This is a genomic window from Pedobacter jeongneungensis (assembly GCF_039538295.1).
GTDB lineage: Bacteria > Bacteroidota > Bacteroidia > Sphingobacteriales > Sphingobacteriaceae > Pedobacter > Pedobacter jeongneungensis.
Map to the genome: position 1 here is coordinate 230,687 of NZ_BAABBY010000008.1, position 57,671 is coordinate 288,357.

Consider the following 57,671-nt stretch of genomic DNA (forward strand, 5'->3'; position numbering starts at 1 on the left):
GCAAAAATTATTACCGCAATGAGGATGGTAACCTTTAAAATTTTTATAGCATTTGATCCGGTTTTTAATATGCTTTTAAATAAAAAACCATAGGTATAGAAGGTTAAAATATTAACGATGTACACAAGTAGATACGCGCCCGGCTCTCTGAAACGATTTGTAGTTAAACCAAGAATAAATACCTCATAAACGATGTAAAGACTCCATACCAACAGGTGAAACTTATACTTTTCGTAGAATATTTTTAAGTGTAAAAAGTTCATTTTTTTCTCTTTAATCTATTGAAATGGGGCTTTTATCTCCCAAAAGCAGGGGTTTGTGTAAAAAAGTGGTTGCGTGTGGTTTTGAGGTGCATCTTTACAGAAAATTAATCACAACGATAATCACAATAATTATATACATCATATTATGAAAGCTCAACACACAAATACTTCAGCTAAACTTTCTAAAAAAACAGTTTTTGTTTATAAAAACATCAAAGCTCAAAATAACTACGCAACTAGTCCAACCGGAGATCAGAGCCATAGTGCAATGACAAGTTTTATCATGGAATTTTAATTTCCATAATTACCTTAATTTAATAATTATATCATCATATTTAATATTTTAATACCATGAAAACTCAAAATACTACAAAACTTGCTAAGAAAACTGTTTTTGTTTATAAAAACATCAAAGCTCAGAATGCTTATTCAACCAATCCAACAGGAGATCAGAGCCACACTGTAATGACAAGTTTTATCATGGAGTTTCCAAACTAATTATTATTAACCGGATCGATGTGACCTCATTTACTGGTTCCGGTTCGATTTGAGTAAACTGCTCTGAACATAGGTAAAGAAAGCTTCTTTATAGCCTTCGCCAATCTGTATCATTTCATTGTTTACTAAACGGATAATATTTCCATCTACCTTTTTAATTGCTGATTTAGCAACAATATTTGATTTATTAACCCTTATAAATGCATGAGTTTCTAAGGCTTTTTCAATCTCTTTTAATGTAAGATAGGTAGTATGGGTTTCAGATTTGGTGATAATCTGGATATAATTTTGTAAAGCTTTAATATAAAGTATTTCATCAATTGCAATATTTGAAAAAGCATATTTATGATCGCCTTTGATATAAAGCGCAGCCGCCTGCTCTGTTTCTTTCGTAGTAACTTTAGTATTGTTGGCCTCTTTCTTTAAAATGCGATCAATGCCCAGCGCAAATTTTGCAAACGAAATGGGTTTAAGCAGATACTGATCAGATTGTACGTCGAATGCCTGAAGGGCATAATCTGGATGGGCCGTGGTAAAAATCAAATATTTTGCTTTTTCCCTGATGTTTTTGGCAAGTTCTAAACCATTAATGCCAGGCATATCGATATCCATAAACAATAAATCAATCTCATCGTCGATGCTGATCTCCATAAGTGCCTGCACTGGGCTGGTAAAGGTCTTAAAAATGGTTAGCCCCGGCATTTCTGCAATATGGTCAGTTAGCACCTCAATTGCATGTTGCTCGTCGTCTATAACAACGCATTTTAGATTCATGATTTTAAATATGTTTGTTTTGATTTGATTTGAATGCAAGTTAAATAAAAATGAATTGATTTAGCAAATGGGCTAAAAAAAATCTTGAATCCCTTTCATCTAAAAAACCTACCGGTTTCGTGTAATATTCTACGGGGTTGATGTAAAAAAATTACACAGCACACTTCTTTTTGTAATCTTTAAACTGTTTGCCAAAAACAAAACAATCAGGGAGTTAAAAGCCCCGGATTAAAATTAAACATCTACCTGCCCATTATTGTGTAGCCTGTGGATAAGAAAATAAAAACAGGCCATACAACACTGGGTTACAGATTTTACTAAAATTTAAAAAAGAAGAAATACCGAAAAATAAGAAATATTCCCCTACATCTATCTACCTCCAAAATGAAACACAACGAATACGAGTACTTACTTAACAAAATTTACTACAAGGGGATTCTTAAAAGCCAGGGAATCAACGCTGATATGTATCAGAGAATGCAAAACGAATACAGCAACTTGGACGTGCCAAGTCTTGTAAACGGAAAGCTAGATAGCGATTATGCATTCAGAAAATCTTTTTTGGTTGTTCGCAACTACGTTCAGCAAGCCATTAAAGACGGATTAAAAAGCTTTCAGTTTAGCATGAAAGCAACTGATATTAACAAGTTGACTTATATGGTAGATATGCTGAACAGGAACTTTTTTGACAAACAAAGTTTAGATCAGATCATTATCACAGCAAATTCGGTATTTAACCAGTATAATTTAAAAAACTAACCTAAAAAAGATATATAACATGGAATTAAAAGACGAAATAGGGCAATTTGCCGTAAGAATCAAGAAAATGCTTCCACAAGTTCAATCTGAAGATTTAACCAGGAATGCTTTGGTAATGCCTTTTATCCAAATCTTAGGATTTGACCCTTCTGAGGTTCAGTCTGAAGCGGTATTAGATTTTGGGGTTAAAAAGAGCAAAAAAGTGGATTATACCATCATGAAAGATGGCGAACCTACAATTTTGGTAGAATGCAAACACCATAACGACAATTTGGATATCCACGATTCGCGTTTATCTAAGTATTTCCGTAAAACAAAAGCTAAATACGGTTTATTAACCAATGGTTTAGTGTACCGTTTTTACACAGAGAAAATGGTGAGATCAAAGAAAAACCAGGAGCCTTTGTTCGAGTTTAAAATCACAGATACTAAAGCAGCTACCATTGCAAAAATGATCGAAGAACACAAAGATTACTTCAATGTAGATCATAAAGCTACATTAGCAAGCTAAAAATATCTTTCAGCGAATTAATTTCCTGAATGCCTTAAAAGAGTCCCGGTCTAATGATTGGGACTTTTTTTATGCAAGAAAGGCGTGAATCGGTTAATTGTTTAAATCGGTTAATCGTGAACAGCTGCATTCAAGCTGAGCTATTAAATAGCAAGCTAATGGAAGATAAATGTACATCTATCGCCAAACACCAACCCCTTCGCGCAAAAAAAGAGGATGTCTGGATTTTCTCCAAACACCCTCAGTTCAGTTATTTGTGATAACCTGATTAAATCAGTTCTACACTTCTGCTTACAAATGCAGTTAATTCTGCACCGGTTAACATGCCTTGCGCCAAAAGCGCTAAATCGATCGCTTGTTTAGCTAAAGTGCTTTGTTCTGCTTCATCAGCGTTTAAAATCTTGCTGATTAATTTGTGGTTTCCGTTAATGGCAACCTTATAGTTATCTGGCATCTGTCCATAAAAACCCATTCCACCGCCCATTGCAGCCATATCTTTCATACGGCGCATAAATTCATCCATGGTGATGGTTACAGGAAGTTCTTCAGGATGTAAAGCCACAATTTCTACCTGCATACCCGGTTTGGTAATTGCTTTTTCGAAAATTGTAGTTACTTCTTTTACCTGATCTTCAGTTAAAACGTGCTCATTTTGCTCGTCTTTCTCAATTAGTTTATCCGCAACGCTGGAATCGACACGTTTAATTGAAGTTTTCTCCAGTTTCTGCTCTAACTGATTGATAAAGTGGTTGTCAATCGGCGAATCCAGCACTAAAACATCGTAATCTTTTTTATTGGCCGATTGGATAAATGCATCCTGTTTTGAAGCATCGTTAGTGTATAAATAAACCACTGTACCGTTTTTGTCGGTTTGTAATGGAGATACTTTTTCTTTATATTCAGGAAGAGTGAAAAGTTCGTTTTTAGTGTTTCCAACCAGCGCAAAATCTTTGGCTTTATCGTAAAATTTCTCTTCGCTGATCATACCGTATTTTACAAAAAGACCAATGTCTTTCCATTTATCTTCGTAAGCTTTACGGTCTTTAGCAAATAATTCAGCTAATTTATCAGCAACTTTTTTGGTAATGTAGTTATTGATCTTTTTAACGTTGCTATCAGCTTGTAAGAAACTACGTGATACGTTTAACGGAATATCCGGCGAATCGATTACACCATGCAATAACATTAAAAACTCAGGTACAATATCTTTAACCTCGTCGGTAATGAAAACCTGGCGTGAGTAAAGCTTGATTTTGTTGCGTTGCATTTCAAAGTCGTTTTTCAACTTAGGGAAATACAATACACCGGTTAAATTAAACGGATAATCAACATTCAGGTGGATCCAGAACAATGGCTCTTCGCTAAATGGATATAATTCGCGGTAAAAACTTAAATAATCCTCATCTGACAAATCTGCAGGAGCTTTTGTCCAGATTGGGTTAGTCGTATTGATAATGTTATCAACCTCAACATCATTATATTTTGCTTTACCTTCTTCGTCAACACCATCTTCAACAGATTCGGTTTTAGTACCAAACTTAATCGGAACAGGTAAAAATTTAGCGTATTTATCTAATATTTCCTGAAGTTTGCTTTGTTCTAAAAACTCTTCAGAATCTTTGTTTACGTGAAGAATAATATCGGTACCTCTGGTTGTTTTAGTGCCTTCAGTAATCTCGAATTCAGTACTTCCGTCGCAAACCCAACGTGCAGGTTCTGCGCCATCCTGGTAAGATAAAGTCTGGATTTCAACCAAATCAGCCACCATAAATGCCGAGTAGAAACCTAAACCGAATTTACCGATGATCTCGTTGGCATCTTTAGCATCTTTAAATTTCTCTACAAACTCACTCGCACCGGAAAATGCAACCTGGTTAATGTACTTTTTAATTTCTTCGGCAGTCATTCCCAAACCATTATCGCTAATGGTAATGGTTTTGGCTTCCTTATCAACAGCAACCTGTACCAGCGGTGCGCCAACTTCTCCGTTAAACTGACCTAATGAACCTAATCTTTTGATTTTCTGAACTGCATCTACCGCGTTAGAAACCAATTCACGAAGAAAAATTTCGTTATCAGAGTATAAAAACTTCTTAATTATCGGGAAGATGTTCTCGGTATGTATCGAGATATTTCCTTTTTCCTGTATGCTCATACGTAAATAAATTGTTTAAATCTACATCGAGCATAACAAGGGTTGTTCCAAAAGGATTTATTTGACAAAATGACAGGAAAGGATGGGGAATGGAAGATGGAAAAGGGATGATGGAGGGGGAAAATTGAAGCAAATGAAAATAGGATGTGGTTTTCCGGAACCATTTTTATAAACTATTGTCATTTCGTAAAATGCTACGCAGCCGAGAACCCGAAGGCTCCGCGAAGCAAAATCTGCCTCGAGCTAGATCTCTCCGTTCCGCTTCACTTCAGTCGAGATGACGACTATTTTTTCGGTGGTTGTGTCCTCCGTTCCGCGGTCTGTGTCTCTGATACCGGGGTCTGTGTCCCCACAGACCACTTAGTATCCAACATCATGTAAAAGATCTGTGTTTATCTGTGTGAATCTGTGGTTAAATACCCTCGTTTTACTATTCCGGTGTTTTAAGGCCCTAAAATATAATATCCTTATTGTTCCTCACCATAAGCCAGTTCAATATCAATAAACTGGATAATCAGCGAGCAAACATTACCTTCAACATCAAAACCATAATAAACAGGGTAGGTACCATCACCAAAACCACTCTGAAAAAATGGAATATGATAATCCGTTCCGGGGATTTTCCAGTTGATCCAGTCGCCGGCTTCGCGCTGATAAATTGGATTTTCTGCGTAATTAGCGGCAAAAAGGATCGCGAAATAATCATCATACAAGTTTTTGCCCGGATTTTCGCTATGGAATTTATCCTGAAAAACACAAAAATTTTTTAGTGTTTCTTTATCCAGAACACAACCTAAACCAGCGTCTACATTAAAGCCGAAAAATTCACCTTCATTAAAATCAATAAGGTCTTCGGTTCCGATTAATGCCTCTTCAAATCTAATGGCATCATAAGCGGTAAACTGAACCTTAACTGCGGCATAACGGGCACAATCATCATCATTATCATCGGGTACCACTACGGCCGCTGTAACAGGAAATTCGCCTGTTGGCACTTTAATCAGGTAAGGTTCGGCGTCTTTTTGAATGTAAACCAAAGGATCGCGTACCAGAATATCGCCGGTTGGGATAGAAACACTTCCGAGTTCAAGATGGTCGATTGTTTTGCCTGCTACTGTTGTTTCTTCGAAATAATCGTTAAGGTTATTTGGACAAGCCAACAGGTTGCGTTTTTCATTCCAGGTTTTTAACCACGTTTCACTTGGTTTCATGACAGTAATTTTTGTTTACAGATAGATTTGCTATAAAAATAAAAAAGCCAGATAGATTTAAGGTCTTTCTGGCTAATATTTTAATCCGGATGGAAATTAATTCAAATGAAAACTTGGTTTATCTTCTTCCAGTGAAAGGATTTTTGAAATCTTTTTAAGCAGCACGTCCATTTGGAAAGGCTTTGATAAGAAATCATCCTGACCATAATTCAAGGTGGTAAAATCTTTTGGATCGTATAAGCCTGAAATCAACAAAATCGGAATTTTAGAGGTGCTTTCGATTGATTTTAACTGTTCGCATAATACACGCCCGTCAATATGGCCAAGAGAAATATCGAGCAAAATTAAATCCGGGTTAAAATTTTCAATCCTGTTGAAAATTTCTTCACCATCACTAAGTGCCGAGACCTTAAAGCCTCCGATTTCCAGTATCAATTGTATGGTTTCTAAAACCTCAATATCATCGTCTACTACCAGTATTCTCTTCATATGTGCTAGCAATTTAAATGCTATTAAAAATATAACAATGGTTTGTGTTGTTATGTTTACAATCTTAAGAATATTTTAACAATAAATTTATAATTGCCCGAAAATAGATTTCAGCTTTAACTGGCCTGCTGTACAATACCTTCTTTTTGCAAGATAAAATTGAATAGTTCTTCAATTGGTTTTTGTAGGATTTTTCCTGGCTCGATGCCGTTTTCAAGTAATACCGGAATCAATGAATCCTGATAGTAATATGCTATTGAGCCAACAAAATGGCATGGAACACTTTTGTGTTTCGGGTAATCTTTAACATTGGTATCCACAAATTCCTGAAAACCTGTGCGAAGAATATCCTGAATAAAGGGATGGTCCTTATGGTTGGCCATGAAACGGCTAAACCCTGCTAAATAAATATTTGGAAAAGGTTTTTGGTAAACATTTGTAATAATCTGTTCCTTTTCGAAAGGGAAAGTTTTTTTAAACTCTGCCGCTAAATTTGCCGGCATTTTATTGTACAAATAGCTTAGTAACACTTTTTTACCAAAAAAAGTACCAGATCCTTCATCGCCCAGTACATAACCCAAACCGTGGTGACCATCGTGGATTTTCTTGCCGTCAAAATAACAGATGTTCGATCCTGTACCTAAAATGCAGTTTAAGCCCTCGGCATTTCCGCAGGTGGCATATACAGAGCCTAAAAGATCATGATCTACAGAGATAAAAGCATTTTCAAAAACAGCCGATAAGCCATTGGAAACCACTTCGTGTTTATCAGGTGAGGAACAACCCGCTCCAAAAAAGTAGATTTCCTTAACCTCACTGGCATATTGGATCAACGATTCATTTTTGGTTATCAGTTTGGTAATTTCCTGCTCACTTAAGAAATAAGGGTTTATTCCGGGAGTGCTAAATTTAATGGTTTCGCCATTATGATAGCCCATCCAATCAGTTTTTGATGAGCCACTATCTGCAACAAGTATCATGGATTAAATATAAAAATTAATTACAGAATTTCCTGATTGCAATAATTTCTTTACTTCTGTTAAACCGTTTTAGTAATTATAATAATTAATGAAAAAAGTAATTTCCCGATTATCAATGCTTTGCAAATTTAACATGATCAACCAATTTTAATTAACATTAATGGCTTGACATTGGAATATCTCTGCCATAATCTTTAATATAACGAATGGCACTTTTTATTTCACAATCAGTAAGTGTATCCATTCTAGATGTTTTGAATGCTCCTTCCTTACTATAATCTCCTTTATGCTTTTTAGTAAAGGCATAATCAACTAGTTTTAAACTATCCATTGCGGACAATTCACCAAATGTTGGGATATTATTATCTAGCCTTTCGTTTGTTCTAAGGTGGCAATCATAGCAACTAAGATTAGATACAATTTGATGGGCATCATATTTGTAATAATTACAGGTCTCAGTAGATATCTTGGTCATATTTTTGCCCCTCTTCTCTGCATTTTTGCAATTGAAAAATATTAAGACTAATAAACTACCTAAACTTAGCTTTATTATATTTGAAACCATTGGCTTAGCTATGGATTATATAATACAATATCTCTTCCATAATCTTTGATATAGCGAATCACGCTTTTTATTTCACAATCAGTCAGGGTATCCATTCTAGCCGTTTTAAATGTTCCATTTTTACTATACCAACCTTTGTGTTTTTTTTTAAAGACATAATCAATCAGCTTTAAGCTATCCATTTTAGCTAACCCTCCAAATGTCGCCCATCCTCGATCATCTTTGATTTCCATATCACTTAACAAATGACAGTTCTTGCAACCGAGATTAGATATGGTTTGACCAGCATCGTACCTGTAATATTTACAAGCATCGATAGGACTTACCTTCACATTAATTTTATTATTATCTGCATTTTGGCAGCTAAAGTATACTAAAAGTATGCTGCCTAAACTTAGCTTTATTATATTAGAAACCATTAGAAGGATTATTGGCTAGGCATAGGTGGTAAATCCCTATTATAATCTTTTATATAACGTATGGCGCTTTTTATTTCACAATCGCTCAATGTATCCATTTTCACAGTTTTGAAGGTCCCATTTTTACTATACCAGCCTTTATGCTTCTTTGTAAAAGCATAATCAATTAGTTTTAAGCTATCCATTGCAGATAGTTCTTTAAATGTTGGCATCTCGTACCATCTTTCACCGTTCTTTACATGACAGTTATAGCACCCAAGATCGGAAACGATATGACGAGCATCGTATCTGTAATATCTACAAGTGTCAATTGGTTTTTTTTGAGCAACATTGGTAACATTATTTGGCTCACTTCTACATGCCAACATCAAAAAAATTAATAAGCTACCCAAGCTTAGCCTTATTGTATTTGAAACCATTGGTTGGATTGTTTAAAAAAGTTCTTAATCGTGTTACTGTATTAAGGCTTGCATTTTTATAATTTTTCTTAGTCAGGTTGTTAGCTCCTCCTAAAATATATTCCATCATATCTCCTTTCTCTCTCTCAGATATTGATTGACCAGCATTATCCCCTAAATGGTACATTAATCTATTCTTCTTATCACCATCTTCAATATCAGCCAAACCCAAAGTATGAAAAAACTCATGAACCCCAAAGTTTTTATTTTTTAGCCATCCATTGTAACTCACCACAGCCGGGCCACCTTCACCTTGTGTAAGCCCTGCAGCACTTTGGGGCCTTCCATATTGATCTATATGCTGGTATCCAATACTATCTACCACGGCTAATACGAAATCGTTTCCCTTTAACTGGTTTAACATGTTGATTTGTATTACATTTACCGTAAAGTTGAAATGATAACGGATAGAGTAAGTCCAGGTTTTACTGGTATCGAATGCTCTTTTTACAGGATTGTACTTTAAAACGCTAACTCCACTTTTATACCCACCACCCCGTAATTTACTCGAAATTACCTGTTGCGTAAAAGTCATCAGGCTGTTTAAATTTGGAGCACCGTTGGTAGTTAAATCCAATACTTTTAGGGTAATGGTAAAATCGCCATAGAGGCTGAGTTCGCCGTTGCCATTATCGCTAATGTGCAGGTTTTTGGCTACAATGCCGCCGGTTAAAGGTTGGTTCTGCAATATTGCAAAACGCATTTTAAGTATATTGACTAATCCATTTTCCATATTATTAACAAATAATTGCTCAACAGGGAAAATTGGGCTTCAAATTTTTGGTTTTGAATTGTTCTTTTAGGGATAAAACAACAATGATCTTAACCAGGCATTAAATTAATAATAACAAACAAAAAAAACAATAATCAGCTATAGTTTTAATTGCCAGCTTGCAACAGCTAACAGAATGATGAATTGGCCACACTAATGACCAATGACCAATGACCAATGACCAATGAACCAATAAAACTATTTCGATAAATCTATATTCCCGCTAATTGCTTTTAAGTTGGTTTCGGCAATTTTGGCCTGATATTGCATTTCGATAAAACGGTTTTGGGCATCAATGGCATTGCGTTGCGCTTCCCTAAGTTCTAAAGGTGCGATGCTCCCCAAACGGTATTTTGCAAGGGTAATGTCGAGGTTTTCTTTTGCAATATCTACATTCCGTTGTTCTAACTTGATCAGGTCGAGATAGGTACTGTAATTTTCGTAAGCGGTGAGCAATTGCGAATTTACATCGAGTTTGGTTTTGCTGAGCGTAAGGGCCGAATTATCGATTTCTATCTTTGCATTTCGCTCATTTTGCCTTTGTAAAAAGCCATTAAATAGATTAATGCTGGCGGTTACACCATAAGTAAATCCGTTGGCTGCAAATTTCTGGTTAAAACCCGTTGGACTGGTGCTGTTTGCCCTGCTATATCCCGAATTTAAACTAATTGCAGGATACCTTGCGCCACGGATCGATTTTAAGTTTAATGAAGCAATCCGCTGGTTTATAAAGGCATTCTGCACATTCGGATTTTGTTGTTCGGCCAGTTCGGCCATTTTGCTATATAAAATTCCTTTATCTACATCAATGTTGCTATCTACTGTAAATGTCGTGCCAATATCCCTAACCATCAGCTGGTTTAAACGTACTTTAGCTACTTGTAAGGCATTTTTAGTCTGCAGGTAATTTGAAGTATCGGTATTATAATCTACCTGTGCGGTCAATACATCAAGTTTAGAACCCCTGCCCAATTGCAATTTGGTTTTGGCAATATTGGTGCGTAAAACGGACACATCCATCGCACTATCTGCGGCAATAACTAACTGTTGTTGCCTCACCACGTCATAATAAGCAGTAATTACATCAGCAACGGTTGTTAAAATGGTTAAGCGCGAATTAAGTTCGCCCTGCTTTTGCAACTCCTTTAAACGGTCGTAATTGGCAAACATGCTAAAACCATCAAAAATGGTCCAGTTTAAATCGGCACCGTAACTGTTGTTAGTACTCTTTGCGCCAGTAATTACGCGATCGGGGCCGGTTGCAGGGGTTTGACGGGTATTCTGGATACTTCCGCCATTGGTGTAATTCCCGGTTAAATTGGGCAACATGCCCGCATTACCGATATTGGCGTTATTTTTTGCAATATCGATCTGGTTTTTGCTGATTTTGATGTCGTAATTATTCTGTAAGGCAATGGTAATGGCCTCTTGTAAGCTTAATTTCTCTTGCGCAAAGCCCGAAATCGACAGGCTTAGCAACAGGATCAATATTTTAAATTTCTTGCTCATCTTATTCTTCTGTGTGTAAAGCTTCTTGTTCAAAACGATGGGCTTCTTTTAATTCTTTATTCGGTTTGTATGGTTTTGCCCAGTAAGAGTAAATGGCCGGGATTACAAATAAGGTTAATACCAGCGAGAATAATGTTCCGCCTACAATTACGGTTCCCATACTCATTCTGCTTTTTGCAGCGGCACCTAAAGCGAGTGCGATTGGTAAAGCGCCAATAGCAATGGCCAAACTGGTCATTAAAATCGGGCGCAAACGCGAAACAGCAGCTTCGCGGATGGCTTCAGGAATGGCAATTCCCTTTTCTTTTAACTGGTTGGCAAACTCAACAATCAGGATACCGTTTTTGGTTACTAAACCAATTAACATAATGGTACCAATCTGACTGAAAATATTCCAGCTCTGGCCACATAACCATAGCGATAAAAATGCACCTGCAACGGCCATTGGTACGGTTAAAATGATGATAATCGGATCTTTAAAACTCTCAAACTGTGCAGAAAGGATTAAATAAACGAGCAGGAGGGCTAAACCGAATGCAAAAAAGGTGTTTGATGAACTTTCTTTAAAATCCCGCGATTCTCCGCTTAAATCAGTAGAAAAAGTTTCGTCCAGCACTTTCTTAGAAATGGCATCCATGGCATCAATACCTTCGCCGATACTTTTTCCGGGGGCTAAACCTGCTGAAACGGTGGCGGCGATGAAACGGTTGTTCCGGTATAATTGCGGTGGACTGCTTTCTTCTTTAGCGGTTACTACGTTATCGAGCTGAACCAGTTCGCCTTTATCGTTTCGCACATAAACCGAACTCAGATCTAACGGATCTTTTCTGTCGCCGCGGTCAAACTGACCAATTACCTGATATTGTTTTCCGTTCATAAAAAAGTACGAAAACCTTTGTCCACTTAAACCTAAGTTTAAAGTCTGGGCGATAGCAGAAATGGATACACCTAAGTTTTTAGCCTTATCACGGTCGATGGTCAGGTTGATTTCGGGTTTGTTAAATTTCAGGTTTACATCCGAAACGGTAAAAGTTGGATCTTTCGAAACCGCATCCATAAACAAAGGAATTTTCTCCCTCAGCTTTTCAAAATTCTGTGCCTGAATAATATAACTGATCGGTAAACCACCACGGCGCCCAACTGAAATGGTAGGTTGCTGACTTACAATGGTTTTGCCTTCAGTGTATTTTTTGGTCACCCGCGTCAGCATATCGGCAATGTCCTTTTGTGAACGTTCACGATCTTCCGGATTTACCAAACCCATCCTCACGAGACCGGAGTTAACTGAGCCCGATCCGCCAAAACCAGGAGAGGTAATGGTGATATTTACATTTTTCTCAGGGACTGAATCAATTACCAACTGGTTCAGTTTCATAATAAACTGATCGGTATAGGTAAAAGAAGCACCTTCGGGCGTAGTTACGTTGATGTTAACAGCGCTTCTGTCATCATATGGAGCGGTTTCTTTTGGTAAAATCTTCCAGAATAAGAAAATTAAACCCATACACACCAGAATAATCGGAATGGAAAGCCATCTTTTATCTAAAAATTTGTTCAGGTTCGATTGATAAGCGTCATTTAACTTTACGAAATATGGTTCTGTCCAATTGTAAAACCTGGAGGGTTTGTGTCCGCCTTTTTTCATCAGGTAGGCATTTAACATCGGCGTTAAGGTTAAAGATACAAAAGCCGATACCAATACAGCCGCACCGATTACCACGCCAAATTCCCTGAACAAACGGCCCACAAAACCTTGTAAGAAAATTACGGGCAGGAATACCGCTGCAAGGGTAATGGAGATGGAAATTACCGCAAAAAAGATTTCATTTGATCCTTTAATAGCGGCTTCGAATGGCGACATGCCCTCTTCAACCTTTTTAAAGATATTTTCGGTTACCACAATACCATCATCCACCACCAAACCGGTGGCGAGTACAATAGCCAGCAAACTCAATACGTTTATCGAGAAACCGAAAGCATACATGATAAAAAAAGTGAAAACCAATGATACCGGAATATCGATTAATGGCCTGAATGCGATTGCCCAATCCCTAAAGAAAAGGTAAATGATCAGGATTACCAAAACCAGCGATAAACCGATAGTTTCAGCCACCTCAGTTACCGAACGTTTAATAAATAAGGTATTATCTAAGGCAACTTTCAGTTTAATATCCTGAGGGATATCAGCTTTTAATTTATCGAAACGTTTATAAAACTCTTTACTGATATCGAGATAGTTGGCGCCGGGCTGTGGAATAATGGCAATGGCCACCATCGGCCTGCCTGATTCGCGCAAAATAGTTTCCTCATTCTCCGGACCTAAAACCGCATAACCCACATCTTTTAATTTAATTACCTGGTTGCTGTCTGTTTTCAGGATCAGGTTGTTAAACTGATTTTCGTCGGTTAATTTTCCAAGGGTTTTTACCGTTAACTCAGTGGTTGCCCCGGTGATTTTTCCTGACGGGAGCTCCACGTTTTCATTATCCAATGCGGTTACAATATCCTGCGAGGTTAATCCGTAAGCGCTCAGTTTATTCGGGTCCATCCAGATCCGCATGGCATATTTCCGCTGGCCCTGAATCTGCACACTACTTACCCCCGGAATGGTCTGGATACGATCGGCGATTACGTTTTCAGCATAATCACTTAAAGCCAGCGTATTCCGTTTATCACTCTGGATCGTCATCGATAGAATCGGATCGGAGTTGGCATCGGCCTTGCTTACCACCGGTAAACCGTCGATATCTTTTGGTAAAGTACGGGCGGCCTGCGATACCTTATCGCGTACGTCGTTCGCAGCCTCTTCAATATTTTTATCGAGGTTAAACTCGATGGTGATGTTACTGGTACCCTGGTTACTTGAGGAAGAAATATTCCTGATTCCGTCAATGGCATTGATCGATTTTTCCAAAGGTTCGGTAATCTGCGATTCAATGATATCCGAATTTGCACCCGGATAAGATGTTCTCACCGAAACTACCGTAGGATCAATTGACGGATATTCTCTTACACCCAAAAAGGTATAGCCGATTATCCCGAAAAGGACAATCAGTAAGTTCATCACAATGGCCAGAACAGGCCTTTTTATACTCGTGGTGGAGATACTCATAATTATTCTTTAACCAAATGAACTTTTACAGGAGCATCTTTCTTTAAAGCCATCGATCCGGTGGTTAAAACCGTATCGCCAACTTTTAATCCGGAAGTAATCACAATGTTTTCGTCGGTACGGGTGCCGGCTTCAACCTTTACCTCCTGCGCTTTGCCATTTTTCTGGATATACACAATTTTGCCTTTTAAAACCGGCACTACTGCTTCATTAGGAATCAGAATCGCATTCTGAAGCGTATTCAAAGCCAGTTTAATTTTGGCGAAAGATCCTGGTAACAATGCGTTATCAGCATTTGGGGCTAAAGCCCTGATCTGTAATGTACGCGTAGTAGCGTTAATTCCCGGCTCTATGGCATAAACTTTTCCTTTATTTTCTTTTGAAGAACCATCGGTAGTGAAGGTAATTTCGGAATTAATTTTTATCTGCCCTGCATATTTCTCAGGAACGGAAAAAGTAACCTTAACCGGATTGGTGCTTACCAGATTGGCAATTACTGTTGCCGGGGTTAAATAAGTACCCGCAGAAATGCTGCGTAAACCTACACGACCTGTAAAAGGAGCGCGGATAGTGGTTTTGGCAAGCTGTGCCCTGATTAATTGTGCCTGTGCCTGCAATGATTTTAAATCGGCTAAAGAAGTATCGTATTCTTCCTGACTGATGGCGCCTTTGGCCAAAAGCTGTTTTGCCCGGTTTTCGTTGGTGCCGGAAAGTTTTTGTTTGGTTAATGCATCCTGCAACTGTGCCTGTATATCCCTATCGTTTACTTTTACTAAAACGCTTCCTTTCGATACCGTTGTGCCTTCCTGAAAAAAGATGCCGGTTACCAATCCCGATACTTCACTTTTAAGCACCACTGATTCGTTGGCATCAATAGCGCCAGTAACTTCAAGATCGTTATCAAATGAAGTTGTTTTTACTACAATTCCATCAACCACCAGTGGCGCCGATTTACCATCTTTACCACCTGATTTCCCTTTTCCTGCCCCTGCAGCAGATGCCCCGCCTTTTCCTTCGAGTTTCTTGTTAGCGTTAATTCTGTAATAGACTAAATAAGCCAGGCCTATGGCTAAAACAGCATAGATAATATACCTTTTCTTCATGTTTATATTTGTGTCGTGCGTATTCCGGATATTAAAATAAGATTAATGTTCCAGAATTAGAGCGTAAAAATATTCAAATAGTTTAGTCCTAAATTTGTTGTATTAAGGATGTTACAGCTTTGAGTTCGGAGTTGGCAGTTTTCAGTTTGGAGTTAATCAACCTGAGAATACAATCTAATTAGTCTTTAAATCCCCTTAACTAAGTTAGAGATGAGAAAGTCAATTGATTTCTAGGTTGAGATTGACTAAAAAACCATCAACCATTAACCATCAACCAATCTGGGGGAAACAACTATTTTACACCACATTTAGCTATTTTGTTCCAAAACATCACCAATAAATATAAATTTGTGGCAAAACACCCTCAATATGTTTAATAAAAAATCAATTTTAAGTTTAGTTTTACTACTAACGTGTATTATGGCAGCGAAGGCGCAGGTAAAAATAGGCTTTGAGGTTTCTTTTAAAGAACCGCAGGCACACTATGCTGAAGTGCAGATGAATATTTCTGGCTTGGCAAAAGATTATGTAGATGTAAAAATGCCGGTATGGACGCCAGGTTCTTATCTGGTACGTGAATTTGAAAAAAGCGTAGAAGAATTTAAAGCTACTGCCGGTGGTAAAACCGTGAAAGTAGAAAAGGTTAGAAAAAACACCTGGAGGATTTTCTCTGCAAAGGCAGCCAATATCCAGATCAATTACCGTGTTTATGCTTTCGAAATTTCAGTGCGTACGCCGTTTATTGACGAATCGCATGCATTTTTATCTCCAACAGGGATTTTTATGCATCCTGATGGCATGATTAAATCGCCAAGTACGGTAAAAATTATTCCTTTTAATACCTGGAGCAAAGTTTCAACCGGTTTAACTCCTGTTGCCGGCGAACAGTTTACCTATAAAGCTACCGATTTTGACATTCTTTACGATAGCCCTATCGAAGTAGGAAACCAGGATGTTTTCGAATTTACCGCAGCAGGCGTTCGCCACGAAGTAGCCATGTATGGTGGTGGTAACTACGATAAGGAGAAACTTAAGGTAGATATGGCCAAAATTGTAGAAAAGGAGACTGAGGTTTATGGCGAAAATCCAAATAAACACTATGTTTTTATTGTACACAACTTTTTAAGAGGTGGCGGCGGTTTGGAGCATTTAAACTCTACCACTTTGGGCGCAACCAGAAATGCATACAATACTGCAGAAGGTTATAAAGGATTTTTGAGCCTGGTGGCACATGAATATCACCACCTGTGGAATGTTAAACGTTTACGCCCTGTGGCTTTAGGTCCGTTTGATTACGACAACGAAAATTATACCACCAACCTTTGGGTAGCAGAAGGATTCACTTCATACTACGAGAATAAATACATCCATAGGGCTGGTTTTACCGATATAAATGAGTTTTTGAAAGATCTTGCCAGCGGTGTAGGTACCGTTTTAAATACGCCCGGAGCCAAATATCAATCGGCAGCTTCATCAAGTTACGATGCATGGATTATCGGTTACCGTCCGAATGAAAATTCAAAAAACAATTCCATCTCTTATTATAATAAAGGAGAAGTAATTGGTATTTTGATGGATTTAGAAATCATCAACGCCACAAAAGGCACCAAAAGTTTGGATGATGTAATGAAAGCCATGTACTTACAGTGCAAAACCTTAAAACGTGGTTATACCGATGCGGAGTTTAAAGCTATGGTAGAAAAAATATCGGGCATCAGTTTTACCAGTTTCTGGGCAAAATATGTTAATGGGGTAGATGATGTAGAGTATGTAAAATACTTTGCTTATGCCGGTGTAGATGTATCAACAGAAAATGCTACGCCAGGCAAACCGGTTACCGGAGCTTCCGGACAGTTAACCAATGATGGTTTGGTGATTTCTTCTACCACAAGAAATTCTGCAGCCTGGGTTAGCGGGTTAAACGTAAATGATGTGGTACTCAGTTTAGATGATACCTCATTAAGCGATGCATTATCAACCGTAAGGTTAAAAAGCCCGATGATTTCTTTAGATGTTATCCCTTTGGTAGCCAAAAAGAATATCGGTGATGTTTTGAAAGTAAAAGTTAAACGCGATGGACTTGAAAAAGAAATCTCTTTAACCTTAAAAGAAAACCCGAATGTGCGCTTAAAAGCAACCGTTAACGAAAATGCAACTCCTGCACAAAAAGCAGTACTCGCTAAATGGACCGGAAAGTAAGGTTTAAATACAAGCAAAATAAAAAAGATCCCGTTAGCACAACGGGATCTTTTTTTTGATATTTGTTATGTTAATATCAAACCATGATAAAATATCCTGTGTTCATTTTATGCCTTTTAAGCTTGTTCTTTTTAAAGGGTAAGCAGTGTTTTGCACAGCAAACCCCTTGTAAAGGCTATTATGACAAGGAATTGAGGCTATTTGTTTATACAGAAGTTGATAAGATGCCAGAATATCCTGGGGGAATTGCTAAATTTTATAAATTTATTGGAAGTGTGCCGTTGAAAGGAGTTGATAACGAATTATTGCAATCAACTATTTTTCCAACTTTTGTGATTGATGCTTCAGGTCATGTAAAAGGCATTGGCATTTACCAGAAACTACCTAAAGATTATACACAGCTGGATCGTAACATGATTAAATTATTAAAAACCTGCGCCGATTGGGAACCAGCAGAATGTAACAATAAAAAAGTAGCAATGAGCTTTAGATCACGCATCACCTTGTGTTACCAGTAATTTAAATATTATAACATAATTTAGACTGTCTACATAAACAAAATCCCGCAAGATAAATTTCTTACGGGATTTTTTATGTTCGCTTTGCGCTCAGCGCCATGCGCTTTGCCTAGAAAGTATATCTAAAGCCTAAACCAAATCTTCCGGCGTTAAAATCGCTGTCGTTACTGCCGATGTATAATCTTGGTCTCCAGTCTAAAGCCAATGCCAAAGGCGCACCTGAGAATTTATAATCCAAACCCACCATTGGCACTAAGTAGAAGCTAGAGCCACCATCATACAATTGAACTGATGGACCACCACCTAAATACCAATCTAATCCTTTTGCTCCGGGGATTGAAGAATTGTATTGAAGAAAAGCCTGGATTACAGTAGAATTTCCACCAAATAAAACATCGCCCTGAATAGCTGCTTTTGAGCTGAAGTGGTGTCTGATTGAAGGACCAACCAACGTAGCACCATCTCCAAAATCAATACCTAAACCTAGTCCGGTTTTATAATTTTGAGCTTTAACGTTTGTTGTACTAAAGGCAAATAATGCAATGCAACCTAAAATTGTAAATAACTTTTTCATAATTTAAATGTTTTTGTAAAATAATACCTGCCTAACAACTTTGATGCCGATTATGTTTTTTGGGTCAAAATCTGAAAGGATAAAAAACAATGCTTGCATAGTAATTTTCTAATTGCTAAGTTTATTTAAATATTTTTTGACAGGCATAAGTACAGCGGTTTCTTAATTGCGAGGTATTATTTTTATTAAAAACACACATAGACATCAATCTTTAAGATTGAATTTTTAACTTAACCAAATATTATACAATTCATATGGCGGCAGAAATTAAACGGGTTTTTGATCTTTTGAAATACAGCCTCGAAAATCCAAAGCAAGAGTTCATCAGCGGAAAAGTTAATGGAAAATGGATAAATTATAGTACAGCTGATTTTTGTGATGCAGTAGATCACCTTAGCCGTGGATTGATTAAACAAGGCATTGCCAAAGGGGGCAGGGTAGCGGTAATGTCGCACAACAGGCCCGAATGGAATATTGCAGATTTTGCAGCCAACCAGATCGGCGCCTATCAGATTCCCTTATACCCCACACTTGCCGAACACGATATCGAATTTATTTTAAAAGATGCCGAAATTTCGATCATTTTCGTAGCCGACGAAGAACTGTATAAAAAGATAAAGCCCTGTGCTGATGCCATAAAACCTGATATTAAGATTTACAGCTTTAATGAAATTCCTGAAGCCGATAACTGGAACACATTAATCGAATTGGGCAAAGCCAGTACCGATATCAATCTGGATGAATACCGTGCTAAAGTTGCTCCAGAAGATATTTTAACTTTAATTTACACTTCCGGTACTACAGGTACGCCAAAAGGGGTGATGCTCACCCATAATAATCTGGTGGCAAACTTTGTAAATTCAGCGGTAGTAATGCCAGAGGGGGTTAAAAAAGGACTTAGCTTTTTGCCGCTTTCACACATTTTTGAGCGGATGATCATTTATTTATACCTGTTTAACTATACCGCTATTTACTATGCCGAAAGTATGGATACCATTGTGGCCGATATTCAGCATGTAAAACCTAATGCATTTTCTACCGTTCCGCGTTTACTCGAAAAAGTGTACGATAAGATTATGGAGAAAGGGAAAGCACTAACAGGGATTAAAAAAGGCATTTTCTTCTGGTCTGTAGCACTGGCAGAAAAATATACCGTTAATGCCGGAGGATGGTACAACTTTAAACTCGGCATTGCCCGTAAACTCGTTTTTAAAAAATGGCAGGAAGCACTTGGAGGAGAAATTGTAGTGATTGTTTCAGGTGGAGCAGCACTAAATCCACGCCTGGCCAGGATTTTCTGGGCAGCGGGAATGCCTGTTTTCGAAGGATATGGCTTAACCGAAACTTCACCGGTAATTACCGTTAACCATTTCGGAGGAACGATGTTCGGAACTGTTGGTGAAGTAATAAAAGGAGTAGAAGTTAAAATTGCAGAAGATGGCGAAGTGTTAACCCGAGGTCACCAGGTAATGAAAGGTTATTACAACCGACCTGATTTAACTGACGAAGCGGTTGGTAAAGATGGCTGGTTCCACACCGGAGATATCGGTGAACTGGTTGATGGCCGTTTCTTAAAAATTACCGACCGTAAAAAAGAAATGTTTAAAACAGCAGGTGGTAAATACGTGGCACCACAGATGCTGGAGAATAAATATAAAGAATCGATCTTTATCGAACAGATTATGGTATTGGGCGAAAACAGAAAATTCCCATCAGCATTAATCGTCCCAAATTTCGAAACCTTAAAAACCTGGGCAGGTAGAAAAGGAATTGCTTTTACCACCAACGAAGAGATTATTAAAAACGAACAGGTGCTTGCCAAATATAATGAGGTTATCGAAGCTGCAAATGTGGGTTTCGGTAAGTGGGAACAGGTAAAAAGATTTGCGCTTTTGCCAAAAGAATGGAGCATAGATGGAGGCGAACTTACCCCAAAATTAAGCTTAAAAAGAAAAGTGATTACCGAGAAAAACAATGAGGTGATCGAAAAAATATACAAGGATGCAGAAAACTATAAAGCCCCTCATTAAATTTAAAAATTCATTCGCTTCCATAATCCTGCTGGTATTATTGGCTGGTTGTGTAACCGGACAGCTGGGTAAAAATAATAGTGGTGAATATAAAAACGGGATGGTGGTTTCTGCCCATCCCGAAGCATCGCAGGTTGGGATAGATATTTTAAAAAAGGGCGGCAATGCCATTGATGCAGCTGTTGCGGTACAATTTGCCCTCGCCGTGGTTTATCCCAATGCCGGGAATATTGGTGGCGGTGGTTTTATGGTTTACCGTGGTGCAAACGGCGAAATTAATGCGCTGGATTTTCGCGAAAAAGCTGCCGCATCTGCCAGCAGGGATATGTACCTCGATGCCGCCGGCAACCCGATTGTAGATAAAAGCCTTTACGGCCATTTAGCCGCCGGAGTTCCCGGATCGGTTGATGGTATGGTAGAAGCGCATAAAAAATATGGAAAACTTTCCTGGGCGCAGGTATTGCAACCGGCAATAGACCTGGCACAACATGGTTTCAAAATTACCAAACGCCAGGCAGGAGAGTTGAACAGTTTACACCGGAAATTTATGGATTTCAATCCTGGTGGAACAGCCTTTGTAAACCTTGAAAGTACCTGGCAGGAAAATGATGTGCTCGTGCAAAAAGAACTGGCCAATACTTTAAAACTCGTTCAGGAGAAAGGCAGGGCCGGTTTTTACGAAGGTGCGGTGGCTGATTCGGTTGTTGCCGAAATGCAGCGCGGTAAAGGATTAATCACAAAGGAAGATTTAAAAAATTATCATTCAGCCTGGCGCAAACCCATTACAGGTAACTACAGGGGTTATAAAATTATTACCATGCCGCCAACATCAAGCGGTGGTATTGCCCTGGTGCAACTGTTGCAAAGTGTAGAAAAATTTCCCCTAAAAAAGTGGGGTCATAATGCAGATTCTACAGTACAGGTAATTGTAGAAGCCGAAAGAAGGGTATATGCCGACCGGGCAACACATTTGGGTGATCCCGATTTTTATGCCGTGCCACAACAACAGCTTTTGAATGCCGATTACAACAAAAACCGTATGGCAAACTTTAACTGGGCTGCGGCCACTCCAAGCAGTGAAGTAATGGCTGGAGAGGTAAAAGGTACAGAACACGAAGAAACCACACATTTTTCTATTGTAGACCGTGATGGAAATGCGGTTTCGATTACCACAACCTTAAACGGGTCTTATGGATCCCTGGTGACTGTAAAAGGCGCAGGCTTTCTGTTAAACAACGAAATGGACGATTTTTCGGTTAAACCCGGTGCTCCGAATATGTACGGTTTAGTGGGTGGCGAAGCCAATGCCATTGCCCCAAATAAAAGGATGTTAAGCTCTATGACGCCCAGTATTGTAGAGAAAGATGGGAAATTATTTATGGTGGTGGGAACACCAGGTGGATCAACTATTATTACTTCTGTATTCCAAACCATTATAAATGTAATCGATTTCGACATGTCTATGCAAGAGGCTGTAGCGGCAAAGAAATTCCACCATCAATGGCTACCCGATGAAGTATATGTAGAAAAAGATGCAATCGACAGCCTGTCGACAGAAAAATTAAAAGCAAAAGGTTATAAAATAGTTCCACGGGGGCCAATAGGCAGGGTTGATGCCATCTTAAAAACCAAATGGGGCAACTATCAGGGCGGCGCTGATCCACGCGGTGATGATAAGGCTGTCGGCTGGTAATCGCTTCAATTTTTCCATCTTCACTTTAACCGGTCTGATAAATTCTTTGGGTGAGGTAGCGAACGTATAATTAAGTCATAAATCAGATGTTATAGCACTCATGAGTTTTTATGTGTAGGTATAATCAGACTTTGTGGTAAGAAATTTAATTGGTGCAAATTTTGATAACATGTCTCTAAAAAAAATGACATAGATTATTAATTAAGCAGCATGTTTAAGAATAACTGGTAATTATTACTTGAAAATGGCTTTTTTGTACATTTATGATCTTAAAAACACCTTGAAGAATCATCAAAACGGATAGATTCAATGCTCGCCATATTAAAAGTATTAGCCATGAGTGTTAACAAGTTGATAATTATTTTAATCAGCTTGTAATTTTGGTATGGCTATTGTAAAGGTTGTACGACGCTTATTCAACGTTATACAGAAAATTATGAAATTACAATTATTCAAAACCCTACCAGTAGCACTCGCTGGTTTATTAATCGGGTCAGTTGCTTCAGCTCAGGAAAGTCCGGCAACTTCATCAACATCGTTCAAAACGTGGTCGATTGGAGTTAATGCAGGTGTTTTAACTCCCCTTTCTCCATTGGGTGGTAAAAACGATTTTAGCAACAACAAATCGAGTTTAGGTTATGGCCTTTACATCAAAAAACAATTTACACCTTATTTCTCGTTACGTTTAGACGGAGTTCGTGGTAAATTAAAAGGCGATAATACGGAAGCCTACGAAAGCGGTGTGGTAAATAATTCTCCGGTAAGGGCTTTTGATACTCAGTTATCGTACTCTGGAAGTTTAAACGCTGTAGTGAACATGTTCAACATCGATATGTTTAAAAAAGAGAACACTTTACAGCTATATGCTTCAGCCGGTGCCGGTATTGCAGGTTATAAACCTACTATTACTACAGCAGCTGGTACATCTTTATATGCAGGTGATAAAAACATCAACGAATTAATTATCCCTGTAGGTTTAGGTGCTAAATTTAAAATCTCTGATGCGGTTAATTTCGACTTAGGCTGGACAATCACATTCCTTGATGGCGATAACCTTGACGGTTATTACAGAGGCGGAAACGACAAATATAACTATGCTTACGCTGGTTTAGAGTTTGCTTTAGGGAACGGAAAACAATTGGCTTTCCACAATCCGGTTGCTTTAACTTATGATGAAGCATTAAAAGCAAAACAAACTGCAGAAGGTTTAAAATCTGATTTAAATGCGCAAAAAGCTGATAACGCAAAATTACGTGCAGAATTAAACGACATCTTAAAAGATACAGATGGTGATGGTGTTGCAGATAAATTGGATAAATGTCCTGATACACCTTCAGGTACAGTTGTTGACGGTTCTGGATGTCCATTAAAAACTCCTGAAAAAGTTGTAGAAAAAGTAATCGTAACTGAAGAAGACCGTAAGGTAGTTAACGAAGCGATTAAAAACTTAGAATTCGATTTAGGTAAAGCAACTATCCGTTCTAAATCTTTTGCTTCATTAAACAGAGTTGCAGCATTGTTAGTGCAGAAAAACTTTAGCTTGAAATTAGCTGGTCACACTGATAACACTGGTTCAAAAGAATTAAACTTACGTTTATCAAAAGAAAGAGCAGAATCTGTTAAAGCTTATTTAGTTTCTCAAGGTGCTAATGCATCTCGTATCGAAGCTACAGGTTACGGAATGGGTCAGCCAATTGCTACCAATAAAACAGCAGCTGGTCGTCAACAAAACCGTCGTGTAGAGTTTACACTTTACTAGTCTGTTTTTAACACAACATAAAAAAAGTCCCGGTGAAAACCGGGACTTTTTGGTTTAATGGGGCTATCTGTGAAGAGTCGTCATTGCGAGAAGGCTTTTTCAGCCGACGAAGCAATCTTATAACGATCGCTACCTCGTACGCATTAAGATTGCTTCGTCGTTCCTCCTCGCAATGACGACTTTTTTTATTTGATGCTCACGCACATTCTTACCTAAGCCCTACAATTACTTTTTTAATCTCGCTTAAATCATTCATCTCAAAATTTGGCGATTGCGGATAAAAACGCTGGTAAATAATTTTATCATCTTTGCTGTCATAAACACTGATGATTTTATCATCCGAGCGCTGCGTATAAACCACATATTTAATATTTGTGTCCTTATTCAATATCAAACTGTCAAGCGCCTGGTACGATACAAATTTGAGTTTATAATTATAAGGCTCTAAAACTACACCCGATTTAGGCAAAAGTGCCAGTCGCGATGAAAACACTTCCTTAATATATTCTGGTACATATAGTGTTTCTTTAGCAAGTTCGGGCAGGCGGATTCTATTGTAAAACTGATAATCTATACCGCAGTTTTGGCTGGTAAGCAAGCCATCATTGATCTGTTTTAAGTAGCCGCTTAGTAACCCCGGCGACCAGTTCAGAAAGCTGGATTTGTTGTACAGAAGAGATAAAAGAGTAGATTTTTTATTCTTTTTTGATCCAATTTGTTGATCCAGCATTTCAACAAACAGGTTGGTGTTCGCATCAGTAAAAAGGTTAACCGTTGCCAATACACTTTCTTCCTTTACCTTAGGTTTTTTAGATGGTGTTACTAATTTAAGTGCATAAACCACATTAACTTCGGTTGTGGTATCCGGTTTTTCAGTAAAAGCATCAAAATAGAAGAATGAATAATTTGAAAGTGTATCATATTTTACAAGTTCTTCAGGCTTAATTATTTTATATGGGGTAATCGTCCACGTTTTTTTAATCGCCTGGTTAAATTTTTCCAGCTCAGCATAATCAGCATATTGAAAAGTGAATAATGTGGTCGTTTTTTTTAAAACTTCTAACTTTTGACTGTTCAGAAGAGCCGCCCCAAAATAAGATACCTGACTCTTGCAGATTGTAGCCCATGCAATAAACAGGCTAAACAGGAGGATTCCTTTAGCTTTTAACATATTGTGTGTTTTCATTTTGTGTACAATTATAATAAGAAAATTTTGACAATTATTTTGAATTTTTCTATTGCATTAACAAAATACATTCATTAGCTTTGTTATGCAAGCATAATAAATTAGCAGAAATGAAACAACAACAAACCATAGATTACCATATTAAGTTTGCCTGGCAAAATATGTTCAACAAGTATAACCAGATGGCTTCCGGTTTTGGAATTACCCAGGCCATTGGCTACATGCTTATTAATATAGATGATGCCGATGGAACTGCGGTTTCGAATTTAGCTGCATTGCTGGGCGTTAAGGCTACCAGTCTTTCGCGTATGTTAAACAATATGGAAGAAGCCAATCTGATTTACCGCGAAACTTCTGCAGGCGATAAGCGTTCGGTAAAGGTTTTTCTCACTGATTTTGGTAAGGAGAAAAAACAATTGGCTAAGGGTGTTGTTCGAAAATTTAATGAATACCTCGATGAGCACTTTACCAAAAAGGAGAAGGAAACATTCATCACATTGTTGATAAAACTAAATGATATTACAGTAGCATATACTGTTGATTGATAAAAATAATAATGAAACCTGTTGAGTAGAACGCTACTCAACAGGTACTGTCAGACTACTGAAAAGCAAATAGATAACAATGAAACGAAGCATTAATAAAGTTTCTGTTCTAGGTTCAGGAATTATGGGTTCGCGTATTGCATGCCACTTCGCCAATATTGGTATAGAGGTTTTGCTGTTGGATATTGCCCCGAAAGAACTGTTGCCGGAAGAGCAGGCAAAAGGATTAGCACTGGATAACCCAACTGTAAAAAATCGGATTGTAAATACAGCTTTGCAAACTGCTGTGAAAACAAATCCGTCGCCGGTTTATACCAAAAAAGTATTAAATAAAATCAAAACAGGGAATTTCGACGATGATATGTCGAAAATTGCCGGTTACGATTGGGTAATTGAAGTGGTAGTCGAAAATCTTGATATCAAGAAAAAAGTTTTCGAACAGGTAGAACAGTTCCGTAAACCTGGCACACTGATTACTTCCAATACTTCTGGTATTCCAATCCATTTAATGGCCGAAGGCAGGAGCGACGATTTTAAAGCACATTTCTGTGGAACACACTTTTTTAATCCGCCACGTTATTTAAAATTATTGGAAATTATTCCAACGCCGCATACAGAACCTGAAATTGTTGATTTCCTGATGCATTATGGCGATAAGTTTTTAGGTAAAACAACTGTTTTATGTAAAGATACTCCGGCCTTTATCGCTAACCGTGTAGGGGTTTATTCCATTATGGCGCTTTTGCATTTAGTGGAGAAACTGGACCTGACCGTAGAAGAGGTTGATAAATTTACCGGACCAGCTTTGGGCAGACCAAAATCGGCTACTTTCCGTACTTCGGATGTGGTTGGTTTAGATACCATGATCAAAGTGGCAAAAGGTCTTTATGATAACTGCCCCGATGATAAAGCTCACGAGTTGTTTAAACTTCCGGCATACGTTCAAAAAATGGAAGAGAACAAATGGCTTGGCGATAAAACCAAACAGGGTTTCTATAAAAAGACAAAAACTGCTGAAGGTAAAACTGAAATCCTGGCTTTGGATTTAAAAACGTTAGAGTATAAACCTCAGCAAAAAGTAAAATCGGCTACTTTAGAAATGACCAAGCCGGTAGAAAATCTTCGCGAGCGCATGAAGATTTTTGCCAAAGGAAAAGACAAAGCAGGCGAACTGTTCCGCCACTCTTCTTTTGGACTGTTCGAATATGTATCCGATCGCATACCGGAAATCTCTGATGAATTATACCGTATAGATGATGCCATGCGTGCCGGTTTCGGTTGGGAATTAGGTCCGTTTGAACTTTGGGATGCCGTTGGCGTGAAGGAAGCCATTGAAGGGATGGAACAATATGGCAATAAAGCTGCGGCCTGGGTGCACGAAATGCTTGATGCAGGAAATACTTCGTTCTATAAAGTAGCAAACGGCGTTAAAAAATACTATGATATTCCTTCTAAAACTTATAAAGCTTTACCGGGTACAGATGAATTTATCATTTTAGATAACCTTCGCGAAAATAAAACAGTTTGGAAAAACTCCGGTGTTTCGATTATTGATTTAGGCGACGGCATTCTGAATGTAGAATTCCACACCAAAATGAATACCATTGGCGGTGATGTAATCTCAGGAATCAACAAAGCCATTGATATGGCCGAAAAAGATTACCGCGGTTTGGTGATAGGTAATGATGGCGCTAATTTCTCGGCTGGTGCAAATGTGGGGATGATTTTTATGATGGCAGTAGAGCAGGAGTGGGACGAATTAAATATGGCGATCCGTATGTTCCAGAACACTTCGATGCGCATCCGTTATTCTTCTATTCCGGTTGTGGTGGCCCCTCATAATTTAACTTTGGGTGGAGGCTGCGAGTTTAGTTTACATGCCGATCACGTGCAGCTTTCTGCCGAAACTTATATGGGTTTGGTAGAGTTTGGTGTGGGGGTGATCCCTGGTGGCGGCGGAACAAAAGAATTCGCTTTGCGTGCCTCTGATGAATATAAAGATGATCAGATTGTGCAAAATGCCCTGAAAGACCGTTTCTTGACGATCGGAATGGCCAAAGTTTCTACTTCGGGTTACGAAGCTTATGAATTGGGCTATCTGCAAAAAGATAAATTCTCGATCTCGATGAACCGCAACCGCTTACTCGCCGATGCAAAAGCAAAAGCGATAGAACTGGCCGATGCGGGATATACCAAACCCGTTCAACGGAACGATATTAAAGTGTTGGGTAAACAAGGTTTAGGAATTGTTTATGCAGGTGCAAATAGCATGTATGCAGGGCATTTCATTTCTGAACACGATAAAAAAATCTCCGAAAAATTAGGTTATGTAATGTGTGGTGGCGATTTATCTGCTCCAACAGAAGTAACCGAGCAATATTTACTGGACCTGGAAAGAGAAGCATTTTTATCACTTGCAGGCGAACGGAAGAGTTTAGAGCGGATCCAGAGTATTATTACCAAGGGGAAGCCGTTGAGGAATTAAGTTGAGAGTGGAGATGTGAGACATTAGATTGGAGAAAGTAATCGGTCTTACATCTAGCGTCTCATATCTAAAAAAACAATAATCGGTTTGAGTTTGAATTTGAGCAGGTCTCAAATCTCAAATCTCGGATCTCAAATCTTAAAAAATGGAAGCATATATTATAGCCGGATATCGTACAGCAGTGGGTAAAGCACCACGTGGCGTATTCCGTTTTACAAGGGCTGATGATTTGGCCGCAGAGGTAATCAGGGCTTTAGTGGCGTCGGTTCCGAATTTAGATAACGAACAGATTGACGATGTAATTGTAGGTAACGCTACCCCGGAGGCAGAACAGGGCTTAAATATTGGCCGTATGATTTCGCTGATGGGCCTGGATACCGATAAAGTTCCCGGGGTTACTGTAAACCGTTACTGCGCCTCAGGTTTAGATACCATTGCTACGGCAGTTGCTAAAATTAAGGCTGGCATGGCCGATTGTATCATCGCCGGCGGGGTAGAGGTAATGAGCGGAATGCCTTTTGGTGGCTGGAAACTGGTGCCAAATGCAGAGGTTGCAAAAAACAATCCCGATTGGTATTGGGGTATGGGTTTAACTGCTGAGGCTGTTGCCAAAGAATATAACGTAAGCCGAGAAGACCAGGATGCCTTTTCATTAAAATCTCACGAAAAAGCCATTCACGCCATTAAAAACGGTCATTTAAAAGATGGTATTTTGCCCATTACGGTAAACGAAAATTACCTGGATGCCAATTTGAAAAAGAAAACCCGTTCGTATGTGGTTGATACCGATGAAGGCCCGCGTGCAGATACAACTTTAGATAAACTGGCGAAACTGAAACCTGTATTTGATGCTGTGGGAAGTGTAACTGCCGGTAACTCTTCGCAAACATCCGATGGTGCAGCGTTTGTTTTAGTGGTTTCTGAAAAGAAAATGAAAGAGCTAAATGCCGAACCAATAGCAAGATTAGTAAGTTATGGCATTGCTGGTGTTCCGCCACGCATCATGGGAATCGGACCAATTGAGGCAATTCCGAAAGCATTGAAACAAGCCGGTTTGAAAAAAGAAGACATCGATTTAATCGAACTAAACGAAGCCTTTGCCTCTCAATCTTTGGCGGTAATCAGAACGTTGGATTTAAATCCTGATGTGATTAACGTTAATGGCGGTGCAATAGCATTAGGCCACCCACTCGGATGTACCGGCGCAAAATTAACCGTGCAGATTATGAACGAATTAAAAAGACAAAATAAAAAATACGGAATGGTAACCATGTGCGTAGGAACAGGACAGGGCGCCGCAGGAATTTTTGAGTTGCTTTAATTAGTATCGAGATATGAGTATGTAGTATCAAGATTTAATAGCAGGTGAATAACCGGTTTATAAATCATCCCGACATATTACTCAGTCACTAATACTAATATATATGCACAATTTTAAAGAGTTAAAAGTTTGGCAAAAATCAATTGAATTAGCTGTTGATGTTTATAAAGCTAGTTCATTTTTGCCTGTTGATGAGAGATACGGTTTGATTTCTCAAATGAAAAGATGCTCTGTTTCAATATCCTCCAACATTGCGGAAGGGGCCGGAAGAGGAACTAGAGCTCAATTTAAATATTTTTTAACCATAAGCCAGGGATCTGCTTTTGAATTGGAAACTCAGGTAATTATTTCAAATAGATTAGGGTTGTTAGAAGATCCGCTTACCCTTGCTCTGATTGAAAAGACTACTGAAGTTCAGAAAATGATTTATGCCCTGGAAAAAAGATTAATTTGAGGGGGGTATTAGGAGTCAAGATGTGAGTATTAAGTATCAAGATTGGATTAAATAATAGAAGTTTTTTGATATAAACTTTGTCTTGATACTTGTTACTGATATCTTGATACTCAAATCTTGATACTTACTACTGATGTCTTGATACTCAAATCTTGATACTTGCTACTAGATACTAAAACAATGGAAACAACTGAAAAAAAGACAATTAAAGGTGGAGAATTCTTAATTAAAGATACCACTTATCAGGAAGTATTTATCCCTGAGGAATTTGATGAAGAGCAGCAGATGATCGCACAAACTTGTCGCGATTTCCTGGCCTCTGAAGTTTATCCCAATTTAGATAAAATTGATAAACAGGAAGATCCTGAGTTAATGCCAACACTTTTAACAAAGGCAGGCGAACTGGGTATTCTGGGTGTATCGGTTCCTGAAGAGTACGGTGGTTTTGGTAAAAACTTCAATACATCCATGTTGGTGGCCGATGTGGTTGGCGCCGGACACTCTTTCGCCGTGGCACTTTCTGCACATACCGGTATTGGTACCTTACCGATTCTGTATTATGGTAACGAAGAACAGAAAGCAAAATATATCCCAAAACTGGGTTCAGGCGAGTGGAAAGCGGCCTATTGTTTAACTGAGCCAAACTCCGGATCGGATGCAAATTCAGGTAAAACAAAAGCTAAGCTTAGTGAAGATGGTAAACATTACATCATAAACGGGCAGAAAATGTGGATCACCAATGGTGGTTTCGCAGATGTATTTATCGTATTTGCTAAAATCGATGATGATAAAAACTTAACTGCATTTATTGTTGAAAAGGAATTTGGTGGCATAACCATGAACCCGGAAGAACATAAAATGGGTATTAAAGGTTCTTCAACCCGTCAGGTTTTCTTTAACGATTGTCCTGTACCGGTTGAAAATATGCTGAGCGAACGCGAAAACGGTTTTAAAATCGCGGTAAACATTTTAAATATCGGCCGTATTAAATTATCAGCTGCTGCGATCGGTGCTTCAAAAGCAACTTTAAATACAGCGATCAATTATTCTAATGAGCGGATCCAGTTTGGGCGTCCTATTTCGAAATACGGGGCCATTCGTTTTAAAATTGCAGAAATTGCCTCTAAACTTTATGCAGTAGATGCTGCGAATTACCGTGCCGGACAGAATATTGATGATACTTACGACCAACTGGTAGCAGGTGGAATGGAATCTGGTAAAGCCAGGCTAAAATCAGTTGAGCAATTTGCAGTAGAGTGCGCCATCTTAAAAGTTTGGGGCTCGGAAGCGTTGGATTATACGGTAGATGAAGGCGTTCAGATTTATGGCGGTATGGGTTTCTCTGCCGATGCGCCAATGGACAGAGCTTACCGCGATGCCCGTATCAACCGGATTTTTGAAGGTACTAACGAAATCAACCGTTTATTAACTGTTGATATGATGTTGAAACGTGCCATGAAAGGAGAACTGGATTTAATGACGCCAGCCACAGCGGTTGCTGCTGAATTAATGAGTATTCCTGATTTCGGTGAAGAAGATACTACGTTGTTTGCGGCAGAGAAAAAAGTACTCTCTAATTTGAAAAAAGCAACTTTAATGGTAGCTGGTGCTGCGGTTCAAAAGTTAATGATGACCCTGAGTAAAGAGCAGGAAATCTTAATGAATATTGCTGATATGGCAGGTTATGTTTATGTACTCGAATCTGCTTTATTAAGAACAGAAAAACTGGTAAATACCCGCGGCGAAGAAGCATCTGCTGGTCAGTTGGATTTATTGCGAATCTATTTGGTAGAAGCGGTAGATGGTATTGCAAAAGCAGGTAAAGAAGCACTTTGGGCATTTGCAGAAGGCGACGAACAACGCATGATGTTGGTAGGTTTACGCCGTTTTACAAAAGTAGAGCCATTTAATGTTAAAGAGGCACGCCAAAGGGTTGCGCAACAATTGATTGAAGCGAATAAATATATTTTTTAAAGTAGAAGGCTGAAAGGCGAAGGGTTTAAGAATTGGGTATATCACCAATTCTTAGACCCTTTTTTGTTGGATGTCATGCTGAGGCACGAAGCATCTGCAGCCGATGAAAGAGATGCGTCGTGTCTCAGCATGACAGAAGCTGAAAAATCATAACCCATTAGCTTTATAACATTAAAACCTTATTTTCGTACCATGATTAAATTTAGATTTCTTACGGTACTTCTTTTATGTGTAGTTGCGGTTTCATCCTGTAAAAAAGACGAAGATCCCGAAAAACAGATTACCGATTTTATCCAAAAGAACAATATCAATGCGGTTAGAGATGCATCTGGGTTATACTATCAGATCATTAAACCTGGTACAGGTTCTTTTACCTATCCGGCTAACACGAAAATCACCATCAAATACGAAGGTCGTTTGTTAAACGGTGATGTTTTCGATAATGGCGGGGGTAAAGAGCAAACATTCAACCTGGCCGAATTAATCCAGGGCTGGAGAATTGGTATTCCTAAAATTCAAAAAGGTGGCGAAATCAGGTTGATCGTTCCACCAGGCTTGGGTTATGGCAGTAGTGCTGTTGGACCGATTCCAGGTAATTCTGTATTGGATTTTAATATTCAGCTGTCTAATGCACAATAGGAGTAAAGACTTAAAAGAGAAAGACCAAAGCTGAAATCTGTATTCCAATTTTCAATAATGTTCTTTGGTCTTTTTGCTTTTACCCCTAAACGCTTTAAAAATTGTTAAAATAGGTTAAAAATTGTAGCATCCGTATTAAAAGCTTATTTTTGCGGATGATGGTTAAGTTCAAACATGTTATTTTATTGATATGCCTTGCAGGATGCTTTGCAGCTTGTAAGAAGGATGTATCTATTGATGATTCTTACGACCCTACTCCTCAGTTCAAAGCTGATACCGCTGCAATAAGTGCTTTTGTAAAGACTAATAATATCCCTGCAACAAAAGATGCCAGTGGTATTTTTTATCAGATTATAGCGCCCGGATCAGGAAACGTAAGTTATCTAACCTCTACGGTGATCACTGCAGATTATGAAGGCAGATTGTTAAACGGTACTATTTTCGATAGCACCAAAGGAACCCCAACCTCTTTTAAACTTGGAAATGTTATTTTAGGATGGCAGTTTGGGATTCAAAAAATACAAAAAGGAGGAAAGATCAGGTTAATTATCCCATCTTATTTCGCCTACGGAACACAGTCGCCATCATCTCTGGTACCTGCTAATTCGATACTCGATTTTACTATAACACTTACAGACGTACAATAATAAATGAACAAATTTACCAAACTTGGCCTATTTACACTTTTACTGGCTACTGTAGTTTTCAGCTCGTGCAAAAAGGACTATGAGACGATAGAAAGCGTAGATGATGCAGCGATTCAATCATATTTGAAGCAGAATAATCTTACCTTTACTAAAGATACAGGAAAAGAGTATTATTATAAAATTACAACGCAAGGAACTGGCAGTGCAGTTACAAATCAAGACTCTATTTATTATACTTATACATTCAAAACTTTATCAGGACAAGTATTAAAGCAGATACCTGATTTAATGATTCTAGGTACATATTTAGGATATACAGATCAATTCGCGATTAACAGCACTACTGTAAATTATATTTTTGCTCCAGTAAGAGAAGTACTAACAAAGTTGAACCGAGGTGGTAAAGCTACGTTAATTATGCCATCGCATTTAGCTTTTGGTAAAAATGGATTGGCTGCTTTGAACATTGGCTCAAACGAAAATATTATTGTTGATTTAGTGATGTATAACGAATCGAAGAGACATGAAATTGACGAGTTGGAAATTAATAAATTTATTGCGAATAATAACTTAACGCTGATTAAAGATCCTTCAAGAGCCCGTTATAGCATTAGCACACCCGGAACTGGGACGGACGCGATTAATTTGAATTCTACAATCGTTGCAAATTATACAGTAAGATATTTAGATGGGACGGTGATACCACAATCTTCTGATCAAATAACTGAAGTTTTAACCAATTTATATAAAGGTTGGCAACTAATTTTACCAGGAAAAGTAACTGCCGGAGGGAAACTCCGTTTAGTTATTCCTTCTGATTTAGCTAATGGAACGCCATTAGATTTCGATATAGAAATTGTAAGTGTTACGAATTAGATAACGCCTCTTTAAAAACTTTTAACACCCTTTCTCTTGCAAAAGTATGCTCAACTATTGGTTGGGCATATTTTTTTGTTCCAAATTCTGGCACCCACTTTTTAATGTACTCAAAGTTCGGGTCGAATCTTTTGGTCTGTAATTCGGGATTAAATACCCTAAAGTATGGTGCAGCGTCATTGCCTGATCCTGCTGCCCATTGCCAGCCGCCAACATTACTGGCCATTTCATAATCTAATAACTTTTCAGCAAAGTAGGTTTCTCCCCAGCGCCAGTCAATCAGTAAATGTTTGGTTAAAAAACTGCCCACAACCATGCGTACGCGGTTATGCATCCAGCCAGTTTGGTTAAGCTGTCGCATTCCGGCGTCTACAATAGGGTAACCGGTTTTGCCCTCGCACCAGGCCTTAAATTCATCCTCGTTATTACGCCATTTTATTTTATCATATTGTTTTTTAAAAGAATCGAAAGCTGAGTAGGAGAAATGCCAAAGGATCATCATATAAAACTCCCGCCAGGCCAGTTCAGAAAGCCAGACATTCGATTTTGCCTCAATTGCATCGCGCACTGCTTTTCTAATGCTTAAAGTGCCAAAACGTAAATGCAGGCCAATATGCGTGGTACCATCCAATGCGGGGAAATCCCGTTCTTTGGCATAGTCATCAAGTTTGTCTTTATAGCTGATTTTCGGAAAATCCAGTTTACTTTCCTCAAAACCCATATCTTTTAAAGTTGGCAGAGGCAGATGTTTGGTTTGTAATAAATTTTTAAGGTATTTCTTGGTAGGATAAGCCTTTACATAAAAATCGTTCAATTTGGCATGCCACTGCTTGTAAAAAGGAGTAAAAACAGTGTAGGGCGTTTTATCTGCTTTTAAAATTTCGTTTTTTTCAAAAATAACCTGGTCCTTGTATGTTTTAAATACGATTTTTTCACTGGTTAAAAATTCGGCCATGTTATCATCGCGTTCGCGTGCGTAAGGCTCATAATCATGATTGGTGTAAACTTCCTTAACCTCATACTCTTTTAAAATTTCCGGCCATATTTTTTCGGGCGTTCCATATTTTACCAGTAAATCTGATCCCCGCTGTTGAAGTTTTTTTTTTAAACCCTCAATGGTTTGGTAAATAAAAGTTACGCGGGCATCGTCTTTTAGGAGTTTATCCAGTATATTTTTATCAAAAATAAAAAGCGGCAAAACCGGATATTCACTTTTTAAAGCGTGGTATAAAGCCGCATTATCTTCTAAACGTAAATCGCGACGGAACCAAAAGACGGATACAGAATTCATGAGTAATAGTAGGTTGTTAATAAAATATAGATGACTTTAAGCGTTTGGAGTTAGGCGTTTTGCGTCAATTAACCGGTTTAAACATTTAACCGATTAACCAACCAGTTTAAACAATAACCTATTTATACAGGTCTTCCAAAGCATCCTCCAAATGTGTGAATTTAAATTTAAATCCCGCGTCCAAAATTTTTTGTGCCGAGGTATTATTGCTCATTAAAACGGCTTCTACACGTTCTCCCAGTAATAATTCCAAAGCTTTTTTAGGGACTTTAACTGGCCAGACCGGGCGGTGCAACTGTTTCGCAATGGCTTTAGTTAAGGCGCTGTTGGTGACTGGAAAAGGCGCGCAGGCATTATAACTGTCCTCCATTTTAAGGTTTTCTATGGCTTCAATATACATTTCAACCATATCATTAATGTGTATCCAGGGCGTCCATTGTTTGCCTGTACCCAATGGTGCACCAGCAAATAATTTTACTGGCTGAGCCAATTGCGGCAATGCTCCGCCTTTGGTGCTGAAAACAATCCCGGTACGGAGTTTTACAATCCTCAGGCTCAGTTTTTTACCCTGATCTACTGCATCTTCCCAAAGTTTACAGCATTCGGCTAAAAAACCATAACCGTTGGCGCTTTCTTCTGTTAAAATTTCATCACCGCAATCGCCATAAAAACCAACTGCAGAAGAAGAAACAAAAGATTTAATCTGATGATCTGGCCTTGATCTGATCGTTTTAAAAAGCAGTTCTGTAGATTTTACACGACTGTCAATAATCTGTTTTTTGCGTTCATCCGTCCACTTTTTATCTGCTACAGGCTCGCCCGCCAGATGGATAACGGCATCAACACCATTCAGGCAATTATCATCAATTGTTCCTTTGTAAACATCCCAAACGAAACTATTCGGATCTTCATTTTTCTTTCGGGAAAGGGTATTCACCGCGTAACCCTTACTTAATAAATGCTTTTTTAGCTCAGTACCCACCAGTCCGGTAGCTCCGGTAATCAGAATCTTCTTTGCCATATTTTTAAAACACTAAAGATACAAAAGGGTTTGTCGGCATAACTTTAAAATGTATTAATCTGGTTCTAATGCTTTTGTTACCTATTTGTAAAGAATTATTCAGGGGTTTGATGGAGAAGAAAAATAAGATAAATTTGTAAAGCGTTCTTACACCCTTTTCGATAAAAGATGTCCAAAAAAATTTTAGTCTGGTTTAGAAATGATCTTCGCTTGCATGATAACGAAATGCTGGTCGAGGCAATTGCTAAATCTGATTCAATTTTGCCTGTTTACATTCTCGATCCCCGTTCTTTTGGGGAAACAAAATACGGTACGCTAAAAACAGGCAATATCAGAGCGCAGTTTATTTTAGAAAGTGTTTTAGGTTTACGCAGTGCTTTAAAACAGATTGGCGGCAACCTGCTGATCGCCGAAGGTAGTCCCGAAGATATTATTCCACAATTGGTGCAGGAATACGAAATTACCGAAGTGTACCATCACCGCGAAGTGGCCCGCGAAGAAACCCATGTTTCTACCCTGGTCGAAAATGCACTTTGGAAACTGCGTGTCAATCTCAAACATTTTATCGGTCATACCTTATATAATAAAGAAGATTTACCTTTCCCGATCAAAGATATTCCCGACGCTTTTAACCAGTTTAAAAAGAAAATTGAACGCGATTCGATCATTAAGCCCTGTTTTGCAGCACCAGACCGGATTAACGTGGCCGAAGTAATTGATTGGGGAACATTATCCTCATTAGAAGATCTTAATCTTTTACCTCAACAGAAAGATCAGCGTGCTGATTTCGAATTTGCGGGTGGCGAAGCCGAAGGTTTGGCACATTTGCAGAAGGTAATTGTAGCCATGCAACAAGCAGCAACGACCAAGAATTTAATTCTTGCTTCGAAACTTTCTGCCTGGCTGGCCATGGGAAGTTTATCGCCCCGAAAAGTATATTGGGAAATTAAAAAAATGGAAGGTGTACCCAATACCAAAGCCATATTCAATCATATTTTGTTGGGACTGCTTTGGAGGGATTATTTCCGTTTCATGTTCAAAAAATACGGCAACACCTTTTTCAGTCCCGATGGATTTGGAAGTCAGGGTTTGGTTGATATTGCAAATGAGCAGGACAACTTCAATAAATGGAAAAATGCACAGACCGGATTTGCGGTAGTAGATGCGGTAATGACGGAGTTAAATCAAACCGGTTTTATCTCGAATATTGCCAGACAAACGGCTGCTTTATACCTGATCAATAACCTTGAGGTGAGCTGGATTTTTGGTGCAGCTTATTTTGAAGAAAAACTGATCGATTATAACCCGGCTAGTAACTGGGGCAATTGGGCCAATGTGGCCGGCGTAGGGAACGATCAGAAATCAAAAAGTGTATTCGATTTAGATAAAAACATCAAAAATCTCGACCCAAAAGGCAACTATGCTTTAACTTGGGCATCATAGTTGTAATGACTGAATGAATGATTATTCAATGATTGAATGACTGAATTTTGAAGGATTGAATTTGCAGAGTTTTCGATTATTACAGGTCGTATTTTTATCATTCAATCATTAGATCATTCCCTCATTCAATAAATCGTATTTTAATCGAGATTTTTGCCGTTTATATAAGGTAAAATTCTAATTTTGTAGTGCTTATAGTAAATAGTTAATAATGGATAAATTATCTTATCTTAATGGCGCAAACGCCGAATATATAGAGTCTTTATATCAGTCGTATCAACAAGATCCTGAGTCGGTTGAGTTTGGTTGGCAGAAATTTTTCGAAGGTTTCGATTTTGGAAGAGGATCGGAAGCGCCGGCGGTAACCGCAGAAACTCCTGAACAATTTTTAAAAGAGGTTAATGTTTTAAACCTGATTGATGGCTATCGCAGCCGCGGTCACCTGTTTACACATACCAATCCGGTACGCGAAAGACGTAAACATTTGCCAACGTTAGATCTTGCCAATTTTGGATTATCTGATGCCGACCTGGAAACGGTTTTCAACTCTGGTGTGGAGATTGGTATCGGTGCAGCAAAATTGAAAGATATTGTAGCCTTTTTAAAACAAACATACGCACACTCCATCGGTGCAGAATATAAATTTTTACGTACACCAGAAGTGTTGAACTGGATTCAGCAAAAAATGGAAAGTGCACGTAATACCCCTAATTTCTCTATTGAAGAGAAAAAACGCATTCTCCGGAAATTAAACGAAGCAGTAAGTTTCGAAAATTTTCTTGGGACAAAATTCTTAGGTCAGAAGCGTTTCTCTTTAGAAGGTGCTGAGGCTTTAATCCCTGCATTGGATTCGGTTATTGAAAAAGGTGCCGAATTGGGAATTGAAGAATTTGTAATCGGTATGGCTCACCGCGGGCGTTTAAACGTGCTGGCCAATATCATGCAAAAAACCTATAAAGATATTTTTGCGGAATTTGAAGGCAAAAGTTATAATCCGGATACCCCATTTGGCGGTGATGTAAAATATCACTTAGGTTACTCAACTGATGTAACGACGAATGCAGGTAAAAGTGTTCACTTAAGTTTATGTCCTAACCCATCTCACTTAGAAACAGTTGATGGTGTGGTAGAAGGCATGAGCCGTTCTAAAATCGATTTCAAATATGGTGGCGATAACAGTCGTTTAGCGCCAATTTTGATTCACGGTGATGCTTCAGTTGCTGGTCAGGGTATTGTTTACGAAGTGATTCAGATGGCAGGTCTTGAAGGTTATAAAACCGGTGGAACCATTCACCTGGTGATCAATAACCAGATCGGTTTTACCACTAACTATAAAGATGCACGTACCAGTACCTATTGTACTGATATTGCAAAAGTGACCTTATCTCCGGTTTTCCACGTTAATGGTGATGATCCTGAGGCTTTGGTTTATGCGATCAACCTGGCAATGGAATACCGTCAGAAATATAAAAACGACGTATTCATTGATATTCTTTGCTACCGTCGTTTCGGTCACAATGAGTCTGATGAGCCTAAATTCACCCAGCCTTTATTGTACAAAACTATTGAGAAACACCCTAATCCAAGGGAAATCTATATTGAGCAGTTAACTAAAGAAGGTAAGTTAGAGGCGGGATTGGCAAAAGAAATGGAAAAAGATTTCCGCGGTATTTTGCAGGAACGCTTAAACGAAGCCAAAGAATTTGTTGCCGGTAATGCTGAAGTTAAATTTGGTGGTGCATGGGCAGATTTACGTATGGCGACACCGAAAGATTTTGAATCTTCTCCGGTTACTGCAGTTAAAAAATCTACTTTATTAGAAATTGGTAAACGCATTACTGCTTTGCCAACCAATAAAAAGTTCTTCAAAAAAATCGAAAAACTATTTGTTGAGCGTAGCAAAATGGTTAACGAAACCAATGTTTTCGATTGGGCAATGGGCGAGCAGCTGGCTTATGGTACTTTGTTATCAGAAGGTAAACGTGTTCGTTTAAGCGGTCAGGATGTAGAGCGTGGTACTTTTTCTCACCGTCATGCCGTTTTAACGCTTGAAGACAGTGAGGAAGAATATGTGCCATTGGCAAATATTTCTGATCAGCAGGCACCATTTGATATTTACAATTCACACTTATCTGAGTATGGTGTTTTAGGCTTCGAATATGGTTATGCCATGGCCAATCCTAATGCTTTAACTATTTGGGAAGCACAATTTGGTGATTTCTTTAACGGGGCGCAAATCGTTGTAGATCAGTATATTGCAAGTGCTGAGACGAAATGGCAACGCGAAAACGGTTTGGTAATGTTATTGCCTCACGGTTATGAAGGTCAGGGACCAGAGCACTCATCAGCACGTATTGAGCGTTTTATGGAGCTTTGTGCCGATTATAACATGCAGGTAACCAACTGTACTACTCCGGCAAACTTCTTCCACGTTTTACGCCGTCAGTTTAAACGCGATTTCCGTAAACCATTGGTGGTATTTACGCCTAAAAGCTTATTGCGTCACCCGGCCTGTGTTTCTAAATTAGAAGAATTTACAGAGGGTGGCTTTAAAGAGGTAATTGATGATGTAAATGCTAAAGTTGCAGACGTTACCCGTATCGTTTTCTGTAGCGGTAAAATTTACTATGAGTTGCTGGAGAAACAGCAAGCCGATAAAATCAAACACGTGGCTTTGGTTCGTGTAGAGCAGTTGTATCCAACGCCGGTTGATCAGATGGAAGCGATCCAGAAAAAATATAAAAATGCGAAAGAAATTTTCTGGGTACAGGAAGAGCCAGAGAACATGGGCGCCTGGCCATATTTGTTCCGCAGGTTATACAAAACCGCATTAAAAGGTATTGATGTAATTTCGAGAAGAGAGAGCAGCAGTACAGCAACCGGTTTTGCAAAACAACATGCTAACCAACAGGCTTATATTTTAGCAAAAGCTTTAGAGGTTTCGGTAACTGAGGATGTGAAAGATATCGCTAAAAAAGCAACAAAAAAATTAGTTCAGATTGATTAGTGAGGTTTGAGGCGTAAGGTTTGAGGTTTAGGGTTAAGTATCCGTAAGATTCCAACTTTACAACATTTAACAATAAAAATTAGGTTTAAGGCGTAAGGTATGAGGTTTAAGGTTAAGTACCTGAAACATGCTAACTTTACAACATTTCAACCTTTAACGATAAAAACATAACATTACAAAAATGAGTTTAGAGATAAAAGTTCCACCTGTTGGTGAGTCGATAACCGAAGTTGTTTTATCACGCTGGATAAAAAACGATGGCGATGTTGTTGAAATGGATGAAGTAATTGCCGAATTAGAATCGGATAAAGCTACATTCGAATTAACTGCAGAACAAGCTGGAACTTTAAAAACCATAGCAGCCGAAGGCGATACGTTAGCCATTGGTGCAGTAGTTTGTAAAATTGAAGACGGTGGTGCAGCTGCTGCTCCGAAGGCTGAAGGCGAAAGTCCTAAGGCTGATGCACAAGCTCCGGCTGCTGTTGCAGAGGCGCCTAAGGCTCAGGATTCAGCTGCTTCTAGAGATTCTTACGCTACAGGTACTCCATCTCCTGCTGCTGGTAAAATTCTTGCAGAAAAAGGAATTGATGCTGGTGCAGTAAAAGGTACGGGTGTTGATGGCCGTATTACTAAGGATGATGCTGTGAAAGCTGAAGCCGGTAAAAAACCAGAAGCACCAAAAGCGAGTGCACCAGTCGCAACTGCTGCTCCTGCAGGTAGCCGTGGAGAACGACGCGAGAAAATGTCTCCACTGCGCAGAACGGTTGCAAAACGTTTGGTTGCTGTTAAAAATGAAACCGCCATGTTAACTACTTTTAACGAAGTTAACATGAAGCCAATTATGGATTTACGCGGAAAATATAAAGATCAGTTTAAAGAAAAATTTGGTGTTGGTTTAGGTTTTATGAGCTTTTTCACTAAAGCAGTTACTGAAGCTTTAAAAGATTTCCCTGCGGTTAACGGCCGTATTGAAGGCGAAGAATTGGTGTACAACGATTTCGCTGATATTTCTATCGCAGTTTCTGCTCCAAAAGGTTTAGTAGTTCCGGTAATCCGTAATGCAGAAAGCATGACTTTGGCACAAATCGAAAAATCGGTATTAGAACTGGCTTTAAAAGCACGTGACAGCAAACTAACCATCGAAGAAATGACTGGTGGAACATTCACGATCACTAACGGCGGTGTGTTTGGTTCGATGATGTCGACTCCGATTATTAATGCACCACAATCGGCTATTTTAGGGATGCACAACATTGTTGAGCGTCCGGTTGCTGAAAAAGGTGAGGTGGTAATCCGTCCGATGATGTATGTTGCTTTATCATACGATCACAGAATTATCGACGGACGTGAGTCGGTTGGTTTCCTGGTTCGTGTAAAACAATTATTAGAAGATCCGGCCAGATTGCTTTTAGGCGTTTAACCTCTAAATCCCCTAAAGGAGACTTTATATGTTTAGAGAGAAGTCAGGTTTTTTAAAACTTGACTTCTCTTTTTTTTTGCTCCAAAAAATGAAATTAACTTTTAGCTTAAAGTTTAGCCTTATTTTCCTTTTAATTTTCATCGTGGAAATTCTAATTGGTAAATACCTTGATGATGCAATTATACGCCCTTTTGGCGGTGACGTATTGGTGGTTGTTTTGATTTACGCTTTTTTTAGGATTTTTCTGAAAACTAATAACAGGTGGTTGGCCTTAGGCGTCCTGATTTTTTCTTTCATCATTGAGTTTTTGCAAAAAGTAAATTACGTTACCTGGCTGGGCCTGGAGCATAATAAGTTAATGAGTATTGTTTTAGGAACTTCCTTTAGCTATTATGATTTACTGGCCTATTTTGTAGGTTATTTGATTTGTTTATTGTTTAAGGATTGAATTTTGAGCTACTTCATAAAGATGGTCGTCATCTCGACCGAAACGTAGTGGAGCGGAGAGATCTATCTTCTGACAGATTTCTCAACTGCGTTGCACCCGATAGCTATCGGGTCCGCTCGAAATGACGATTGGAAGATACTAATCACTAAAAATAAGCTTATTTAGACAATTCTTTAATCTGCTTTAAATCCAGTTGTTTAAATTCTACTTCACTACCTTCTGCTTGTAGTGCAATCTGGCCGCTGCTTGCGGTACAGTTTGTACCATAGTTTACCAATGTACCATTTACCCAAACTTTAACTTCGTTATTTAAACATTGTATGATCATGGTGTTCCATTCGCCAAGTGGTTTTTCGCTATCATCGGTTAAGTTTTTAATCCGGCGGAGTTTATCACCATTTACACCCCAGTTTTCCTTTGGTCCGCGTCTGGTAACCATATCGGGCACCGAAATGTCTTCTTCAATACACCAGAAATCGCCGGCATCTTTATGCTGCATCTGCACTTCCAGCGATTTTGGGAACATGCCATACAGTGCTCTTGGTGTTGATGCATGCACCAATACTCCACAGTTACCTGGTTTGCCTGCAAAACGATATTGAACGGTTAACTGGTAATTTTTATAAATTTTATCGGTTATTAGATGTCCGCCTGGTGTGCCTAAACTTACGAGTAATCCGTTGCGTACGATAAACGGATTAATGGTATCCGACTTTTTATCCATGGCAGGTACATCTGCGTGCCATCCATTAAGATTTTTGCCGTTAAAAAGACTTTTTTGTGCAAATGCTGAGGTGCTCAATGTGATGAGCATTAAAAGGAAATAATGTAATTTCATGATATTTGGTTTTGTATTCCAAATATATTTTAAAAAATTGGAAAACTGTGTTGATGGTTGTCTTCCTGAATGATCAGTTTTAGAAAAAACAAAGGAGTTGGGTAACAGGTTAAGATAAATCGTCATCTCGACCGCAGTGGAGAGATCTTTTAACATGGCCCAAAGATCTCTCCACTCCGCGTTGCTCCGGTCGAGATGACGACCCGTTTGAAGAGTACATTAGTAGGATGCTAACTTCAATAACTCCTCATAAGCATTTCCATCGATCCCGAGTAATTTTGCAAATGCCGGTTCGGTTTTGTAGCCCTGCTTTTTTAAAGAGATAATTTCCTGTCTAAATTCTTCTCCTTTTTCCAGGAGTAATTTATATTCGATTAGCATATGGCGATAAGCGTTTTGCTGCGTGGCAGGTACGTTTTGTCCAAATATTTCTATCTCAAACCCATCAATGATAAAATTTGCTTTAATGGCTTCAAATTTTGGACTTTCCATAACCGAGAAATCTTTTTCGGAGCCAAAAACAGCAATTAACCGGGCAATAAATTCATCTTTATCAGATATTTCGCAGATAATATCCAGATCACTGTTTTCGATGTCGATATTAATTGGTATAGTGCCGACTAAAATGGGCTTATATGCAACAAGTTTTTCTAAAATTTGGTGATCGGTTAAAACCTGATAAGCTTTTGCCTGCTTTTCGTTTCCTGATTGGAGGTATGATATGTCGAGGAAATTGATCATTATTTTGCTTTTACACTTAGCGTGAAAGATCCTGAAATAAATTCAGGAAGAGGAGTAGACACTTTGATTTTTTTATTCCTTGCAGCATCCAAAGTTACTAAACCCGATAGGATAAATGCCAATGCGTTCTAATTCTGCCTTCGTTTTTATCAAGAACCTAAAACAAAGCACAGGCTGCATTGGCAGAAAGGATAGCGGGAAGAGACTTAAATATTTGCTGCTGTACCTGCTTTCCAAAACATTAACAAATAGTATCGGTATTGTGAGGCACGAAGCAATGTTATAACTGTCGTTAATGGTATGCTTAGTAAGATTGCTTCGTCATTCCGCCTCGCAATGACGATTTAACAAAAAAAGCCCATCTCCGTTAAGAAATGGGCAATGTTTTCATGTATCATCTTGAATTATCTCAAGGTCTTACTAATTAAATGCTGATCCCGAAGGTTCGGGAGAGCATGACGAATTGCTCGCTTAATCTTCCACAATTTCGCTATTGATGCTTACTTCGTCCTTAACATCTTCTTTAAAGTAGTTTTTTTGGAAAATAAGGATCAGTATCACCCCTACAGAAATGGCTGCGTCTGCAAGGTTAAAAACCGGCCTGAAGAAAACAAATTCTTCACCTCCCCATATGGGTAACCAGGAAGGGAAGTGGCCTTCGGCAATCGGGAAGTAGAACATATCTACCACGCGGCCGTGGAACCAGCTTTCGTAGCCATAAATTTTTCCGTAAAATACAGAATCGATGATATTACCTAATGCACCTGAAAAGATCAGAGCAACATTAAGGATCAATCCACGATGGTATTTATGCTTAATTAAATAATGTAAACCATAACCAATCCCTGCAACTGCTGCAATGCGGAAAAGCGATAAGGCTAATTTGCCAAACTCGCCACCAAACTCCATACCGAAAGCCATACCATTATTTTCGGTAAAATGGATGATAAACCACTTACCAATAATGTGGAACTCCTGACCAAGGTACATGTGCGTTTTAACCCATGTTTTAACCAGCTGATCGGCCAGTAAAACTAAAAAGATTACAATTAAAGGTTTTGTATAGCCTTTCATTAACTCTGCTTTAATTTAGCTTCCATGCTTAAGGTTGCATGCGGTACTGCGCGTAAACGTTCTTTCTGGATTAACTTACCGGTTTCGCGGCAAATACCATAAGTTTTGTTTTCGATACGCACCAATGCGTTTTCCAGGTTATCAATAAATTTTTTCTGACGGGCAGCCAATTGATTGATCTGTTCTTTCTCCATCGTTGCAGAACCGTCTTCTAATGTTTTGTAAGCACCAGAAGTATCTTCAGTTCCGTTTGCATTTGGGTTACTCAAAGAAGTGGTTAAAGAGTTAAGTTCCTCTTTCGCCATGCGTAATTTATCTTGAATTAATTCTTTAAATTCCTGAAGTTCACTGTCTGAGTAGCGTGTTTTATTACTGTTTTCCATGTTTTTAATTTAGTTTTCTAATATATGGATTTATATTTTAGTTACTGAAATGCTTAACTCAACATCATCAATGGTGATTTTGTTTGCATTAGTTACAGTATCTGTTAATTCTAATTCGTCAGCTAATATTTCCGCGCAAATGTAACCCTTGTTTTTGGCAACTGCATTGGCTACCAGGTTATCATTTTGTAACGAAACTTTAATCCTATCGGTCACCTCAAAGTTTAACTCTTTCCTTAAATTCTGGATGCGGTTAACCAGTTCGCGTGAGATACCTTCCTGTTTCAGCTCTTCGGTAATGGTTACATCCAAAGCAACAGTTAGGCTACCCAGGTTAGTTACCTGCCATCCCGGAATATCTTCAGCAAAAACCTCTACATCATCATTTAAATCAATAGCATGCTGGAAATTATCGCTGCCAAAAACATTGATGTAACCATCAACTTCAAGTCGCTGGATATCGTCCTGCGTCATGTTTTCTAAAGCTTCTTTCACCGTGCTCATATCTTTACCTACTTTTTTACCCAACGATTTAAAGTTCGGTTTCAGCTTTTTCTTTACGATGCCATGGGTATCGGTAATGAACTCGATATGTTTCACATTGGTTTCAGAAAGGATATAATCGGCCACTTTTGAGATTTTTTGTTCAAAATCGCCATTTAAAGATGGGATTAAGATTTTTTCAAGCGGCTGACGTACATTGATGCCCGATTTTTTACGCAGTGATAAAACCATCGATGAAATATCCTGGGCATAAAGCATTCTTTCGTTCAATGCATTGTCGATTAAACTTTGATCAGCTTCTTTCCATAAGGTTAAGTGGACTGATTCTTCGGCGTAAGCATCGGTAACGGTTAAATTGCGGTACAACCAATCGGCAAAGAAAGGTGCCACAGGACTCATCAGCTGCGCCAGTGTTTCCAAACAGGTAAATAATGTTTCGTAAGCTGCTCGTTTATCATCAGTCATTTCGCCTTTCCAGAAACGGCGGCGGCTTAACCTGATGTACCAGTTGCTTAAATGCTCATCAACAAAAGTCTGGATGGCACGGGTTGCCTTGGTTGGCTCGTAAGTATTGTAACTTTCGTCCACTTCGCTGATCAGGTTTTGCAGTAAAGATAAGATCCAGCGGTCTAATTCTGTTCTGTCTTCTACCTTGCTCAGGTTATTTTTGTCGATTTCGAATTTATCGATATTGGCATATAAAGCAAAGAAAGCGTAGGTATTGTACAGTGTTCCGAAGAATTTACGGCGCACTTCATCCAAACCTTCCAGACTAAATTTAAGGTTATCCCATGGCGAAGCATTGCTGATCATGTACCAACGGGTAGCATCGGCACTGTAAGTTTCGATGGTGCTGAAAGGATCGACCGCATTGCCTAAACGTTTAGACATTTTGTTGCCGTTTTTATCCAGTACTAATCCGTTCGAAACAACGTTTTTAAACGCTACGCCAGGGTTGCCCACTTTTGCATTTACCGCTTTAATTTCATCGCTGGCCTCGCTAAGCATTACCGCAATGGCGTGCAGGGTAAAGAACCATCCACGGGTCTGATCTACACCTTCTGCGATAAAATCGGCAGCGTATGCATTTTCAAATTCCTCTTTGTTTTCGAAAGGGAAATGCCACTGTGCATAAGGCATGGCGCCGCTATCAAACCAAACATCGATAAGGTCGGTTTCGCGGGTCATTTTTTCACCTTTTGATGAAGTTAAAATTACATCATCAACATAAGGGCGGTGCATGTCTTTCAGTTCGAAACCGGCAGGCATAAAACCCGCTTCGATTGATTTTGCAATTTCTGCATTCAGTTCAGCGATAGAACCGATGCATTTTTCTTCCAAACCATCGGCAGTACGCCAGATTGGTAATGGTGTACCCCAATAGCGTGAGCGTGATAAATTCCAGTCTACAAGGTTTTCCAGCCAGTTACCAAAACGGCCTGTCCCGGTCGATTCTGGTTTCCAGTTGATGCCTTTGTTCAATTCCACCATTTTATCCTTAACGGCAGTGGTTTTGATAAACCAGCTATCCAGCGGATAATATAAAACCGGTTTGTCGGTTCTCCAGCAGTGTGGATAGGTGTGGACGTATTTCTCTACCTTGAAGGCTTTGTTTTCTTCTTTTAACTGGATGGCAATTTCTACGTCGACAGATTTCTCCGGCGCTTCGCCATCTTTGTAATATTCGTTTTTAACGTATTTGCCACCGTAATTTCCGCCCAAAGCCGCAATAAATTTTCCTTGCAGGTCTACCAACGGAACGGCATTTCCTTTATCATCCAATACCAGCATTGGTGGTATTTCTGGTGTAGCCAGTTTAGCTACACGCGCATCATCTGCACCAAAAGTTGGGGCGGTGTGTACAATACCGGTACCATCTTCGGTAGTTACAAAATCTCCCGAAATTACCCTAAAAGCATTTTCCGGGTTTTGATATGGCAATACATATGGCAATAACTGCTCGTATTTTATACCCACTAAATCTGCTCCGACAAATTTTGCCAAAACAGCATAAGGGATTTTTTTATCTTCCGCTTTGTAATTGGTAAAAGCTTCTTCTCCCTCAGCTAAGAAGTATTTTCCGGCAAATTGTTTGCCTACCAAAGCTTTCGCCAAAACCACCTGGATTGGCTCAAAAGTATATTGATTAAAAGTTTTAACCAATACGTAATCGATCTTTGGCCCTACGGTTAAAGCTGTATTACTAGGTAAGGTCCATGGGGTAGTTGTCCAGGCTAAAAAATGAACTTCACCAAAGCCTTTTAAAGCTTCAGGTAAAGTCGATTCGATGGTTTTAAACTGTGCCACAATTGTGGTGTCGCTTACATCCTTATAAGTTCCCGGCTGGTTTAACTCGTGTGAGCTTAAGCCCGTACCTGCAGCAGGCGAGTAAGGTTGTACAGTATAGCCTTTATATAAAAATCCTTTATCGTAAAGTTGTTTTAAGATCCACCAAAGGGTTTCGATGTATTCGTTTTCGTAGGTGATGTACGGATTTTCAAGATCAACCCAATAACCCATTTTTTCGGTCAGGTCGTTCCAAACGTCCGTATAACGCATTACCTCGGTACGGCAAGCTTCGTTATATTCATCAACGCTGATTTTTTTACCGATATCTTCTTTGGTAATACCCAGTTTTTTCTCAACAGCAAGTTCGATCGGAAGACCATGCGTATCCCAGCCACCTTTACGCTTAACCTGGTAGCCTTTTAAAGTTTTATAGCGGCAAAAAATATCCTTAATTGCACGCGCCATTACGTGGTGGATGCCCGGCATGCCATTGGCAGACGGTGGTCCTTCGTAAAAAGTAAACGGATTAGATTTAGGACGGGATGAAATACTTTTCTCAAAGATATTTTCCTTTTTCCAAAAATCCAGTATTTCCTGCCCTATTTTGGCAAGTTCCAGTTGTTTAAATTCGCTATACATCAATCAGGTACCTCAAAAAATTAAGGTTGCAAAGTTAACAGAATTGACTGAATTTTGGTAGTTTTGATGTAAATACTTTTAACGTGAAATTATTTAATATCGGGCTTACACTGATGATTGTAGCTGTAATTGCATTGCCTGTTGTAGCGGTTATCAATCCATCAAACCGCGATTTTGTGCTTTATGCATTTTATTTCTGCGGCTTGCTCGAACTAATTGGGCTCATCTTTGTTTTAATCCATATTATTACACTAAAAAGAAAGACCCTATGATCAAGCTGTTAAAATTGCAGAAAGCCGTTTTTGTACTCATTGCTGGTGTACTTTCTTTTATTGCCTATAAAATTTTAGATGCTAACGGAATCAAATCAGGCATCTATTTACAAATGCTGGCAGGTGTGCTCATTATTATTGGTGCGCTATGGCTGTTATACCCGATTTTATTTGCCAAAAAAGATAGCGATGGCAATGCCGAAATCATTACCGATCCAACGGTCGAAGTTCCGGTAGATGAAGAAGAGGAAAAGCCGGCAACTGAGTAATATTCTTAAATGACCAGTTTTTTTTGAGCCTATGTCTTATGTGGTTTTAAAAAGGTTTTTGTAAAGCAAGGCCGGTATTTCATTTTAATGTTCGTCCTGCTGTTCGCTTTAGCCCTCATGCTTCGGGGTTGTCGCTGCCATCAGGTTTAGGTTACCTGGGCTGGTGAAAAAATTAAATACAATTCTATACATAGCCTTGGGTTTAAACCCAAAGCTATCTTAAAGGGTTAAAATCCTTAAACAATTAATGGTCAAACTCACCTGCGTTTTTCGCCGATTCTTCATCAGAAACCACTTTTCTCACTTTCTTTTTATCTAACCACAATACCAGTGCAGGCAATAAAGTTAGGTTAAAGATTAAGGCCACCAATAAAGTTATCGATAAAAGTAATCCTAATACTACCGTTCCACCGAAGGTAGAGGCCGTAAAAATCCCGAAGCCAAAGAATAAGATTAAGGCAATGTGCGTCATACTTACACCGGTTTCGGTAATCGTATCTGTAATTACTTTGGGTACACTAAAATTCGTCAGGTTTAGTTCCTGCTGGTAGCGTGTAAGAAAATAAATTGTTTGGTCTGATGCCAGACCAAAGGCAATGGTGAAAATTAAAATGGTAGAAGGTTTTAGGGAAATTCCGAAATAACCCATAATACCGGCGGTAATAATTAAAGGGACAATGTTTGGTAATAATGAAATAAACATAATGCCCAAACTTTTAAATTGTGCCAGCCTTAAAAGCGATATTAACACAATGGCAAGCGCAATACTCTCCACTAAATGCCTTAACATATAATCTGTTCCTTTCGAAAAGATGATGCTCGATCCGGTAAGTTCTACATCAAATTTTGATGGAGGCAAAATGCTGTCGATCCTCGGTTTTAGTTCGGCCATAATTGCATCCAGGCGTTTCGAACCCACATCAGCCATTTGAAAACTGATCCTCGTACTTTGATTTCCTTTGCTGATAAAGTTGGTTAACAAACTTGCATTTCCTTTACCACCATTGGCAATGTAGGCCAGGATAAAGTTCTTCTCTAAGTTATCGGGCAGGCGAAAAAATGTAGAATCGTTATTGTAAAATGCCTGAGTAGCGTATTTTAAACCCATATTTACCGAAATGGAGCGCGAAAATTCCGGATAGGCAGAAATCATTTTCTCCAGTTTTTCCATTCTTTTCAGATTGGTTAAATTGAAAACGCCATTCTTTTTCTTGGTATCTACACTTACCTCAAGCGGTAAAATACCTTCAAAATTTTTCTCAAAGAATTTTAAATCCGTTAAAATTTCAGAGTTTTTCGGTAAATCATCAACCACGTATCCGTTAACGTTGATTTTCATTACGCCAATAAAAGCAATAATCGAAATGATAATCGTTCCGATGTAAATCAAACCGCTTTTCTGCTGAACGAGGGTATCGGTTTTAACCAATAATTTATGCAGAAAACCTTCGTCAATATGGGTTTGCGGTTTAAGTTTTGGTGCCGGCAGGTAACTGAAAATAATCGGGATTAAACATAAACACATTAACCACGTAACCATCACGTTTATAGAGGCTACGCTACCGAATTGCATCAATAACTCACTTCCGGTAAAATAAAGCACCCCAAAACCAATGGCTGCCGTAATATTCGCAATCAGCGTGGTAATGGCAATTCTTTCTATCGTAACGCTTAGTGCTTTTTGCTTGTCGCCATGTTTGCGAAGCTCATTCTGGTATTTGTTCAGCAATAAAATACTGTTCGGGATGCCGATAATTACAATCAGAGGTGGAATCAGCCCCGTTAAAATAGTCAACTCGAAGCCGAATAAAACAAGCGTTCCGATGCTCCAGATTACGCCCATTATTACCACTAAAATAGGGAAGAATACGGCATAGAATTTTTTAAAGAAAATCAATAAGATTAATGCTGAAACCAGGATTGATAAGCCCAGGAACAATACAAATTCGTTACTCACCAGTTTACTAACTGCGGTGCGGATATATGGTAAACCCGAGATGTGTACCTGAATTTTGGTAGCCGCCTGAAAAGCCTTTGCCTTAGCTTCAATTTCTTTTAAAATAGGATTGCGTTCGGCCGTATTTAAGATTTTGGTATCGAAAGTAATGGCCATTAAAGTTGCATTCTGCCGGTTGTACACCAGTCCTTCGAAGAAAGGATTACTGTAAATGGTATTTTTAACAGAATCCATTTCGGCATCAGTTTTAACCAGGCCACCCGGTAATGGTTTTAACACAAATTTTTGGTTAACAGTGTCTTTTTCGAGCTGAAAAATCCGCCCTGAGGATAAGACCTGTTTAATGCCTTTCAATTTCTGGATTTCATTAGAAAGCTGAACCCAGTGGTTATACACTTCTTTTTTAAAGACATCGGGCGACTGTATGCCTACCACCATCACACTTCCATCCTCACCAAAAGTCTTTTTAAAAGCGTTATATTTTACAAATGCGCTATCAGTAACGGGCAGGATTTTACTCCCTGTATAAGAAAGTTTTACATTTTTGGCCTGATAAGCCATAAAAACGGTTCCTAAAACGAAAAATACGATGATTGCGATACGGTTCTGAAGAATAAATCTCGATAGCTTAACCCACATGTGCAGCTTAGTTTAATAATAATGGCAAAACTAATCTTATTTGTAAAACACGATTACTTTTTGCGCAATTAAATTTGCACAAATAACATACTTTTGAAAAAAATGTTTTAACAGCATGTTACACAAAGTCAGGGGCATTGTATTGAAGACCACCAATTACAGCGAAAGCAGTGTGGTGGTTCAGGTACTTACCGATAAATTCGGGATGCAATCTTACCTTATTAATGGGGTTAAAAAACCAAAGGCCAAGATTAAAATGAACATGTTGCAATCACTTCATCTTTTGGATATGGTGGTTTACCATAAAGCAAATACCAATATTCAGCGGATCTCGGAAGTGCGCCAAACACCTGTTTTTAAAAGTATTCCTTACGATATGGTTAAAACCAGTATCGTTATTTTCCTAAATGAGGTGTTGTATAAAAGTATCCGGCAGCAATCGGCTGATGAGAGTTTGTTCGATTATATTTTTAATTCGATAGCCTGGTTTGATGAAGTAGAGGAGATTAATCCTAATTTTCATTTGTCCTTTTTATTAAAGCTTACGCGGTTTTTAGGGTTTTCGCCTAATGGAAAAAGAAGGAACGACCAGATTTATTTCGATCTGCAGGAAGGGGAATTTACGTCCAGGTTGCCAATCCACTCCAATTACCTTCAATTGGATGATGCAATCAGCTTCATTTCTTTATTTAATTCTCCACTCGAAAAAATTTCTGGAATAAAGTTAAGTAATACCCAGCGGCGCTTTTTATTAGATAAGATATTGGTTTTCTATACCTTACATACAGCCTCTTTTGGGGTGGTGCAATCGCATAAAATCCTCGAAACTTTGTTAAGTTGAAAAAAAAGAAAAAAAGATTTGCAGAACAGTTTTATAGCGCTATATTTGCATTCCCAAACGGAGGATGGGACATTAAGTTTGACAAAATATAAAAGGGAAATTAGCTCAGCTGGTTCAGAGCATCCCGACGTTACAGTCGGGAGGGTCGGATCGAGAAAGCCGAGATAATTTTAAATATTACCAACAGGGAAATTAGCTCAGCTGGTTCAGAGCACCTCGTTTACACCGAGGGGGTCGGGGGTTCGAACCCCTCATTTCCCACCATTAAAAGCCTTTCAATTTATTGAGAGGCTTTTTTATCAAACTTAACATACATAAGGGAAATTAGCTCAGCTGTTTCAGAGCATCCCGACATTACAGTCGGGAGGGTCGGATCGAGAAAGCCGGGATAATTTTTAAATATTACCAACAGGGAAATTAGCTCAGCTGGTTCAGAGCACCTCGTTTACACCGAGGGGGTCGGGGGTTCGAACCCCTCATTTCCCACCATTAAAAGGTCTTCAATTATATTGAAGACCTTTTTTTTAGTTCATATAGAAATCTATCCTTATTAGGCTTTAAAAAATAAACATCCTAAATAATTAAATAATTGTTAAGATGTTTTATACCTATATACTATATTCCAAAATCCGCGATCGGTATTATATCGGATCCACTATTAACTTAACAGAACGCTTAAAAAAGCACAATACAAACCATGCAGGTTTTACCGGGCACACAGGTGATTGGTGCATCTTTTGGTTTCAGGTTTTTGAAACTAAAAGGGATGCAATACTCAGGGAAAGGCAGATCAAAAACTGGAAAAGCAGGATTATGATAGAAAAATTAATAAGCTCAACTGGTTTATAATAGTTCCTTTACACCGAGGTGGTCGTCCCGATTGAGATCGGGATCATTTCCCACCATTAAAAGCCTTTCAGATTGCTGAGAGGTTTTTTTTTGTGCTGTCATTCTGAACGCAGTGAAGAATCCCCAACCTATGAAACACCATCTCTAATAGATATTATTAATGTGTCAAGTTTTAAAGACCCTTCAATCCTTTCCAGAATAACACAAAACTATAAACAATTATTTAGGCTCCCATAATTCAATTTTATTCCCTTCCGCATCCATGATATGGATAAATTTTCCAAAATCATAAGTGGCAATTTCATCGAGTATGGTTACGCCATTTTCTTTGAGTTTTTCCAATAGTGCTTCAAGATTTTGAACGCGGTAATTGATCATAAACTCCTTTTTTGACGGAGAAAAATATTCATCTCCTTTTTTGAAAGGGCTCCATTGAAGTGATTCAACTTCATCTGGATTGTTGATATTCCTGGAATCAAAACTTACTGAACCCCAGGCATTGATTTCAACGCCTAAATTTTTGGCATACCAGTCTTTTGTTTCCTTCGGATTATCTGAAAAAAAGAAAATACCACCTATTCCCGTCACCATTGGTGTGGTATTATCAGCTGAAGTTGAGTTTTTGGAATCTTCCATATCGATCGTTTTTTAGTTGAATTATAAATTTAGTAACAATTTATATTTGTTTTTCTTTTAGTTTCAGGATAGCGTAAAATCATTTTGATTAATGGCGTTTTTCTTCACACAAACGATTGATTGTTGCCCTAAACAAAATCTAATCTCCTGTTTTTTTTAAATGAATCGGCAAGGCTAAATCAAACTATTTTGCCCCAAAAATAATTTTATTCAAATTACAATTAATTTGTAGTATTAATACTGATGTATCAGGATTGTTTAGCAAAATTATTTAAATCCTAAGTTGTTTTAAAACAAACGTTTGCGTGGTTTTTTATCCGGGAATATGGTAGAAATGCTTCATTGTAGTATTAAATTAGAGAAAACAAGTTCCTGTTGTAAGTCTCTGTTTAACACATCATTACTAACCATAAATCCCATACCAAATCAATGAAAAAGTCTATTAAATCAATTTCGGGCCTGGCTATACTGGGTTTCGTATTATTTACCTGTTCCTGTAAAAAACAAGAAAGCCTGACGGATGCAGATGGTGCATCTTCAGATCAGAATAAAAAACTGGCGCTTGCAAATGTCCAGTCGCTTGGCGGTACATCGTTAACCGTTTCAATGGGCGGAAATGCTTTTGTAACCACCTTAGCGCCGGGCGGGGCAGAAACGGTAACTTCTACAAAGCTGGCAAACTGGACCAATGCGAACAGTATTTTCAGTTCTTATTTCAGAATCGGAAATACAGGATCACTAACCGTGGCGGTAAAAGCATCGGTGCCAAGTGGCACAAGTGTTTTAAAAATTACCATAAACGGTACGCCATTTAATGTAACAGCAACCGGTACAGCCAACACCACTTATACGGTCGGCACGGTAAACATCGGTACCCCTGGTTACGTAACCGTTCAATTCCAGGGCGTAAGTAAAACCGGGTCTTACTTTGCTGATGTTTCCGATCTTGTAATCAGCGGGCCTGCAGTAGCATCAAATGTGTATTATGCCAACGATCCTGCCAATTATTACTGGTCGAGGAGAGGGCCATCGGTTCATTTAGGATTCGCTGCTCCTGCCAATACAGAATGGTTTTATAATGAAGTTAAAGTACCAACAGGTGAAGATAAGATCGGGAGTTATTACATGGCCAATGGTTTTGATGGAGGCTATTTTGGGATACAGGTGAATTCGGCTACAGAGCGCAGGATACTCTTCTCTGTATGGAACCCAACAGGTGGAACCACAACCTGGACGAGAAAGGGAACCAATGTTGTTGCCACTAATTTTACAGGCGAAGGTGAAGGCGGACAATCATACCTCATATACAATTGGGTTGCCGGAAATACCTATAAGTTTTTAACACAAGGCAAGCCCGATGGAGCAGGCAATACCGTTTACTCATCGTGGTTTTATGCACCAGAATCAGGAACCTGGACGTTTATGGCTTCATGGAAAAAACCGAATACCAATAGTTATTTAACAGGATTGTATTCTTTCCTTGAAAACTTTAATGATAAAAATGGTTACCTGGGCAGAAAGGCCGAATACAATAACCAGTGGGTACGCAATGCGGCTGGTACCTGGACCGAAATTACTACGGCCAATTTTACGGTAGATGCCACAGGAGGTAACCAGCAAAGAATGGATTTTGCCGGTGGCGTTTCGGGTGGTAAATTTTACCTGCAGAATGGTGGGTTTTTTGCCAACTATGTTACCGCAAACCAATCGTTTACCAGAACAGCTACCGGTACCGCACCAACGGTTAATTTAACCACGCTTCCTTAGCCTTTGATAAATTATAATGGCAAAGCAGGGTGATGTGTACTGCTTTGCTATTATTTTAATCTGTATAATTATTTACCTTATTCAATTATATATCCGAAATTGCCTGCTGAAAAACAGCGGTAATGCTCAGTAAAGTAATCAGGTTTATTTTCTTTGGAAACTACTTTGTAGGGATTTTGGCAGTCGCCCTTACCTTAGAAGCCACTTTTCAATTAAGACTGCCTTTTAATTCCTTAAATTATTACCTGCTGTTATTTCTGGCACCGACCATTTATTATACTTACGCCTACAACAAAGTTTCTACTGCACCATCAACTACCAATCCCCGTAATCAATGGTATTTTAAACATAAAACTTTTATTAACCGGAGTCAGGCGGTGCTTTTTATCAGTTGCATGCTGCTGGCTGTTAATCTGCTGTACCAAAACTTTCAGCATATTCTGGCACTTCCGCTCAGTTACTGGGTTGCCATTGTAATTATTATCGTTGCAGGAGGTTTGTATTACGGTTTATTGCCCAAATCTTTTCTTCAATTTAATCTCCGCAATACCGGTTGGTTAAAAGCTTTCGTAATCGGTTTTGTTTGGGCCTGTTGTGCCAATGTACTGCCGCTGATTATGCTTAAAATCGAAACAGGGGTGGGGTATCACGATTCAGTTCTATGGACCTGGTTGTTTATTAAAAACTGGATGTTCTGCACCGTAAATGCAATCATTTTCGATATTAAAGATTACCCAACAGATGCCAATAAACACCTTCGGACTTTTGTAGTACGTTACGGTTTACGGAGAACCATTTTTAATATTTTAATCCCGCTGTTAATTATCGGTCTAATTTCTTTAGGCATATTTGCCAGCTACAAAGG

General features: G+C 38.7%; 51 protein-coding genes and 2 tRNA genes (2 of these 53 running past the window's edge). 29 read left to right on the forward strand and 24 right to left on the reverse strand.

Annotated features, from left to right (window positions below):
- A protein-coding gene (locus ABD769_RS17095; RefSeq protein ID WP_344852607.1) for a sensor histidine kinase crosses the window boundary here: on the reverse strand, window positions 1-263 show its start. Its footprint begins 853 nt before the window's first position; only the first 263 of its 1,116 coding nucleotides appear in the window; it begins with the start codon at window positions 261-263; the stop codon falls past the left edge of the window.
- A gap of 145 nt (window positions 264-408) precedes the next feature.
- On the opposite strand from ABD769_RS17095, the gene ABD769_RS17100 reads away from it, so the two are divergent.
- Both ABD769_RS17100 and ABD769_RS17105 read left to right on the forward strand, forming a co-directional pair.
- Window positions 409-558 carry a hypothetical protein gene (locus tag ABD769_RS17100; RefSeq protein ID WP_162799937.1) on the forward strand — a complete coding sequence of 50 codons (150 nt, stop codon included), beginning with the start codon at window positions 409-411 and terminating at the stop codon, window positions 556-558.
- Between the two features lie 56 nt (window positions 559-614).
- On the forward strand, window positions 615-761 hold the full coding sequence (locus ABD769_RS17105; protein WP_162799938.1) for a hypothetical protein: 147 nt from the start codon (window positions 615-617) through the stop codon (window positions 759-761).
- A 30-nt stretch (window positions 762-791) separates the two neighbouring features.
- Here the strand turns inward: ABD769_RS17105 and ABD769_RS17110 are convergent, their stop codons facing one another.
- Complete coding sequence (locus ABD769_RS17110) at window positions 792-1,535, reverse strand: LytR/AlgR family response regulator transcription factor (RefSeq protein WP_344852608.1); 744 nt, start codon at window positions 1,533-1,535, stop codon at window positions 792-794.
- Between the two features lie 384 nt (window positions 1,536-1,919).
- Between ABD769_RS17110 and ABD769_RS17115 the strand changes: the two genes are divergently transcribed.
- Window positions 1,920-2,294 carry a hypothetical protein gene (locus tag ABD769_RS17115; protein WP_344852609.1) on the forward strand — a complete coding sequence of 125 codons (375 nt, stop codon included), beginning with the start codon at window positions 1,920-1,922 and terminating at the stop codon, window positions 2,292-2,294.
- A gap of 19 nt (window positions 2,295-2,313) precedes the next feature.
- The gene (locus ABD769_RS17120) at window positions 2,314-2,805 is read left to right on the forward strand and encodes a type I restriction enzyme HsdR N-terminal domain-containing protein (RefSeq protein ID WP_344852610.1); all 492 of its coding nucleotides are present in this window, start codon (window positions 2,314-2,316) and stop codon (window positions 2,803-2,805) included.
- 268 nt (window positions 2,806-3,073) lie between these two features.
- Here the strand turns inward: ABD769_RS17120 and htpG are convergent, their stop codons facing one another.
- The 11 genes from htpG to ABD769_RS17175 form a co-directional block, all read right to left on the reverse strand.
- Window positions 3,074-4,960 (reverse strand): molecular chaperone HtpG, encoded by a 1,887-nt coding sequence (gene htpG, locus ABD769_RS17125; RefSeq protein WP_344852611.1) that lies wholly within the window; start codon window positions 4,958-4,960, stop codon window positions 3,074-3,076.
- Window positions 4,961-5,427: 467 nt separating this feature from the next.
- Window positions 5,428-6,171, reverse strand: a complete 744-nt coding sequence (locus ABD769_RS17130; protein ID WP_344852612.1) for a DUF4241 domain-containing protein — start codon at window positions 6,169-6,171, stop codon at window positions 5,428-5,430.
- 96 nt (window positions 6,172-6,267) lie between these two features.
- Window positions 6,268-6,660: a response regulator gene (locus tag ABD769_RS17135; protein ID WP_025144091.1), complete on the reverse strand. Its 393-nt coding sequence runs from the start codon at window positions 6,658-6,660 to the stop codon at window positions 6,268-6,270.
- 116 nt (window positions 6,661-6,776) lie between these two features.
- Window positions 6,777-7,640, reverse strand: a complete 864-nt coding sequence (locus ABD769_RS17140) for an N-acetylglucosamine kinase (RefSeq protein ID WP_344852613.1) — start codon at window positions 7,638-7,640, stop codon at window positions 6,777-6,779.
- A 157-nt stretch (window positions 7,641-7,797) separates the two neighbouring features.
- Entirely contained in the window at window positions 7,798-8,115 is a 318-nt protein-coding gene (locus tag ABD769_RS17145; protein WP_344852614.1) for a hypothetical protein, read from the reverse strand.
- Window positions 8,116-8,213: 98 nt separating this feature from the next.
- Window positions 8,214-8,624 (reverse strand): c-type cytochrome, encoded by a 411-nt coding sequence (locus ABD769_RS17150; protein ID WP_344852615.1) that lies wholly within the window; start codon window positions 8,622-8,624, stop codon window positions 8,214-8,216.
- An 8-nt stretch (window positions 8,625-8,632) separates the two neighbouring features.
- Window positions 8,633-9,043 (reverse strand): c-type cytochrome, encoded by a 411-nt coding sequence (locus ABD769_RS17155; RefSeq protein WP_344852616.1) that lies wholly within the window; start codon window positions 9,041-9,043, stop codon window positions 8,633-8,635.
- Complete coding sequence (locus ABD769_RS17160) at window positions 9,009-9,815, reverse strand: hypothetical protein (RefSeq protein WP_344852617.1); 807 nt, start codon at window positions 9,813-9,815, stop codon at window positions 9,009-9,011. Before ABD769_RS17160 ends, ABD769_RS17155 begins: the two co-directional genes overlap by 35 nt.
- A gap of 237 nt (window positions 9,816-10,052) precedes the next feature.
- Window positions 10,053-11,363, reverse strand: coding sequence for a TolC family protein (locus ABD769_RS17165; RefSeq protein ID WP_344852618.1), 1,311 nt, complete (start codon window positions 11,361-11,363; stop codon window positions 10,053-10,055).
- A 1-nt stretch (window position 11,364) separates the two neighbouring features.
- Window positions 11,365-14,475 carry an efflux RND transporter permease subunit gene (locus ABD769_RS17170; protein ID WP_344852619.1) on the reverse strand — a complete coding sequence of 1,037 codons (3,111 nt, stop codon included), beginning with the start codon at window positions 14,473-14,475 and terminating at the stop codon, window positions 11,365-11,367.
- A 2-nt stretch (window positions 14,476-14,477) separates the two neighbouring features.
- On the reverse strand, window positions 14,478-15,578 hold the full coding sequence (locus ABD769_RS17175; protein ID WP_344852620.1) for an efflux RND transporter periplasmic adaptor subunit: 1,101 nt from the start codon (window positions 15,576-15,578) through the stop codon (window positions 14,478-14,480).
- Between the two features lie 369 nt (window positions 15,579-15,947).
- On the opposite strand from ABD769_RS17175, the gene ABD769_RS17180 reads away from it, so the two are divergent.
- Both ABD769_RS17180 and ABD769_RS17185 read left to right on the forward strand, forming a co-directional pair.
- Window positions 15,948-17,777, forward strand: a complete 1,830-nt coding sequence (locus ABD769_RS17180; RefSeq protein WP_344852621.1) for a M61 family metallopeptidase — start codon at window positions 15,948-15,950, stop codon at window positions 17,775-17,777.
- 122 nt (window positions 17,778-17,899) lie between these two features.
- Entirely contained in the window at window positions 17,900-18,295 is a 396-nt protein-coding gene (locus ABD769_RS17185) for a hypothetical protein (RefSeq protein ID WP_344852622.1), read from the forward strand.
- Window positions 18,296-18,404: 109 nt separating this feature from the next.
- On the opposite strand, the gene ABD769_RS17190 is transcribed toward ABD769_RS17185, so the two are convergent.
- Window positions 18,405-18,869 carry a hypothetical protein gene (locus ABD769_RS17190; RefSeq protein ID WP_344852623.1) on the reverse strand — a complete coding sequence of 155 codons (465 nt, stop codon included), beginning with the start codon at window positions 18,867-18,869 and terminating at the stop codon, window positions 18,405-18,407.
- 254 nt (window positions 18,870-19,123) lie between these two features.
- On the opposite strand from ABD769_RS17190, the gene ABD769_RS17195 reads away from it, so the two are divergent.
- From ABD769_RS17195 to ABD769_RS17205, 3 genes are all read left to right on the forward strand, one after another.
- Window positions 19,124-20,899 carry an AMP-dependent synthetase/ligase gene (locus ABD769_RS17195; RefSeq protein WP_344852624.1) on the forward strand — a complete coding sequence of 592 codons (1,776 nt, stop codon included), beginning with the start codon at window positions 19,124-19,126 and terminating at the stop codon, window positions 20,897-20,899.
- A complete protein-coding gene (gene ggt, locus ABD769_RS17200) occupies window positions 20,871-22,592 on the forward strand; it encodes a gamma-glutamyltransferase (RefSeq protein WP_344852625.1) in 1,722 nt (573 codons plus the stop codon). Before ABD769_RS17195 ends, ggt begins: the two co-directional genes overlap by 29 nt.
- 436 nt (window positions 22,593-23,028) lie before the next feature.
- Window positions 23,029-24,351, forward strand: coding sequence for a DUF6089 family protein (locus tag ABD769_RS17205; RefSeq protein WP_344852626.1), 1,323 nt, complete (start codon window positions 23,029-23,031; stop codon window positions 24,349-24,351).
- A gap of 208 nt (window positions 24,352-24,559) precedes the next feature.
- On the opposite strand, the gene ABD769_RS17210 is transcribed toward ABD769_RS17205, so the two are convergent.
- On the reverse strand, window positions 24,560-25,537 hold the full coding sequence (locus tag ABD769_RS17210) for a hypothetical protein (protein ID WP_344852627.1): 978 nt from the start codon (window positions 25,535-25,537) through the stop codon (window positions 24,560-24,562).
- 110 nt (window positions 25,538-25,647) lie between these two features.
- Here ABD769_RS17210 and ABD769_RS17215 point away from each other — a divergent pair, with 110 nt between their 5' ends.
- From ABD769_RS17215 to ABD769_RS17250, 8 genes are all read left to right on the forward strand, one after another.
- Window positions 25,648-26,082, forward strand: coding sequence for a MarR family winged helix-turn-helix transcriptional regulator (locus tag ABD769_RS17215; protein WP_344852628.1), 435 nt, complete (start codon window positions 25,648-25,650; stop codon window positions 26,080-26,082).
- Window positions 26,083-26,161: 79 nt separating this feature from the next.
- Window positions 26,162-28,567 carry a 3-hydroxyacyl-CoA dehydrogenase/enoyl-CoA hydratase family protein gene (locus ABD769_RS17220; RefSeq protein WP_344852629.1) on the forward strand — a complete coding sequence of 802 codons (2,406 nt, stop codon included), beginning with the start codon at window positions 26,162-26,164 and terminating at the stop codon, window positions 28,565-28,567.
- Window positions 28,568-28,712: 145 nt separating this feature from the next.
- Window positions 28,713-29,888: an acetyl-CoA C-acyltransferase gene (locus tag ABD769_RS17225; RefSeq protein ID WP_086547852.1), complete on the forward strand. Its 1,176-nt coding sequence runs from the start codon at window positions 28,713-28,715 to the stop codon at window positions 29,886-29,888.
- Window positions 29,889-29,991: 103 nt separating this feature from the next.
- Window positions 29,992-30,342 carry a four helix bundle protein gene (locus ABD769_RS17230; RefSeq protein WP_344852630.1) on the forward strand — a complete coding sequence of 117 codons (351 nt, stop codon included), beginning with the start codon at window positions 29,992-29,994 and terminating at the stop codon, window positions 30,340-30,342.
- A gap of 180 nt (window positions 30,343-30,522) precedes the next feature.
- The gene (locus ABD769_RS17235) at window positions 30,523-32,316 is read left to right on the forward strand and encodes an acyl-CoA dehydrogenase family protein (RefSeq protein ID WP_344852631.1); all 1,794 of its coding nucleotides are present in this window, start codon (window positions 30,523-30,525) and stop codon (window positions 32,314-32,316) included.
- 192 nt (window positions 32,317-32,508) lie between these two features.
- Window positions 32,509-32,955, forward strand: a complete 447-nt coding sequence (locus ABD769_RS17240; protein WP_344852632.1) for an FKBP-type peptidyl-prolyl cis-trans isomerase — start codon at window positions 32,509-32,511, stop codon at window positions 32,953-32,955.
- A gap of 155 nt (window positions 32,956-33,110) precedes the next feature.
- Entirely contained in the window at window positions 33,111-33,602 is a 492-nt protein-coding gene (locus tag ABD769_RS17245; RefSeq protein WP_344852633.1) for an FKBP-type peptidyl-prolyl cis-trans isomerase, read from the forward strand.
- Window positions 33,603-33,605: 3 nt separating this feature from the next.
- Window positions 33,606-34,478, forward strand: a complete 873-nt coding sequence (locus ABD769_RS17250; protein WP_344852634.1) for an FKBP-type peptidyl-prolyl cis-trans isomerase — start codon at window positions 33,606-33,608, stop codon at window positions 34,476-34,478.
- Here ABD769_RS17250 and ABD769_RS17255 read toward each other — a convergent pair.
- On the reverse strand, window positions 34,468-35,769 hold the full coding sequence (locus ABD769_RS17255) for a cryptochrome/photolyase family protein (protein WP_344852635.1): 1,302 nt from the start codon (window positions 35,767-35,769) through the stop codon (window positions 34,468-34,470). The two genes, ABD769_RS17250 and ABD769_RS17255, sit on opposite strands and share 11 nt — an antisense overlap.
- 118 nt (window positions 35,770-35,887) lie before the next feature.
- Window positions 35,888-36,790: a TIGR01777 family oxidoreductase gene (locus tag ABD769_RS17260; RefSeq protein WP_344852636.1), complete on the reverse strand. Its 903-nt coding sequence runs from the start codon at window positions 36,788-36,790 to the stop codon at window positions 35,888-35,890.
- A gap of 168 nt (window positions 36,791-36,958) precedes the next feature.
- Between ABD769_RS17260 and ABD769_RS17265 the strand changes: the two genes are divergently transcribed.
- From ABD769_RS17265 to ABD769_RS17280, 4 genes are all read left to right on the forward strand, one after another.
- Window positions 36,959-38,233, forward strand: coding sequence for a DASH family cryptochrome (locus tag ABD769_RS17265; RefSeq protein ID WP_344852637.1), 1,275 nt, complete (start codon window positions 36,959-36,961; stop codon window positions 38,231-38,233).
- Window positions 38,234-38,444: 211 nt separating this feature from the next.
- On the forward strand, window positions 38,445-41,240 hold the full coding sequence (locus tag ABD769_RS17270; RefSeq protein ID WP_344852638.1) for a 2-oxoglutarate dehydrogenase E1 component: 2,796 nt from the start codon (window positions 38,445-38,447) through the stop codon (window positions 41,238-41,240).
- Window positions 41,241-41,421: 181 nt separating this feature from the next.
- On the forward strand, window positions 41,422-42,660 hold the full coding sequence (gene odhB, locus ABD769_RS17275) for a 2-oxoglutarate dehydrogenase complex dihydrolipoyllysine-residue succinyltransferase (RefSeq protein ID WP_344852639.1): 1,239 nt from the start codon (window positions 41,422-41,424) through the stop codon (window positions 42,658-42,660).
- A gap of 142 nt (window positions 42,661-42,802) precedes the next feature.
- The gene (locus tag ABD769_RS17280) at window positions 42,803-43,108 is read left to right on the forward strand and encodes a ribosomal maturation YjgA family protein (protein ID WP_344852640.1); all 306 of its coding nucleotides are present in this window, start codon (window positions 42,803-42,805) and stop codon (window positions 43,106-43,108) included.
- Window positions 43,109-43,265: 157 nt separating this feature from the next.
- Here the strand turns inward: ABD769_RS17280 and ABD769_RS17285 are convergent, their stop codons facing one another.
- From ABD769_RS17285 to ileS, 5 genes are all read right to left on the reverse strand, one after another.
- On the reverse strand, window positions 43,266-43,946 hold the full coding sequence (locus ABD769_RS17285) for a 3-keto-disaccharide hydrolase (RefSeq protein WP_344852641.1): 681 nt from the start codon (window positions 43,944-43,946) through the stop codon (window positions 43,266-43,268).
- Window positions 43,947-44,165: 219 nt separating this feature from the next.
- A complete protein-coding gene (locus tag ABD769_RS17290) occupies window positions 44,166-44,687 on the reverse strand; it encodes a DUF4269 domain-containing protein (RefSeq protein WP_344852642.1) in 522 nt (173 codons plus the stop codon).
- Window positions 44,688-45,158: 471 nt separating this feature from the next.
- The gene (locus ABD769_RS17295; RefSeq protein ID WP_121283934.1) at window positions 45,159-45,761 is read right to left on the reverse strand and encodes a lipoprotein signal peptidase; all 603 of its coding nucleotides are present in this window, start codon (window positions 45,759-45,761) and stop codon (window positions 45,159-45,161) included.
- The gene (locus ABD769_RS17300; protein WP_025144123.1) at window positions 45,761-46,144 is read right to left on the reverse strand and encodes a TraR/DksA family transcriptional regulator; all 384 of its coding nucleotides are present in this window, start codon (window positions 46,142-46,144) and stop codon (window positions 45,761-45,763) included. The genes ABD769_RS17295 and ABD769_RS17300 overlap by 1 nt, the downstream gene beginning before the upstream one ends.
- A 30-nt stretch (window positions 46,145-46,174) precedes the next feature.
- Window positions 46,175-49,576 carry an isoleucine--tRNA ligase gene (gene ileS, locus ABD769_RS17305; RefSeq protein WP_344852643.1) on the reverse strand — a complete coding sequence of 1,134 codons (3,402 nt, stop codon included), beginning with the start codon at window positions 49,574-49,576 and terminating at the stop codon, window positions 46,175-46,177.
- An 83-nt stretch (window positions 49,577-49,659) separates the two neighbouring features.
- Here ileS and ABD769_RS17310 point away from each other — a divergent pair, with 83 nt between their 5' ends.
- Window positions 49,660-49,848 carry a hypothetical protein gene (locus ABD769_RS17310; protein ID WP_344852644.1) on the forward strand — a complete coding sequence of 63 codons (189 nt, stop codon included), beginning with the start codon at window positions 49,660-49,662 and terminating at the stop codon, window positions 49,846-49,848.
- Entirely contained in the window at window positions 49,845-50,117 is a 273-nt protein-coding gene (locus tag ABD769_RS17315; RefSeq protein ID WP_344852645.1) for an isoleucyl-tRNA synthetase, read from the forward strand. The genes ABD769_RS17310 and ABD769_RS17315 overlap by 4 nt, the downstream gene beginning before the upstream one ends.
- Before the next feature lie 244 nt (window positions 50,118-50,361).
- Here the strand turns inward: ABD769_RS17315 and ABD769_RS17320 are convergent, their stop codons facing one another.
- Window positions 50,362-52,713, reverse strand: a complete 2,352-nt coding sequence (locus tag ABD769_RS17320; RefSeq protein ID WP_344852646.1) for an efflux RND transporter permease subunit — start codon at window positions 52,711-52,713, stop codon at window positions 50,362-50,364.
- A 115-nt stretch (window positions 52,714-52,828) separates the two neighbouring features.
- Here ABD769_RS17320 and recO point away from each other — a divergent pair, with 115 nt between their 5' ends.
- From recO to ABD769_RS17340, 4 genes are all read left to right on the forward strand, one after another.
- Window positions 52,829-53,554, forward strand: a complete 726-nt coding sequence (recO, locus tag ABD769_RS17325; RefSeq protein ID WP_344852647.1) for a DNA repair protein RecO — start codon at window positions 52,829-52,831, stop codon at window positions 53,552-53,554.
- Between the two features lie 186 nt (window positions 53,555-53,740).
- Window positions 53,741-53,818: transfer RNA gene (locus ABD769_RS17330), tRNA-Val, on the forward strand.
- 147 nt (window positions 53,819-53,965) lie between these two features.
- Window positions 53,966-54,043: transfer RNA gene (locus ABD769_RS17335), tRNA-Val, on the forward strand.
- A gap of 108 nt (window positions 54,044-54,151) precedes the next feature.
- Window positions 54,152-54,403, forward strand: a complete 252-nt coding sequence (locus ABD769_RS17340) for a GIY-YIG nuclease family protein (RefSeq protein WP_344852648.1) — start codon at window positions 54,152-54,154, stop codon at window positions 54,401-54,403.
- A 219-nt stretch (window positions 54,404-54,622) separates the two neighbouring features.
- Here the strand turns inward: ABD769_RS17340 and ABD769_RS17345 are convergent, their stop codons facing one another.
- Complete coding sequence (locus ABD769_RS17345) at window positions 54,623-55,039, reverse strand: VOC family protein (RefSeq protein ID WP_344852649.1); 417 nt, start codon at window positions 55,037-55,039, stop codon at window positions 54,623-54,625.
- Between the two features lie 429 nt (window positions 55,040-55,468).
- Here ABD769_RS17345 and ABD769_RS17350 point away from each other — a divergent pair, with 429 nt between their 5' ends.
- Together ABD769_RS17350 and ABD769_RS17355 are read left to right on the forward strand one after the other, a co-directional pair.
- Window positions 55,469-56,806, forward strand: a complete 1,338-nt coding sequence (locus tag ABD769_RS17350; RefSeq protein WP_344852650.1) for a DUF3472 domain-containing protein — start codon at window positions 55,469-55,471, stop codon at window positions 56,804-56,806.
- A 122-nt stretch (window positions 56,807-56,928) separates the two neighbouring features.
- Window positions 56,929-57,671: the 5' portion of a UbiA prenyltransferase family protein gene (locus ABD769_RS17355; RefSeq protein WP_344852651.1), read on the forward strand. Its footprint extends 169 nt past the window's final position; only the first 743 of its 912 coding nucleotides appear in the window; the start codon lies at window positions 56,929-56,931; its stop codon lies off the right edge, out of view.

Bases quoted from the DNA above. Each gene is read 5' to 3' on its own strand.
- ABD769_RS17210 (WP_344852627.1), bottom strand. From the start codon at position 25,537: ATGAAAACACACAATATGTTAAAAGCTAAAGGAATCCTCCTGTTTAGC.
- ABD769_RS17345 (WP_344852649.1), bottom strand. From the start codon at position 55,039: ATGGAAGATTCCAAAAACTCAACTTCAGCTGATAATACCACACCAATG.
- ABD769_RS17215 (WP_344852628.1), top strand. From the start codon at position 25,648: ATGAAACAACAACAAACCATAGATTACCATATTAAGTTTGCCTGGCAA.
- ABD769_RS17235 (WP_344852631.1), top strand. From the start codon at position 30,523: ATGGAAACAACTGAAAAAAAGACAATTAAAGGTGGAGAATTCTTAATT.
- ABD769_RS17135 (WP_025144091.1), bottom strand. From the start codon at position 6,660: ATGAAGAGAATACTGGTAGTAGACGATGATATTGAGGTTTTAGAAACC.
- odhB (WP_344852639.1), top strand. From the start codon at position 41,422: ATGAGTTTAGAGATAAAAGTTCCACCTGTTGGTGAGTCGATAACCGAA.
- ABD769_RS17225 (WP_086547852.1), top strand. From the start codon at position 28,713: ATGGAAGCATATATTATAGCCGGATATCGTACAGCAGTGGGTAAAGCA.
- ABD769_RS17195 (WP_344852624.1), top strand. From the start codon at position 19,124: ATGGCGGCAGAAATTAAACGGGTTTTTGATCTTTTGAAATACAGCCTC.
- ABD769_RS17265 (WP_344852637.1), top strand. From the start codon at position 36,959: ATGTCCAAAAAAATTTTAGTCTGGTTTAGAAATGATCTTCGCTTGCAT.
- ABD769_RS17180 (WP_344852621.1), top strand. From the start codon at position 15,948: ATGTTTAATAAAAAATCAATTTTAAGTTTAGTTTTACTACTAACGTGT.
- ABD769_RS17140 (WP_344852613.1), bottom strand. From the start codon at position 7,640: ATGATACTTGTTGCAGATAGTGGCTCATCAAAAACTGATTGGATGGGC.
- ABD769_RS17115 (WP_344852609.1), top strand. From the start codon at position 1,920: ATGAAACACAACGAATACGAGTACTTACTTAACAAAATTTACTACAAG.
- ABD769_RS17240 (WP_344852632.1), top strand. From the start codon at position 32,509: ATGATTAAATTTAGATTTCTTACGGTACTTCTTTTATGTGTAGTTGCG.
- ABD769_RS17260 (WP_344852636.1), bottom strand. From the start codon at position 36,790: ATGGCAAAGAAGATTCTGATTACCGGAGCTACCGGACTGGTGGGTACT.
- ABD769_RS17300 (WP_025144123.1), bottom strand. From the start codon at position 46,144: ATGGAAAACAGTAATAAAACACGCTACTCAGACAGTGAACTTCAGGAA.
- htpG (WP_344852611.1), bottom strand. From the start codon at position 4,960: ATGAGCATACAGGAAAAAGGAAATATCTCGATACATACCGAGAACATC.
- recO (WP_344852647.1), top strand. From the start codon at position 52,829: ATGTTACACAAAGTCAGGGGCATTGTATTGAAGACCACCAATTACAGC.
- ABD769_RS17245 (WP_344852633.1), top strand. From the start codon at position 33,111: ATGATGGTTAAGTTCAAACATGTTATTTTATTGATATGCCTTGCAGGA.
- ABD769_RS17155 (WP_344852616.1), bottom strand. From the start codon at position 9,043: ATGGTTTCAAATACAATAAGGCTAAGCTTGGGTAGCTTATTAATTTTT.
- ggt (WP_344852625.1), top strand. From the start codon at position 20,871: ATGCAGAAAACTATAAAGCCCCTCATTAAATTTAAAAATTCATTCGCT.
- ABD769_RS17145 (WP_344852614.1), bottom strand. From the start codon at position 8,115: ATGACCAAGATATCTACTGAGACCTGTAATTATTACAAATATGATGCC.
- ABD769_RS17315 (WP_344852645.1), top strand. From the start codon at position 49,845: ATGATCAAGCTGTTAAAATTGCAGAAAGCCGTTTTTGTACTCATTGCT.
- ABD769_RS17270 (WP_344852638.1), top strand. From the start codon at position 38,445: ATGGATAAATTATCTTATCTTAATGGCGCAAACGCCGAATATATAGAG.
- ABD769_RS17130 (WP_344852612.1), bottom strand. From the start codon at position 6,171: ATGAAACCAAGTGAAACGTGGTTAAAAACCTGGAATGAAAAACGCAAC.
- ABD769_RS17290 (WP_344852642.1), bottom strand. From the start codon at position 44,687: ATGATCAATTTCCTCGACATATCATACCTCCAATCAGGAAACGAAAAG.
- ABD769_RS17295 (WP_121283934.1), bottom strand. From the start codon at position 45,761: ATGAAAGGCTATACAAAACCTTTAATTGTAATCTTTTTAGTTTTACTG.
- ABD769_RS17220 (WP_344852629.1), top strand. From the start codon at position 26,162: ATGAAACGAAGCATTAATAAAGTTTCTGTTCTAGGTTCAGGAATTATG.
- ABD769_RS17250 (WP_344852634.1), top strand. From the start codon at position 33,606: ATGAACAAATTTACCAAACTTGGCCTATTTACACTTTTACTGGCTACT.
- ABD769_RS17285 (WP_344852641.1), bottom strand. From the start codon at position 43,946: ATGAAATTACATTATTTCCTTTTAATGCTCATCACATTGAGCACCTCA.
- ABD769_RS17205 (WP_344852626.1), top strand. From the start codon at position 23,029: ATGAAATTACAATTATTCAAAACCCTACCAGTAGCACTCGCTGGTTTA.
- ileS (WP_344852643.1), bottom strand. From the start codon at position 49,576: ATGTATAGCGAATTTAAACAACTGGAACTTGCCAAAATAGGGCAGGAA.
- ABD769_RS17120 (WP_344852610.1), top strand. From the start codon at position 2,314: ATGGAATTAAAAGACGAAATAGGGCAATTTGCCGTAAGAATCAAGAAA.
- ABD769_RS17255 (WP_344852635.1), bottom strand. From the start codon at position 35,769: ATGAATTCTGTATCCGTCTTTTGGTTCCGTCGCGATTTACGTTTAGAA.
- ABD769_RS17165 (WP_344852618.1), bottom strand. From the start codon at position 11,363: ATGAGCAAGAAATTTAAAATATTGATCCTGTTGCTAAGCCTGTCGATT.
- ABD769_RS17230 (WP_344852630.1), top strand. From the start codon at position 29,992: ATGCACAATTTTAAAGAGTTAAAAGTTTGGCAAAAATCAATTGAATTA.
- ABD769_RS17350 (WP_344852650.1), top strand. From the start codon at position 55,469: ATGAAAAAGTCTATTAAATCAATTTCGGGCCTGGCTATACTGGGTTTC.
- ABD769_RS17320 (WP_344852646.1), bottom strand. From the start codon at position 52,713: ATGTGGGTTAAGCTATCGAGATTTATTCTTCAGAACCGTATCGCAATC.
- ABD769_RS17105 (WP_162799938.1), top strand. From the start codon at position 615: ATGAAAACTCAAAATACTACAAAACTTGCTAAGAAAACTGTTTTTGTT.
- ABD769_RS17170 (WP_344852619.1), bottom strand. From the start codon at position 14,475: ATGAGTATCTCCACCACGAGTATAAAAAGGCCTGTTCTGGCCATTGTG.
- ABD769_RS17160 (WP_344852617.1), bottom strand. From the start codon at position 9,815: ATGGAAAATGGATTAGTCAATATACTTAAAATGCGTTTTGCAATATTG.
- ABD769_RS17150 (WP_344852615.1), bottom strand. From the start codon at position 8,624: ATGGTTTCTAATATAATAAAGCTAAGTTTAGGCAGCATACTTTTAGTA.
- ABD769_RS17110 (WP_344852608.1), bottom strand. From the start codon at position 1,535: ATGAATCTAAAATGCGTTGTTATAGACGACGAGCAACATGCAATTGAG.
- ABD769_RS17190 (WP_344852623.1), bottom strand. From the start codon at position 18,869: ATGAAAAAGTTATTTACAATTTTAGGTTGCATTGCATTATTTGCCTTT.
- ABD769_RS17340 (WP_344852648.1), top strand. From the start codon at position 54,152: ATGTTTTATACCTATATACTATATTCCAAAATCCGCGATCGGTATTAT.
- ABD769_RS17100 (WP_162799937.1), top strand. From the start codon at position 409: ATGAAAGCTCAACACACAAATACTTCAGCTAAACTTTCTAAAAAAACA.
- ABD769_RS17175 (WP_344852620.1), bottom strand. From the start codon at position 15,578: ATGAAGAAAAGGTATATTATCTATGCTGTTTTAGCCATAGGCCTGGCT.